Source organism: Gallaecimonas xiamenensis 3-C-1 (genome assembly GCF_000299915.1).
Classification (GTDB): Bacteria; Pseudomonadota; Gammaproteobacteria; order Enterobacterales; family Gallaecimonadaceae; genus Gallaecimonas; species Gallaecimonas xiamenensis.
This window is the reverse complement of record NZ_AMRI01000002.1, coordinates 54,478-109,261: the sequence shown is the minus strand read 5'-3', so window position 1 is coordinate 109,261 and position 54,784 is coordinate 54,478. Positions and strand designations below refer to the sequence as shown.

The window sequence follows — 54,784 nt, the reverse complement described above, 5'->3', positions numbered from 1 at the left end:
GGGCCCGAAGAAACCGATGTATTCCTTGAGCCGGGCCTGGGTGTCGCGCTCAGGGTCGGCGCTGAGAAAAACCACCTGAACCGGCGCCTTGGCGGCGTCGGACAGGGCTGGGTATATGGCGGACAGCCGGCTTAAGGTGGCGGGGCAGATGTCGGGGCAATGGGTAAAGCCCATGAACACCAGGCTCCATTTACCCTTGAGGTTGGCTTCGGTAAAGGCCTGGCCCTCCTGGTCGGTGAGGCTGAAGGCACTCAAGGGTTTGGGGTCCTTATACCAGAGGGCATCCAATACCGGCGGCGTCTTGAACCAGAAAAACAGCCCCAATCCCGCACATAACAACAGGGCCCCTACCAGGCTCCAAACCGCTTTGGCTTTCATCCAGCCACTCCGTGGTCAATCAGTAACACCATGAACAATAACATGAGTTGCCAGATACTGACCTTGAAGGTTGTCATGGCCTGCCCTGGGTCCTTGCCGAATTTCAGGCGAGCGGCATGCCAGATAAACCAGCCGCACAGCCCCAGGGCGCCGAACAGATACAAAAGGCCGCTAAGGCCGGTAAGAAAGGGCAGCACCGACACCGCCAGCAGCAGCAGGCTGTAGAGCAAAACGCAGGTCTTGGTGAAGGCAATACCGTGGGTCACCGGCAGCATGGGAATACCGGCCTTGGCGTAGTCGTCGCGGCGGGCTATGGCCAGGGCCCAGAAATGGGGTGGGGTCCAGGTGAAGATGATCATCACCAGCAACCAGGCATCCCCGTGCAGGCTGCCGGTGACCGCCGTCCAACCCAGCAAGGGCGGCGCGGCGCCGGCCAGGCCACCGATAACGATGTTCTGGGGCGTGGCCCTTTTCAAGAACAGGGTGTAGACCACGGCGTAGCCGAGCATGGCAGCCAGGGTAAGCAGCGCCGTCAACAGGTTGACCCACAGCAACAACTGCGCCAGGCCAAGGCTGCCCAGCAGAGCGGCAAAGGCCAGGGCACCGGCGGTACTGACCCTGCCCCTGGCCACCGGTCTCATGTAGGTGCGGGCCATCTTAAGGTCGATACGCCGGTCCAGCACGTGGTTGATGGCGGCCGCCGAAGCCGATACCAATCCTATGCCCCCCAGACCATGAACCACCACCGCCAGGGGCGGCCAGCCCGGACTGGCCAGCACCATACCCACCAGAGCAGTGAGCAGCAGCAGGGCCACTACCCTGGGTTTGGTCAGCTCCAGATAGTCCCGGAAGGCGACAGGCCCGCGCAGGGCAAGGCTAAGGCTCTTCATGCTTTTCGCCACAGGCCGTAGTTGACGGTAACCAGGCTCAACAGCAGCAGCACCGCCACCAGGTTATGGGCCAGGGCCACCGGCAGGGGCAGCATCAGCACCACATTGGCCACCCCCAGCCCCACCTGGGCCAGCACCAGGACAAAGAGCAGCCAGCCCAGCTGCCGAAAGCGCCCCGACAGGCCATGACGTAGCAGCAGTACCGCCAGGGCACTGACCAGCAGCGCCGTCACCAGGGCCCCCAGCCTGTGGGTCACATGTATGGTCATGCGTGCTTCGTAACCCAGCACGCCGTACTGGTAGTTTTCCGCCGGGGGTGACACCAGGTTGAAGGCATCCTCCGGGTGCAGCCTGGTCCACCACTGGCCTTCACAGAAGGGCAGCTGGGTACAAGCCAGGGCGGCGTAGTTGCTGGATGTCCAACCTCCCAGGGCGATCTGCACCACCAGCACCACCAGCACCAGGCCGGCAAAATGGCGGTAATGCCTGAGCCGTACCTCCCCCCCAGGCACCCGCCAGCCCGACAGGCGCAGCCCCATCAGCCACAACAGGGCCAGGGTGCAAAAGCCCCCCAGCAGATGGCCCATTACGATGGCCGGGCGCAGGCTCATGGTCACTGTCCACATCCCCAGCAACGCCTGGAACACCACCAGGGACAGCAGGGCCAGGGCCAACCCCCTTTCCCTGGCCCTGTACCAGCAGGCCAGGGAGAACAGGGCGAAGATACAGAGCCCCAAGATCCCGGCGAAATAACGGTGGATCATCTCGTTCCAGGCCTTATGGGGCTCTACCGGCACCCCGGGGAAACTGGCTTCGGCCTTGGCCAGGTGATGATCGGTGGAGGGCACCGTCAGATGGCCGTAGCAACCGGGCCAGTCTGGGCAACCCAGACCGGCGTCGGTAAGGCGGGTGTAGGCTCCCAGCCCTATCACCACCAGGGCCAGCAATACCGCGATCCAGGTCAGTATCTTCATGGCGCTTCATCCTATCTGTGACTGCTTGAGCAGTTTCTTGAGGTCGGTGAGCATATCCTTGCCCAGCCGCAGGCTCTGCTGGCGGTCCTGCACCGGCAAGTAGCGCAGCATCACAAAGCCCCTGGGATCGGCGATATAGAGCTGGCCGGGTTGCAGCGGCGCCGTGGCCGCCCCCCCCTTGAAGGCAAGGCCGGGGTAATCGGTGACCTGGGTTGGGGCCTTGCCCAGCACCAGGGGTTGGACCCTGTCCATCTCCTTACCCAAGGCCAGATGGGTCTGGCCCAGTATGTAGAGGCTTTCCTGGCAGGCGGCCTGGCAGCTTGCCGGCATCACATAGACCAGGCGCCAGAGATGGTCGTCCTCGAACAGGGCCTGGGCCGACAGGGGCGGGTTGATAAGCTCACCTTTGTTGACGGTGGCCCCGCCCTTGAGCCAGCCAGCCATAAAAGCCACCTGGGCCAGCACTATGGGCAGGATGAAAAGGGCCAGGAAGACCAGCAGCAGCCGGTGTTGACGACTCATTGGGACCTCCGTTGGGTGCGCAACCAGAATCCGAACAGCACTACCAGGGCCAGGGCCAGGCTGGCCCACTGCAGGGCATAGGCGCGGTGTTTTTCAGGGGGCATGACCAGGACTGGCCAGTGGGGCACCAGGCCATCACTGCCCTGGCGAGGATTGAGTATGGCTGGCAGCAAAGCCAGCCCGGTGACCTGGCGTAAAGGAGCCAGTTCCAGGCCTTGGACCCGCCAACTTTGGCCAAGGGCTTCAGGGACGTTGTCGGCCAGGGCCAGAGTCGGGGTGGGTACCCTTAATTCTCCATCTAGGCGAACCTTACCCCTGGCCAGGGGTAAGTGCGGCAACTGGTCGCGCCGGGCCGGCGCCGCCAGCCAGCCCCGGTTGACCAGCAACGGCCCCTTGGCGGTGGCCAGCCCTTGCAGCAGGTCGTAGCCCACTTGGCCGTCCAGGGTGCGGTTGTCCCAAAGTACGGCGGTAGGCAGCCATTCACCCACCACCTGCACCGGCCAGTCGTTGGGGTCGCCCTTGGCCAGGGCTTGTGCCAGGCTCAGGGTCGGCCGGGCAGCCAGGTCGGCCAGCCGAGCCGTCTTTTCCTCGGCTCGCTGCCATTGCCAGAACGCCAACTTGCACAATAGTGCCAGCAGGCCTAGCGTGATTAGCCATGGCACAACCAATTTCACCGCACCCCCATGCTTGTCAAAATCCTTATCGTTGCCCTGCTTTTGTATGTGGTGCTTAGCCTGTTTCGGGCCCTGTTCGCCATGCTGCGCCAGGGTGAGCAGGGCCAGATGACCCGCTTTTTGGGCCGCCGCCTGCTGATCTCCATCCTGGTCTTGGGGCTGGTGGTTGTACTTATCGCCACCGGCGTTATCCAGCCCCATTCCACCCCGCACTAGAGCACGTAGACGAACACGAACAGGCAGAGCCAGACCACGTCCACGAAGTGCCAATACCAGCTGGCCGCCATAAAGCCGAAATGCTTGTGGGGGCTGAAATGCCCCTTGAGAATGCGCAGCCACATCACCAGCAGCATCAGGGTGCCCAGGGTGACGTGCATGCCGTGGAAGCCGGTCAGCATGAAAAAGGTGTTGCCGTAGATGCCGGCGTGCAGGGTCAGGCCCATTTCGGTGTAGGCGTGGATGTACTCTTCGGCCTGCAGGAACAGGAACGCGGCTCCCAGCAGGATGGTCAACCCCAGCCAGGCTTTAAGGGGACCACGTTTACCCTTTTCCAGGCTCAGGTGCGCCAGGTGCACCGTCACCGAGGAGCTGAGCAGTATGATGGTGTTGTACAGGGGCAGCCCCTGCCAGGGCATGATCTCGGTTTCCTTACCACCGGGGGTGGCGGCCACAGGCCAAGTGCCGGCGAAGTCCGGCCACAACAGTTCATGGGTGAAGATGTTGTTGGACTCGCCCCCCAGCCAGGGCACGGCAAAGATGCGGGCATAGAACAGGGCGCCGAAGAAGGCCCCGAAAAACATCACTTCCGAGAAGATGAACCAGCTCATGCCCTGACGGAAAGACCTGTCCATCTGCGCCGAGTAGAGCCCTTTCATGGATTCATGGATAACGGTGCCGAACCAGCCAAAACACATCAGCACTATGGTGGTCAGCCCCGCCAACAACAGCCAGCCGCCGAAGCCTTCCTTGCCCTGGGTAACTTCCGGCACGTAGTGGCCGGCACCAAAGGCGATCATAAAGAGCCCCAGGGCGCCCACTATGGGCCAGATGGAGCTGGTGGGAACATAGTAATGCTCGTGTTGGTTCATGAGTTCTCCCTCGCACTGAGGTTGTAGAGGGTGTAGGAGAGGGTCAGGGTCTGGATCTCAGGCGGCAGCTCAGGGTCCAGGAAGAACAGCAGCCCCATCTGGGTGTCCTGCTTGGCCGCCAGGGGTTGGCGGTTAAAGCAGAAACATTCAATTTTGTGAAAGTATTTGGCCCCTAGCCCCGGCGCCACCGAGGGGATGGCCTGGGCCACGATTTCGTGGTTGGCCAGGTTCTTGGCGTAGAACTGCACCGTCTTGCGCTCGCCGGGATGCACCTCGACCCGGGTCACTTCCGGCTTGAACTCCCAAGGCAGGTCACCGCTGATGTAGGCAACAAACTCGACGGTGATCACCCGGCTGTCGTCTTCCATGTCCAGGCTGGGGGCCGCCACGGCGCCCCCGGTTTTGCCGTTGATGCCGGTCACCTGGCAAAAAACGTCATAGAGGGGCACCAGGGCAAAGGCAAAGCCGAACATCAGCGCCACCCCCAACAGCAGCTTCTTGACCAACCTGCTGTTGGCGTCGCCGGCCATCACTTGATCTCCGGTGGGGTGGTGAAGCTGTGATAGGGAGCCGGGCTTGGCAGGGTCCACTCCAGCCCTTCGGTGCCTTCCCAGACATGGTCACTGGCCGGCTTACCGCCCTTGATGCACTTGATCACCACCCACAGGAAGATGAGCTGGCTCAGGCCAAAGGCAAAGCCGCCGATGGACACTATCTTGTTGAGGTCGGCAAATTGTAGGGCGTAGTCGGGGATCCGTCTCGGCATACCGGCCAGCCCCAGAAAGTGCATGGGGAAGAACAGCACGTTCACCGAAACCAGCGAGCACCAGAAGTGCAGCTTGGCCAGGCCTTCGTCGAACATGTGCCCGGTCCACTTGGGTAGCCAGTAGTAGGCGGCGGCCATGATCGAGAAGATGGCCCCCGTCACCAGTACATAGTGGAAGTGGGCCACCACAAAGTAGGTGTCGTGATATTGGAAGTCCGCCGGGGGGATGGCCAGCATCAGCCCGGAAAAGCCCCCTATGGTGAACAACACCACGAAGGCCAGGGCAAACAGCATGGGCACTTCGAAACTGATGGACCCCTTCCAGAGGGTGGCCACCCAGTTGAACACCTTCACCCCGGTGGGCACCGCGATCAGCATGGTGCAGTACATGAAGAACAGCTCGCCAAACAGCGGCATGCCGGTGGTGAACATATGGTGGGCCCAGACCACGAAGCTCAAGCCGGCAATACTGGCGGTGGCATAGACCATGGACGAATAGCCGAACAGCTTCTTGCGGGCGAAGGTAGGCAGGATGGCGCTGATGATGCCGAAACTCGGCAAGATCATGATGTACACCTCGGGGTGCCCGAAGAACCAGAAGATGTGCTGGAACATCACCGGATCGCCGCCACCGGCGGCATTGAAAAAGTCGGTGCCGAAGTATTTGTCGGTGAGCACCATGGTCACGGCCCCCGCCAGCACCGGCATCACCGCGATCAGCAGGAAGGCGGTGATAAGCCAGGTCCAGACAAAGAGCGGCAGCTTCATCCAGGTCATGCCGGGGGCACGGAGGTTGAAGATGGTCACTATGACGTTGATGGCCCCCATGATGGAGCTGATCCCCATGATGTGGACCGAAAATACAAACAGCGCCGTGGAATCAGACGAATAGGTGGTGGACAAAGGGGCATAGAAGGTCCAGCCGAAAGCCGGGCCACCGCCGTCCATAAAGAGGCTGGACAGCAAGATGGTGAAGGCGAAAGGCAGGATCCAGAAGCTCCAGTTGTTCATGCGCGGCAGCGCCATGTCCGGCGCGCCGATCATCATGGGGATCATCCAGTTGGCAAGGCCCACGAAGGCCGGCATTACCGCACCGAACACCATGATAAGGCCGTGCACCGTGGTCATCTGGTTGAAAAACTGTGGCTCCACCAGTTGCAGCCCTGGCTGGAACAGCTCGGCGCGGATCACCATGGCCATGGAACCGCCGATCAGGAACATGATGAAACTGAACCAGAGGTAGAGACTGCCGATGTCCTTGTGGTTGGTGGTGGTTACCCAGCGCATCAGCCCCTTGGCCGGGCCATGGTGGGCATGTTCGTCATGATGCTCGCTGGCGCCTACGCCCCCTTGAGCATCCATTTCTCTGCTGACCTGCATGCGTGCCTCCTACTGAGCGGTGCCCTGGATAAAGTGATGGAGATCGGCGGCCTGGACGGCGTCGCCGGTGTCGTTGCCCCAGGCATTGCGTTCATAGGTGATGATGGCGGCCAACTCAGACAGGCTGAGCTGTTTGCCGAAGGCCTGCATGGCGGTGCCGCTCTTGCCGTTGATAACGATATCTAGATGGCCGTTGAGATCGCCCAGTGCGATGGCGCTGCCCTTGAGGGCGGGAATGGCCCCCGGCAGCCCTGCCCCATTGGGTTGGTGGCACATGGCACAGTGGCCGTTGTAGAGCTGCTCGCCCTGGGCCATTAGCTCGTCCATGGACCTGTTCATGGCCAGCAGCTTGTCTTCCTCGGCTTTCTTCTCGGCGATGCGAACCTGTTCGCCGGCCAGCCACTGGTCAAAATCCCCAGGGGTCTTGGCAATCACCACTATGGGCATAAAGCCGTGGTCTTTGCCGCACAGCTCGGCACATTGGCCACGGTAGATACCGGGTTCCTTGATACGGGTCTGCACCTGGTTGATAAAGCCTGGGTTGGCGTCTTTCTTGACGGCAAAGGCCGGCAGCCACCAGGAGTGGATCACGTCTTCTGAGGTGATGACGAAGCGGATATTGCGGTCGGTGGGCAGAACCAGGGGCCTGTCCACCTCCAGCAGGTAGTTGTCACCCTTTTGCAGGCGGTTGGCTATCTGATCCCTGGGGGTAGCCAGCAGGGAATAAAACCCCACATCCGTACCCAGGTACTGGTAATGCCATTTCCATTGGGAGCCGGTGATCTGCACTGTCAGGTCGGCCTTGCCGGCACCGTCATCGTCACCGCTGACCAGGGCCTGGGTGGCAGGCACCGCCATGGCGATCAAGATGATGAAGGGGATCAGGGTCCAGAGGATCTCCACCTTGGTGGACTCGTGGAAGTCGGCAGCCTGGGCCCCTTTGGACTTACGATGGCGGATCAGGCTGTAGAACATGACGCCAAACACCAGGACGCCAATGGCACAGCAGATATAGAAAATGGTCATGTGCAGGCCGTAGACCTGCTGGCTGAATTCGGTAACCCCTTCGGTCATGTTGTAGCCGTCGGCCCTGGCTCCCAACGCCAGGCAGCCGCAGGCCAGCGCCAACAAGCCGCCGACACGGTGATTGCTGCTCACGTGCATCTCCTCCGTCCATTTGCGTACCGCAAACGTCTGGAAAAGAGCCTTGCACAGTACCGCCAAGCTCTATGAAAGCTCTCCCCCGCCAACCCGCATCGACCACAAGAATACGGCTTTGCTTTCTGGATGCAGGGTGTGCCTGTAATCGATTCTTATCCGGCACGACTTTCTGTTGTTCTGCTTAAGACTTAATCAATATCCGGCACTTAGTCCAGTAACTCGAACAGATAAATAGCAAAAGGCCGCGAACTCGGACCAGCTCGCGGCCTTATGGCTAAGTTGTTTTTTGAAAAGGAAATTTAGAAGCTGCCGCTGCGAATAACGCCTACCGCCAAGCCCTCGATGGTGACCGGGGTTTCCCGCAGATCCACCAAAATATCCTCAAAGTCGTCGTTTTCGGCGATCAGCCGTAATTGGTGCCCTGACTGCTCCAGTCGTTTGACCGTCACCTCGTCCTCCACCCGGGCTACCACCACCTGGCCGTTGCGGGCCTGGGTGGTCTTGTGCACGGCCAGCAGGTCGCCGTCCATGATGCCGATCTTCTTCATGCTTTCCCCTTTGACCCGCAGCAAGAAATCGGCCCTGGGGTGGAAAAAGTCAGGATCCAGCTGGAAGTGGGACTCGATATGCTGGGTAGCCAAAATGGGTTCACCGGCAGCCACCTGGCCGATAAGGGGCAGGCCGCTTTCATCGTTGGCGCTTTCGTCTTCCAGCAGGCGGATGCCCCTGGAGGTGCCCGCCAGTATCTCTATTACCCCTTTCTTGGCCAGGGCCTTGAGATGCTCTTCGGCGGCGTTGGCCGACTTGAACCCCAGCTGCTGGGCGATCTCGGCCCGGGTCGGCGGCATGCCGCTGGCCGAAATACGGTCACGGATCAGCTCCAGGATTTGCTGTTGGCGCGGGGTAAGCGGACGCATGGGCACTCTCAACTGGTTTTATTTACAGTAACTGTCAGTATATCCAGTTCTTTGCAGATCGCAAGGCGCCTGGGCTACAGCCGTCACCACCCACAGGACCAGGACAATAATCCCCAGAGTTATCCACAGTTGGCCAGGATCTTTTCCAGGCCGTTGGCCAGGGCGGCCCTGTTATGGCGGTAAAAGATCTGCGATGACGCCAAGCTGACCTCCAGGCGCCTAACTCCCGGCGGTAACCCCTGCCAATCCAGGCCTGGCGGGCTCAGTACCCAGTCTACCGGCCTAAACCCCAAGCGCTGCTGCAGCCAGGCCAGGCGCCCACCGGCGCTGAGGGTGCGCACCGGGCTCTGCTCGGTACCGAGGTTTTCTACCCACACCTTCAGGGCCCGGCTTTGGCGAAAGGCATCGGCCAGGTCCGGCAGCAACAGGGGTGGCAGCACCGAGGTGAGGAAACTGCCCGGCCCCAGTACCAGCAGATCGGCTTCGCGTACGGCGTCCAGGGCCTCACGGGTGGCCGGCACCATGGGCGAGAGAGTCAACTCCCTGGGCATAGCTGCCAGGGCGTCCACGTGCACTTCCCCCAGGTGGGTTTCACCATTGGCGGCCACCGCCAACAGGTCGGCGGGTTGCTCGGTCATGGGCAGCAACTCGCATTTTACCCGCATCACTTGGCGCACCAGGTTAATGGCTTCGAGGGGGCGCACGCACAGATCGTCCAGGGCCAGCAGAATGAGGTTGCCCAGGTTGTGGCCGTTAAGCTCCCCCTCCCCTTCGAAGCGGTACTCGAAAAGGCGGCTGCCGGTGGAGGGCTGGGTGACCAACTGGTTGATACAGTTGCGCACATCCCCCCAGGCGATGCAGCTGTGGCTGCTGCGCAAGCGGCCGGTGGAGCCACCGTTGTCGGTGGTGGTGACAATGCCGGTAAGGCGGGGGCCGAGGAAACTCAGGGCCGACAGCATGCGGCCCAGGCCATGGCCGCCCCCCAGGGCCACGACCCGCTCCAGGGCCGACAAGTGGGGGCGGTAGACGGTGTCTGACATCTAAAGATCCACCTGGGACAGTTGCGCTAAGGTTAACGCGCAGGAAAAGACTTTGACAAAGACTTCTGTTAACCTAGCCGGCCGGCTAACTTCCACCGGGAATCACATCTGTGCTGCCGAGTTTTCTGCTCAAGGCCCTTAAATGGCCTGTTTCACTGACCGTTAAAAGCAAGCTGGTCCCGCAAGATCCCCTCAAGGAGCTGCGGATAGACCCGGCCAAGCCCATAGTCTATGCCTTCAAGACCGCCTCAGCCTCTGACGTGCTGGCGGTGCGCCGGGCCTGCTTTGCCCTGGGTCTACCGGACCCCACAGAGCCTCTGCGCCTCAACGGCCAGAGCCTGCCTCGCAGCCTGTTCCTGGACAAACCCGTGGCCTTGCTGACCCGCCGCCGTCGCCACGGTAACTTCCGGGACGACATCACCAGGCTGCTGTCGGTGCTGCGGGACAACAAGGACCAGGATATCCAGCTGCTGCCGGTATCCCTGTTCTGGGGCCGCCAGCCGGGCCATGAGAACCCGTCCCTGCTGGGGTCCATGCTGTCGGACTACGACTCCCCGTCCTGGCTGCGCAAAATGGTGGTAGTGGCCCTGTACGGCCGCGACAACTTTATCCGCTTTGCCCGCCCGGTATCCCTGCGTAACCTGCTGGACGACAGGGTCACCAGCGACGACGGCCTGGCCCACAAGCTGGCTCGGGTGGCCCGGGTGCATTTTTCCCGTCAGCGCCTGGTGATGACAGGGCCACGGCTGCCCGACCGGGAAAGCATGCTGGCCGCCCTGCTCAAGACCGACCCCATGCGCAGCGCCATCGAAGACGAGGCAAGGACCCGCAAGGAAGCCTATGCCCAAGCCGAGAAGCGCGCCGCTCAGTACCTGGACGAGATCGCCGCCAAGTTCTCACCGGGCTTCGTGCGCATGCTCGACCGGCTGCTGACCTGGATCTGGAACCGTATCTACAACGGCATCCAGGTCACCAACGCCGAAGTGGTGCGCCAACTGGCCCATGACGGCCACGAGATCGTCTACGTACCCTGCCACCGCTCCCACATGGACTACCTGCTGCTGTCCTACGTGATCTACCAGCAAGGCATGGTGCCGCCCCACATCGCTGCCGGCGTCAACCTCAACTTCTTCCCGGCCGGGCCCATGTTCCGCCGGGGCGGGGCTTTCTTTATCCGCCGTAGCTTCAAGGGCAACAAGCTCTATTCCACCGTGTTTAGGGAATACCTCTACAGCCTCTTCCAAAAAGGCTATTCGGTGAAATACTTCACCGAAGGGGGCCGTTCCCGCACCGGCCGCCTGCTGCCTCCCAAGACCGGCATGCTGGCCATGACGGTGCAAAGCCTGCTGCGCTCCAGCGAACGTCCCATCACCTTGGTGCCGGTCTACATCGGCTATGAACACGTGATGGAAGTGGGGTCCTACCTCAAGGAGCTGCGCGGCAATTCCAAGGAGAAGGAGTCCGGCTGGCAGGCCTTCAAGTCCTCCATCCAGGCCTTGCGCCAGGATTTCGGCCAGGGCTATGTCAACTTCGGCCAACCCATTCCCCTGGGCCAGTACCTGTCGGAAACCGTGCCCAACTGGCGCCAGTCCACCGACAACCCCGACGCCAAGCCCAGCTGGCTGACCCCCCTGGTCAACCGTCTGGGGGACGAGGTGCTGACCCGCATCAACGATGCCGCTGCCCTAAACGGCGTAACCCTCACCGCCCTGTCACTGTTGTGCGCCGAGCGCCGAGCCCTGTCACGGGAAGTGCTGGAAAGCCAGTTGGACCTGCTGCTGATCCTGGCCAAGGAGGCGCCCTACTCCGCCCAGATGACGGTACCGGAGCAAAACGGCAAAGCGCTGTTGGCCCAGACCCTCAACAGCGACAAGTTCCTGGTCAGCCAGGACGGCCTGGGGGATCTGGTGAGCCTGGACGAAACCCAGGCCATCGCCATGACCTACTACCGCAACAACATTCTGCACCTGTACATGCTGCCGTCCCTGGTAGCGCGAATGCTGCTGGCCGCGCCCCGCAGCCAGAGCCAGCTGGCCGAGCAGGTCCAGGCCCTGTACCCGCTGCTCAAGGCCGAACTGTTCATGGGTCTTAGCGAGGCAAGCCTGGCAGACCACGTCCAGGCGGTGCTGACCAGCCTGGCCCACCAGGGCTTGGTCACCGAAGAGAACGGGCGCTGGCAGGCCTGCGGCGTGCAGCGCCCAGGCTATCGCAAGCTAAGCCTGTTGGCCGGTGTCGCCGAGGAGTCCTTGCAGCGCTACGCCATAGTGCTGACCTTGCTGCGAAGCCCCGAGCCCCTGGGCCGGGCCGAACTGGAAAACCGTGCCCAGGCGGTAGCAGAAAGGCTGTCGGCACTCTTTGGCATCCAGGCGCCGGAGTTCTTCGACAAGAAGCTCATCGCTTCCCTCACTTCCACTCTGCGGGACGCCCAATTGGTGGAACTGGGTGAACAGAGCGAGCTGCTGCCCACCGACAAGGCCCTGGCCCTGGACGAGCTGGTGTTGACGCTGCTGTCCAACGAGGTGGCGGACACCATCCGCAACGTGCTTTGCAAGGATGGCCTCTGTAGTTAGGCCAGCCCCATAAAAAAGGCCCCTCGGGGCCTTTTTTATTAGAGCAACTGGACGCCGTCGCGGCGGAACCAGCCGGCAATGGAATAGCGGTCGTCCCCGGCCGGCAGCACTTCGTGGGGAAACTCTTCCGACAGGAAACATACCAGGGTACCCGGCTGGGGGCTGACCTTGTCCAGCAACTGGTCCTTGTCGTCATAGATGGCCAGCTCGCCGCCCGCATCCTGTGGCCACCAGGCGTTGAGGTAGACCACGGTGGACACCACCCGGTTGGAACGGCCACGGAAAGCGTCCAGGTGCTTTTGGTAGTAGTGGCCAGGGCCGTAGTGGGCGAAGTGGCACTCGAAATCGTTGAGGCCCAGGAACAGGCTGCGGTTGAGGGTTTGACGCAGCTCGTCCATCTGCGCCAGGTACTGCTGTTGTTGCAGGGAAAGGCCGTCCAACCAGAGGGTCTGGTCGTTGCGCACATCCAGGCGCTGCTGGTGTTCCAGATCCCGGCCTATGCCGGCCCGGCTTAGCTCGTCCTGGCGCACCAGCAATTCTGCACGCAGGGCGCTGCGCAGCTCGTCGTCGAGCCAGTTGGGCAGTACCACATAGCCATTGTCCACCAACCCCTGGACTATGGCCGCCAGCTTGTCACCCATAACACCCTTCCCAAAACGACAGGCCCCGCACGCTAGAGCGCCCGGGGCCTGGTGACAATTCAACTTCTTTATCGTGACGACAAGCGCCAGCGGCTCAATGCATCAGGTAGTCGGCAAAAAGGCCGACGGCGACCACCATGCCGGCATAGTTGTTGTCCAAGAAGGCCTTGAAGCAGGCCATGCGTTCACGATTGCGGATTTGCCACTGCTGGTGCACAAAGAGGCCGGCCATGGCCAAGACACCCAGGTAATAAGGCAGGCCAAGAGCTGCCACTTCACCCACCTTGAGCAGCAACAGCAGGGTGCACAGTTGCAGCAGACCGGTGATCAGCTTGTCGAAACGGCCAAAGAGAATGGCGGTGGACTTGACGCCGATACGCAGGTCGTCGTCCCTGTCCACCATGGCATAGAAGGTGTCGTAGGCGATAGTCCAGCAGATGTTGGCGGCAAAGAGCCACCAGATGGCGTCGTCTACTCTGTTGGCCTGGGCGGCGGCGGCCATGGGAATGCCCCAGCCAAAAGCCATACCAAGCACCAGTTGCGGCAAATGGGTATAGCGCTTCATAAAGGGGTAGAGCACTGCCAAGCCCAGAGCCACGAAGGACAGCTTGATGGTGTAGCTGTTAAGGGTCAGCACCAGGGCGAAGGACAGCAGACAGAGCACAGTGAATAGCACCAGGGCTTCACGGCTGCTGACCGCCCCCGTAGCCAGGGGCCTTTGGGCAGTGCGTTTGACATCACCGTCGACCTTGCGGTCGGCAAAATCGTTGATCACGCAACCGGCCGAGCGCATCAGGAAGACACCGGCGAAGAACACCGTGGTGATCCAGGGGTCCAGGTAGCCTTCACCGGCGATCAGCAGGGCCCAGAGGGTGGGCCAAAACAACAGCAGGGAGCCGATGGGCTTGTCGGCGCGCATCAGGCGCAGGTAATTGTGCAAGGTTTCGGTCATGGTGTTCTCAAAGGGTATCTAGCCGGTAGATGGGGGGCAAAAACGCCTCCATCACCCAGACCGGCGGCTTGCCTTCGGCTTTGAAAGCCGAACAGCGCGCCCAAAGTGATGTATCCGGAAAATCCAGGCCCAACTCTGCGGCCCTGACCTTGGCAATTTGAATGCCGCCACGGCGCCACTGGTCACCGTCGAACAGTTTCTCCCCCAGGGGCTGCTCCCCCAAGCCGCTAAAAGGATGGCCGGGGCCGGCCCATAAGCTTTTGGCAAAAATGCAGGGTGCCTCGTCGGCCAGCAGCAACACGGTGCGCTCAGTGACGTCGGTCGGCAGGCCCAGCCACTGGGCCTGGTGAGGCGAGAGGCTGAGGTCGTCAACACCCAGCAATTGGACCCGGAACTGCGTACTTCGGCTTTTCAGGCGGGCCGTCATGGACCCCTGGCCCAGCAACCAATCACGCTCCAAGGCGGTCAGCGCCGGTACCTGCGCCGTCGACATCCACTGCCAATCAGACCACATGCAGGACAATGCTCTTTTCAAAAGTGCCCCATGATATCACCGGCAACTGGCGAGCCAAGTGCTTTACTGGCAAAGTAGTGGCGCGACCGACTCAGGGAGAACCCAATGCGTTATCTGTTGCCCTTGCTGCTGATGCTGAGCACGCTGGCACCCATCGCAGCCTTGGCCGACAACCCGGCCCCCGCTGCAGACTACGGCTATTACGAGCTGGAACCGGACATCATCACTAACTACGTAGGCCAGGGGAACCGCCTGGGTTATGTGAAGCTGTCGGTGCAATTGATGGTCAAGGACAAGAGCAAGCTGGCCAAGGTGGAACACCACGCGCCACTGCTGCGCGACGCGCTGATTGAGATCCTTGGCAACCAGAACAGTGACGACATCAAGTCATTGCAGGGGCGGGAGCAGATCCGCAAAGCCTGCCTCAAAACCGCCCAAGATCTGATGCAGGCCGAGACCGGCGAACCGGTCGTTGCCGACCTGCTGTTTACCAAGTATCTCTATTACTGAGCCCGCTTGAAGGGCAGCGCCGCCAAGGCGCAACCTGCCACCAGGCCCCACAGGTGGGCCTGGTTGGCAATAGGTAGCCCTATGCCAACAAACCCAAGCACCAACCAGGCCAGCATGAACAGCACCAGGCTGTTGGGCAGGGCCAGGCCGCGTCTGGGATAAAGCAGGCCGGAGATCCAGAAGTATCCGAACAGGCCATAGACCACCCCGGACAGGCCGCCAAAGGCCGGGCCCGTAGCCAGGAACTGGGCCAGGTTACCGGCAAAGCCGGTCACCAAGGTCACCAGCAGCAGGTGCAATGACCCTTCCCGTTTTTCCAGCTTGCCCCCCAGATCCCACCACCACAGCAGGTTGAAACCGATGTGCAGCAAAGAGAAATGCAGCAATATCGGAGTGACCAGGCGGTAGCTGTCCCCCAGGGAAAGGTCTGTCAGGCTGCGGGGAAAGGCCAAGGCGTTGTAGAGCCCGGCATAACCCATCATCCAGGACAGGTAGACCAGGATAGTGACCGCCAAAAGCCCCAGGGTCAGGGGGCCGGCCACCAGCCGCAGCCGAGACCCCTTGGCATACTGGAATGGGGAGGGGCTGTCACCGCCGGACTGCCAACTGGCTTCCTGGTAACGTTCATCCAGGGGATGAGTCAGGAAATGTTGCCAGGCCGCCTCCACCCAATCGGGGGCCGGCAGGGCCACTTCCACCGCCACATCAGGCCCCTGGGGCAGCAGCCTGGCCGCCACCCCTTTGGCCCGCAGGAAATCCACAAAGCCCTGGGCCAGCCTGGGCTCAGGAAATTGACCCAGTATCTTGGTCGCGGACATAGGGATAAACCTTTCGCCAGGCTTCAAAACCACCGTCGAGGCTGTATACTTCCTCAAACCCCTGTTGCAGCAGGTATTGGGCTGCCCCCTGGCTGGATACGCCGTGGTAGCAGCAGACGATGACAGGGGTGTCAAAATCGGCCTCACCCATAAAACGGGTCAGGGTGCCGTTGGTCAGGTGGTAGGCCCCTTCGACATGGCCCCCCGCGAAACTGTTTTCGTCGCGGATATCCACCAGTCTGGCCTGGCCGTCATTGAGCTTCTGGAACGCTTCATCAATTGATATATGGGCAAACTGCTCCATACAATACCTCTCTAAGATCGCTGCCATAGCATACCCCTTATTGGCATCAGACGTTAACTTGACCAAAGGTTTTGGTTAAGCTTTAGGCAGAGACCCTGCAGGATAACTTCATGGCCACCATTAAAGATGTCGCCAACAAAGCCGGCGTCAGCATTTCCACCGTTTCCCATGTGCTCAACAACACCCGCTTCGTGGCTGAGACCACCAAGGAAAGGGTGTTCCAGGCCATCAAGGAACTCAACTATGCACCGTCGGCGGTAGCGCGCAGCCTCAAGGTCAACCGCACCCGCACCCTGGGTATGCTGGTCACCACCTCCACCAACCCCTACTTTGCCGAAGTGATCAGGGGGGTGGAGGAAACCTGTGCCGAGCGGGGTTATACCCTGATCCTCTGCAACTCGGGTGGCGACCCGGACCGCCAGCAGGCCAGCCTGCGCATGCTCATTGAAAAGCGGGTCGACGGCATATTGGTGATGCTGTCCGAAGACGCCACCGAACTTTACGGCCTGCTGGGCACCCACCCGGAACTGCCCCAGGTATTGATGGAATGGGGCGACACCCAGGGGGACATCTACCGCATCCAGGACAACGCCGAACAAGGGGGCTACCTGGCTGCCAAGCATTTGATTGATAAGGGTCACAAGGCAATCGGTTGCATAACTGGCCCGGCCAGCAAGTCCCTGACTGTCGAGCGCCTGGCCGGTTACCGGCGGGCCATGGGGGAAGCAGGCCTGGAGGTCAACCCGGCTTGGATACTGGAAGGGGATTTCGAACCTGAGGGGGGTTATGCCGCCATGGAAAGGCTGCTGGCTCAAAAAGACAGACCCACGGCGCTATTCGTGTTCTCCGACCCCATGGCCCTTGGCGCCATCAGCGCCGCCCATATGGCCGGCCTGCGGGTCCCCCAGGACCTGTCGGTGATCGGCTACGACGATGTGCCCATGGCCAACTTCTTCAGTCCGCCCCTGACCACCATCCACCAGCCCAAATACCGGCTCGGCCAAAAAGCCGCCAAGATACTGCTGGCCAAGGTGAACAAAGAAGAGGAAAGCAACAAGGTGCTGACCCTGCATCCCGAGCTTATCGAGCGGAGTTCGGTGCTTGACCTGGCTTAAGGCCCTGCTGGCCCGTTACGACGCCTGGGCCCTTAAGTGGGGGCTACATCCCGTCTACAAGCGCAGCTGCGTACCGATAAAAAAAGAGCGGGACTAACCCGCTCTTTTTCATAACGACATGGGCATGACCCTGTTACGGCCCAAGCGCTTGGCTTCGTAAAGCTGCTTGTCGGCCATACCCACCAGCTGCAATCCCTGTTTGCCGGCCGCGCCTTCCGCCACCCCGATGGACGCCGTGATGTTGCCCACTTTCTGGCCGGTACGCCGGTCGGTTACGCTGACCTTGGACACTAGGATCCGCAAGGTCTCGGCCTTGCGCCTGGCCACCGCCAACGGCTCTTTCATCAGCACGGCAAACTCTTCGCCACCAAAGCGAAACGCCAGGGCACCGTCCCTGACAAAGCCCGACAGCTGCCTGGCTGCGGCTTTGAGCACCTGGTCCCCCAAGAGGTGGCCATAGGTATCATTGACGGTTTTGAAATGGTCCAAGTCCAGCAGGATAAGGGAGACGGACCCGTCCATGGCTTCCAGTTCCATATCGAAGGCGCGGCGGTTGCGCAGCCCGGTCAACACGTCTACCAGGGCCTCTTCCCTGCTCTTGGCCAAGGCTTCTCGCAGCCGGTTGACTTCATCCTCGGCACTTTGCAGGCGGTTTTGCAGGTGCTCGGCACTGCCTTCCATCAGCTTGGCGTCTTTGACCAGGTTGCGCACCTCGTCCAGCAGCAGATCCAAGCTGACACTCCCCTCTTCGATACCCCCCAGGCGGCCAAACCTGTCCCGTAGGGCTGATTGAAACTGGGCCGTATCCTGGCGGGTATCGTGGAGGGTGGAAGATAACTCCTGGCCAAGGGCGTCCAGACTGGCGGTCAAGGCCTGGGTGTCCCGCCAGCGGGCATCTCCCAAGTGCGCCTGGAATAGCAAGGCCGCCGAGCTGGGACCCAGTTGGTCGTCCTTGCCCAGGCTCTGGTCCACCGCCGCATTCAGTTCCGGGTTTTCTTCAGACACGTAAACGTACCAGAGGGCGTAATGCTCTGGAGTCGGTGGCAGGCGGTACTTACTGAGCAAGCCAAGGGTCTTTTTAAAAAGGTCGTAAACCGAGCGCATGGCACTGATATCAGGGACTTTCCCTTTATCCTAAACCAGAGTTGCTTGGCTTACCGAAAAAGATGCGATACCGTCCGAAACATTAAATTAACAGTCAAGGATGATGCATGAAAAGGGGACTCTTGGCCTGCCTGCTGCTCAGTACGCCGGCTTTTGCCGACTTCAACGACGGCCTTAAAGCCTACCTGGACAAGGACTACCAAGTGGCCCTGTCCGAATTCACCACCGCCGCCAAACTGGGCCACCCCAATGCCCAGTTCAACCTGGGAGCCATGTATTTCAACGGTGAAGGGGTTACCCAGGACCCGGTGCAAGCCTACGCCTGGTTTAGCGCTGCGGCAGACAACGGTTTCATTGGCGCCCAGTCCACCAAGACCCAAGCCCTGACCCTTGTCCCCAAGGAAAAACTCAAGGCCGCCACCGACCTGGCCCAGCAGCGCTTGGCCCAGTTCGGCAAGGCAGCGCTGACAAAGCGGCTTCTGCCTGTTGTTGACGTTACCGAGGACAACAGCCCCGAACTAGTTGTGGTTGAACGAAAAGACCCGCGCTACCCAAACTCAGCCCTAATAAAAAGGCTGATGGGATTTACCAAGATCATCTTTGACGTCAACGAAGCAGGTGGCGTTGAAAACGCCCGGATCGTGGACAGCCTGCCCGCCGAGGTATTCGATAAAACCTCTCTGGAGGCCCTCTCCCAATGGCGATATACCCCACCCAAAGACAAGAATGGCCAACCGATCCGAGTCCACGGCGCAAAGATAGTCCTTGAATATCGTCTTGGAGGTCTGGAAGTAGACAGTAACCGCATTCAAGCATTGGTAACCAAGTACAACCAACAGGCCCTTAAGGGCGATCCCCTGGCCAGTTTCCGCAAAGCCAACATGATGAGTTATCTGGAGACCATGGAAGGCTGGCGCTTTGTTGAAAGCCAGGACGGCGAGTCTTACAACGCACCAGAGCTGGCACGCCGCCATTCGACCCGTTTTGACTCACCAGACGACATTCAGTTTGATGAAACGTCCCTTCGCACCTGGCGCTTCGCCTTTCGTCTTGATCCCGAAGGCCATCCGAGCCATATCAGGCTGTTGTCTGGCGAGAAAGAAAGTTGGGACAGTTATCTCCAGGCACAACTCGCCAAGAAGCGCTTCTTCACTAATGGCGAGTCGTCTCCCGATGGCCTTTATGTGATCAACATTAAAAAAGGGCAACGTAAAACATACGACTATGTCAGCGTGAAGCCAGCCCTGGCATCTAACCGCCAGGCCCAACAGCAAGCCATGGTCGATGCCGCACAAGGTGGTTTTAGCCTGGCCCAGTACCTGGTTGGCGCCGACCTTCTCTACGGCCGTTCCTGCCAACAGGACAGAAGCAAGGGCCTGGAATGGCTGACCTACGCTGCCCAACAAGGCTTACCCGAAGCCCAAGAATTGTTGGGTCTGGAGTTGGTCAGTGGCAGCAAGCTGCGCCAAAACTGGGCCAAGGCCAAACCCTGGCTGGAACAAGCCAGCCAAGGCGGCAGTCTGCTGGCCAAACGTGAGCTGGCCAAGGTGTTGGCCACCGCCGACGCAGCTGAACTCCGTGATCCGGCCAGGGCTGTCAATTTGGCCAAGGAAGTGGCAGACAAGCTGGAAGACCCTGCCAGCCTGGAAGTGCTGGCCGACGCTTGGTTTGCCAAGGGTGATAAGGCCAAGGCCAGGCACTATCTCGAGGCGGCACTGGATAAGGCCAAAGACCGGCAATGGCCCTTGGCCCATTACCAGCAACGTCTCGCCGCAATGTGACGATTTCAATACAAATCAGTCACTTTAGTGAAACATGAAAAGGTTAGGGTGTGGCGCCAATGACCATCATCAGGACAACGCCATGCCCAAACGCCTCTCCCTTGTCGCCCTAGCCCTGTTGGGACTGAGCGCCTGCGACAACCATAACGACAATGCCAGCTCCAACCCAACACCCCAGCCCAGCCTGGTTGACGTCAAGCTGTCGGTGTTGGGTCGCTATCAGGCCGGCGTATTTGGGGAAGGTGCCGCCGAGATCGTCGATTTCGATGCCGCCAGCAAGCAACTTTTCGTGATCAATGCCGCCGCCGGTACCCTGGACGTGCTGGATGTGGCCAACCCCGCCACTCCCACCAAAACCGCCACTTTGGATGTGGCGGCCCTGATCGGTGAGGCCATAGGCGGCATCAACTCGGTGGCGGTGAAAGACGGCCTGGTGGCCCTGGCCGTGGAAAACGCCGACAAGCAGGCCGCCGGTTATATCGCCTTTTACAAGGCCGATGGCCTGCAGCCCTTGGGCTTTGTCGGGGCCGGTTCCCTGCCGGACATGGTGACCTTCAGCCCCGATGGCCGCTTCGCCCTGTCGGCCAACGAAGGGGAACCCAACGCCACCTACGACAACGACCCCGAAGGCTCCATCACCTTGGTGAACCTGGGGGACGACCCCATGGCCAAGGCCGCCAGCCTGAGCCCGGCCGACGTCAAGCAACTGACCTTCAACGCCTTTGACGGCCAAAAAGACAGCCTGATAGCCAGTGGCGTGCGCATCTTCGGCCCAGGCGCCAGCGTTTCCCAGGATCTGGAACCCGAATACATCGCCGTCAGCGACGACAGCACCAAGGCCTATGTCACCTTGCAGGAAAACAACGCCATCGCCGTGGTGGACTTGGCATCCGCCAGCATCAGCGGCATTTCCGCCCTGGGCTTTAAGGACCACAGCCTCGCAGGCAACGGCCTGGACGCCTCCGACAAGGACGACAGCATCAATATCCAGACCTGGCCCGTGCTGGGCATGTACCAGCCCGACTCCATCGCCGCCTTCAGCCAGGACGGGGTCAACTACATGGTCACCGCCAACGAAGGGGACAGCCGTGACTACGACGGCTTCTCGGAAGAGGCCAGGATCAAGGACTTGGACCTGGACCCGGTCGCCTTTACCGACGCCAGTATCCAGGACAACCCCAAGCTGGGACGCCTGGCGGTGACCACCACCCTGGGCCAGGACACCAGCAGCGGCCTCTACACCAAGCTTTACAGCTTCGGCGGCCGTTCCTTCAGCGTCTTTAAGGAAGAGGATGGGCAGATCAGCCTGGTATGGGACAGCGGCGATGAGTTCGAGCAATACCTGGCCGAGCACCTGCCCACCGCCTTTAACTCCGACAACGACGAGCAAGACAGCTTCGACAGCCGCTCCGACGCCAAGGGCCCTGAGCCCGAAGGCATAGCGGTCGGCAGCATCGGCGAGCAGCGCTTTGCCTTTGTGGGCTTGGAGCGCATCGGCGGCATCATGGTCTACGACATCACAGACCCCCAGGCGCCGATTTTCCAGGACTACTTCAACAATCGCGACTTTGACGCCGTAGACCCGCTGGACGCCGGCGACCTGGGCCCGGAGGGGCTGCACTTTATCCCCGCCGCCCACTCCCCCAACGGCAAGCCGCTGCTGGCCGTCGGCCATGAGGTATCAGGCTCTACCGTGCTCTACCAGCTGGACACCAGCACCCGCAGCTAATGACTGCGGCTATAAAAAAACCGGCCTCATGGCCGGTTTTTTATCAGTTCCAGTCGAGGATAACCTTACCGCTCTGGCCGGAGCCCATGGCGTCAAAGCCTTGCTGGAAGTCGTCGACGCTGAAGCGATGGGTGATGATGGGGCTCAAGTCCAGGCCGGACTGGATAAGCGAGGCCATCTTGTACCAGGTCTCGAACATTTCACGGCCGTAGATGCCCTTGATAACCAGGCCCTTGAAGATCACCTGGTTCCAGTCGATGGCCATGTCCGACGGCGGAATGCCCAGCATGGCAATCTTGCCGCCGTGGTTCATGGTGTCGAGCATCTGGCGGAAGGCATGGGGCACCCCGGACATTTCCAGGCCCACGTCAAAGCCTTCGGTCATGCCCAGCTCTTTCATCACGTCCTTGAGGTTGTCCTTGGCGACGTTGACGGCGCGGGTGGCGCCCATCTTCTTGGCCAAGTCCAGGCGGTAGTCGTTGACGTCGGTGATCACCACATGGCGGGCACCCACATGGCGGGCCACGGCGGCAGCCATGATGCCGATGGGGCCGGCGCCGGTGATAAGGACGTCTTCACCCACCAGGTCGAAGCTAAGGGCGGTGTGCACGGCGTTGCCGAAGGGGTCGAAGATGGCGGCCACATCGTCGGGGATGTTGTCCGGCAGCTTGAACACGTTATAGGCCGGGATCACCAGGTACTCGGCGAAGGCGCCGGCACGGTTGACACCGACCCCGGTGGTGTTGCGGCAAAGGTGCACACGGCCGGCACGGCAGTTACGGCAGTGGCCGCAGGTGATGTGGCCTTCACCGGACACCCGGTCGCCAATCTGGTAGCCGCGTACTTCCTGGCCCATGGCGACGATCTCGCCCACGTATTCGTGGCCCACCACCATGGGCACGGGAATGGTCTTTTGCGCCCAGTCGTCCCACTTGTAGATGTGCATGTCGGTGCCGCAGATGGCGGTCTTTTTAATCTTGATCATGACGTCGTTGTGGCCAAGCTCGGGCTTGTCCACGTCGACCATCCAGATCCCTTCTTGCGAATGCAGTTTGCTGAGCGCTTTCATTGCTTACACTCCAGAACCCTTGCGGGCAAAATTCGGTTAAATCACGCCCAGCTCACGGCCGACGGCGATGAAGGCATCGATGGCCTTGTCCAGCTGCTCACGGCTGTGGGCGGCGGACATCTGGGTGCGGATACGGGCCTGGCCCTTGGGCACCACCGGGAAGCTAAAGCCCACTACGTAGATGCCCCTTTCCAGCATCTTGTCGGCAAAGGCCTTGGCCAGCTTGGCGTCCCCCAGCATCACCGGGATGATGGCGTGGTCTTTACCGGCCAGGGTGAAGCCGGCGGCGCTCATGCGCTCGCGGAAGTATTTGCTGTTGTCCCACAGTTTTTGGCGCAGCTCGCTGCCTTCACCCAGCATATCCAGCACCTTGATGGAGGCGCTGACGATGGCCGGAGCCAGGGAGTTGGAAAAGAGGTAGGGACGGCTGCGGTTACGCAGCATCTCGACGATTTCCTTCTTGGCCGCCGTGTAGCCGCCAGAGGCGCCGCCCAGGGCCTTGCCCAGGGTGCCGGTGATGATGTGCACCCGGTCCAGGCAGTTGTGGAATTCGTGCACGCCACGGCCACCTTCCCCCACAAAGCCCACGGCGTGGGAGTCGTCCACCATCACCAGGGCATCGTATTTTTCGGCAAGGTCGCAAACACCGGGCAGGTTGGCGATGATGCCGTCCATGGAAAAAACGCCGTCGGTGGCGATCAGCTTGAAGCGGACGCCGGCGGCGTCGGCCGCCTTGAGCTGCTCTTCAAGGCTGGCCATGTCGTTGTTCTTGTAGCGAAAACGCTTGGCCTTACAGAGGCGCACGCCATCGATGATGGAGGCGTGGTTGAGCTCGTCGGAGATGATGGCGTCTTCCGGGCCCAGTATGGTTTCAAAGAGGCCGGCGTTGGCGTCAAAGCAGGAAGAATAGAGGATGGCGTCTTCCATGTTCAGGAAGGAAGCAATCTTCTGCTCCAGCAGCTTGTGGTTGTCCTGGGTGCCGCAGATAAAACGCACCGACGCCATGCCGAAGCCGTGGCTGTCCAGGCCCGCCTTGGCGGCCTTGATAAGCTCGGGGTGGTCGGCCAGGCCCAGGTAGTTGTTGGCGCAGAAGTTCAGCACCTGCTGGTTGCCGACTTCAATGGCGGCTTGCTGGGCACTGGTGATGACACGCTCGTCTTTGTACAACCCTTCATCTTTAAGGGTGGCAATTTCCTGGCGCAGGTGGTCAAACAGCTTGGCACTCATGGGTGGCTCCGGCGAAATCGATTTTGGGCGCTATTGTAGCGGATACTGAGGCGGGAAACAGTCGGACCAGGGCAGCCAGCTTGACGTTTGCGTCAAGCTGGCCTGACAGTTCAGCGAGTGCGCAGAGCCAGGCGCCGGTAATGGTCTTCCAGGCGGCTGATAGTGTCGCGGGCTTCTTCGGCCAGGTAGGGGCGGATAAGGAACAGCACCTTCAACACCCCCTGGTAGATGACGGGCCTGGTGATGGCCGCTTCCACCGCCTGGGTGGTCTGGTAGCTGATCCAGAAAGTCACCATGATTTTGACAGTATGGGCCAAATCCGGCAGGGACTCTTCGTCTATGGCCAATATCCCTTCCTCGCGCAAGGAACGGAGGATCGCCACCACCCTGTCTGCCAGTTGGGTTTGCACCAGGAAGTACTCCTGGTGCAGGGCCGGGTTCCTGGCCAGGATGTCCGGCAGGCTGGCGTAGAAGAAACGGAACTCCCACATGGTGTAGAAGACACCGTCGAGATAACTCATCAAGACATCCAGGGTGGGGCCGTTATCCTTGGGCGTGAAAGCCGTTTCCAGGTGGCGCACGTACTCGCCGAAGATGGCGTGGACAATGTCCTCCTTATTGCGGAAATGGTAGTATAGGTTGCCTGGACTGATGCCCAGATGGGCAGCAATGTGGTTGGTGGTGACGTTGCGTTCACCCTTCTCATTAAACAGTGCCAGGCTGGCTTTCAGGATTTTGTCTCTGGTTTTCACGCGCTTAGGGCCTTTGAGCCAAGTTAACCAGAGTCTACCATGTCGCCAACATCCTTGGCACACAGGGGAAATTGATGATCATCGTTACCGGCGGCGCGGGCTTTATCGGCGCCAACATCGTCAAGGCGCTCAATGAGCGCGGCCACAAAGACATTCTGGTGGTGGACGACCTCACCGACGGCACTAAATTCAAGAACTTGGCCGAACTGGATATCGCCGACTACCTGGACAAGGACGACTTTATCGCCCGCATCGTCTCCGGTGAAGATTTCGGCCCAGTGGACGCGGTGTTCCACGAAGGCGCCTGTTCCGCCACCACAGAGTGGAACGGCAAGTTCATGATGGAGAACAACTACGAGTACTCCAAGGAACTGCTGCACTGGTGCCTGGAAAGGGAGATCCCCTTCCTGTACGCCTCCAGCGCCGCCGTGTATGGCGCCTCTGAGCAATTTCGCGAAGACCGCGACTGCGAAGGGCCCCTGAACGTCTACGGCTACTCCAAGTGGCAGTTCGACCAGTACGTGCGCCGCATCCTGCCTCAGGCCGACAGCCAGGTGGTGGGCTTTCGTTACTTCAATGTCTACGGCCCCCGGGAACAACACAAGGGCAAGATGGCCTCGGTGGCCTTCCACCTGCACCACCAACTGCTGGACGGCAAGAACCCGCGCCTGTTCGAAGGCTATGACGGCTACCCCGACGGCGGCCAGCAGCGGGACTTCGTCTACGTTGGCGACGTCTGCAAGGTCAACCTCTGGTTCTTCGACCACCCGCACCTGTCCGGCATATTCAACCTGGGCACCGGCCGCGCCGAGCCCTTCCAGGCCGTCGCCGAAGCGGTGATCAACCACCACGGCAAGGGCCAGGTGGAATACATCCCCTTCCCCGACGAGCTCAAGGGCCGCTACCAGAGCTTTACCCAGGCCGACATCAGCAAACTGCGCACCGTCGGCTACAAAGAGCCCTTCAAGACCGTGGCCGAAGGGGTCGGCGAGTACCTCAAGTGGCTTGACGCTAGCGCATGAAAATACTGGTTGTAGGTCCTTCCTGGGTCGGTGACATGGTGATGGCCCAGGCACTCTTTATGGACTTGGTGCGCCGCCACCCCGGCGCCCAGATCGACGTGCTGGCGCCAGGTTGGTCGTTGCCGATCATCGCCCGCATGCCCCAGGTGCGCCGGGGTATTGCCGCCCCCTGGGGCCATGGCAAGCTCAATCTCAAGGGCCAGTGGCAACTGGCCAGGGAATTGAAAAAGGAAGGCTACGACAAGGCCCTGGTGCTACCCCGCTCCTTTAAATCGGCCCTGATCCCCTTTCTGGCCGGTATCCGGGAACGGGTGGGCTTTAGCGGCGAAGGCCGCAGCTTTATGCTCACCGACGCCCGCAAGCGCCGCCCTACCCGCAACAGCAACACCATCATCGACAAGACGGTGTGGCGTTACCTGGGCATGGGGGTCAGCAAGGCCGACTACCAGCGCTACCAATTCGAGGTGCCGACCCCGGCCCTGCGTATCGACCAGGACAATATCCAGGCGGTGATGGCCAAGTTGGGCCTGCCCGCCGACCAGGCCGCCGTGGCGCTGTGCCCCGGCGCCGAATATGGCCCGTCCAAGCAATGGCCCCTGGCAAACCACAGGGCCCTGGCCGGCCAGCTGGCCGAAAAGGGGTTTCAGGTGTGGGTGATGGGTGGCCCCAAGGATGGAGAAGCCGGCCAGGTGATCAGCGAAGGCCAGCAAGGAGTTTATAACCTCTGTGGCCAGACCCGCCTGGAAGATACAGTGGACCTCTTTGCCCACTGCCACAGCGTGATCAGCCACGACTCGGGGCTGATGCACGTGGCCGCCGCCAGCGGCGCCAAGGTGGTGGCCATTTACGGCTCCACCAGCCCGGATTTCACGCCGCCGCTGACCGACAAAGCCACCATCTTGCAACACCCGGTGGAATGCAGCCCCTGCTTCGAGCGCACCTGCCGCTTTGGCCACTACCAATGCCTGACCGGTATCAGCGTTACCCGGGTATTGGAGGCGGCGCTGTGAGGCTGAGCGCGGTCATCATCACCAAGAATGTCGCCCAGGACCTGCCCCAGTGCCTGGCCAGCCTGGATTTTGTCGACGAAATAGTGGTGCTGGACTCCGGCTCCAGCGACCAGACCCTGGCCCTGGCCGAAGCCGCCGGCGCCAAGGTGTTCCAAAGCCAGGGCTGGCCCGGTTTCGGCCCCCAGCGGCAATTGGCCCAGCAGCACGCCCAAGGGGAATGGCTGTTCTGGATAGACGCCGACGAGGTGGTTACCCCGGAACTCAAGGCCGCCATACTGGCCGCCATCGAAGACAGCACTCCTGGGGTTGTCTACCGCGCCAACCGCCTGAGCGATTTTTTTGGCCGTTTTATCAAGACATCGGGTTGGTACCCGGACCGCATCGTCAGGCTCTACAGGCGCAGCGAGTACCGCTACGACGACGCCCTGGTGCATGAGAAGGTGGCCTGCCAAGGGGCCAAGGTCAAAGATCTGCCCGGCCACTTGCTGCATTACACCACCGGCGACTTTACTTCTTACCTGCAAAAGTCGGTGCGCTACGCCAACGACTGGGCGGAGGGTAAAGCCAAGCGCGGTAAAAAGGCGGGGCTGTTATCCGCCTGCCTGCACGGCCTGGCGGCCTTTTTGCGAAAATTTGTCCTGCAGCGGGGCTTTTTGGACGGCAAACACGGCTTTTTGCTGGCCATGTTCACCGCCCACTACGCCTTCAACAAGTACGCCGCCCTTTGGATCAAAAGTCGCCGCTGACGGTCTCTTTGATCACCTTGGCCAGCTGTGCCGAGGACTGGCGCACGTTGAAGTGCTGATCGATTCGCAGCCGCGCCTGCTCCCCCATTTCCCGGCAAAATGCCCTGTCCTGGTAGAGGCGCTTGACGCCTTCTGCCATGGCGTTGGCGTCGCCCGGGGCAATCTTGATGCCGCTGACACCATCTTCAATCAGCTCGGCGCTGCCGCCGGTGTCCGAGACGATGGGCGCCACCCCGTACACCATGGCTTCAATCACGGTCTTGGGCAGGCCTTCGCGCTTGGTGGAAGCCAGGATGGACAGGTCGCAGGCAGCGATGATAGCGGGGGCGTCCTTGCGAAAACCGGCCAGGTGAATACGGCCCTTTAGGGGGCTGGCGTTGATCATGGCCTGCACCTCGGGTTTGTCCATGCCGCCACCCACCAGCAACAGGTGAATGTCGGCGTCTTTGGGCAGCTGGTGGGTCATTGCCATCAGCACCGGCAGGCCCTTGCGGGGCCGCAGGTTGGCCACCGACCCCATCACGAAGGCGCCCTGGGGAATACCGAACTCGCCGAGATCGACAGGGGTGTCCTGGTACCAGGCCAGGTCGTGGCCCTTATACACGGTGCAGACCTTGTTCTTGTTGCCCCAGACATGCTGGCGCAGGTCTTCTTCGGTGGCCTTGGCCACACAGACGATGCGATCCACCCTGGGGTTGAGGTGGGTCAGGTAACCTGTGGGGTTCCACTTTTCAATATTGCCGGTCTGGCCCCTGTAGGTCAGCAGCTTGACCGGCAGGCCGAGGGCGGCAAAGTTGGTGTTGCAGATGGCCTTGTTGTTAAAGCAGTACACCGCGTCAAAGCCGCCTTCCTTCAACACCTTGCGGATGTATTTGATGCTGGCGAAGCTGAATTTCTTCTTGGGGTGGTAAGGGTGGACCCTGACCCCCATCTCTTCAAAGCGGCGCACATAGTCGGCGTCACCCTGGGTCATCACTTCCAGTTCGATACCATGGTCCTTAAGACCGATCAGCATCTCCGCCTCGGGGCGCACCGAATTCCAGGTGTCTTTATAGGAACTGATGACCAGCAGTTTCATGGTGTTATCCCTCGTCAAAATCGGCGCCACCATAACACAGCGGCGCTAATTCCCGTACAATCTGCCCAGCACGGGAGACCGACTTTAGATGCATATTTGTCATATCAATTTGGCCAAGGGCTTTTCCGGTGGCGAGCGCCAGACCCTGAACCTGATTAAAAGCCTGCAAGCGCAAGGTGTTAGCCAAACACTGGTGACCCAGCCCGATTATCCGCTGGCCAGGGAAGTCAGGGCCCTTGGGATACCGGTCAAGGCGGTACGCCATTTCCTTAAAGGCCACCTCAAGGGCGGCGACTGGGATCTGCTCCATTGCCACGACGGCAAGGCAGTGTATTGGGCCTACCTGGAAGGGCTGCTGCGCCAGACTCCCTATGTGATCACCAGGCGGGTGGACAATCCCCTTTCCGACTCCGCCCTGACCCGCAGCGCCTACCAAAAGGCTAAGAAAGTGGTGTGCCTGAGCCGGGCCATCGCCAGCGCCGTTAAGGGCGCCGTGCCTCAGGCTGATACCGCCATCATTCCCTCGAGCTTTTCCGGCTTTGCCGCCGACCCCGTCGTCGTGGCGGACATCAAGGCCCGCTACCCGGGCAAGACTCTGGTTGGCCAGGTGGGTAAGCTGCTGCACCACAAGGGTTATCAGGTAACCATAGCCGCCGCCCGCGCCATGGCTGATAGCCACCCTGAGCGCCAGTTCCTGCTGCTGGGGGAAGGCCCGGACAGGCGCGATTTCGAGGCCCAGGCCCAGGGGCTTGCCAACGTGCAGTTCCTCGGCCACCGGGACGATATCGGCAATTGGCTGGCCGCCTTGGATCTGATGCTGTTCCCGTCCTTAAGCGAAGGGCTGGGCTCTACCATTTTGGAAGCCATGCAACATGGGGTGCCAGTGATTGGCAGCGATGCCGGCGGCATACCCGACATTATCGAGGACGGTCAAAACGGCCTGCTGGTGCCCCCCGGCAACGCCGAGGCCCTGGCCAAGGCCATCGACACCCTGCTGATGGCACCCCCCTTGCAGGACAAACTGAGGCTCCAAGCCCAAGAGAGCCTCTCCCGGTTCAGCCCACTCAGGGTCTGCCAAGATTATCTGACGCTTTACGGCGCCCTGTTGTCGTAAAGCGTTAAGCTTACTTCCGTATCCTATGTACAGGTGGCGGGATGCCACCTGGGATCCTGTCGTTTTATTGAGAGAATGAGCACATCATGACGTCGGCCGTTCTACCTTTGCCGGGTTTTTTGCAAAAGCTTTATCTACGTTTCGCGCCCCGTCACCGCGTGGGCCAAGATCCTTTGGCAGGCACAGCGCAAGCACGCTTCAAACCTGTTCCCATCCACAACCTCAAGCTGCCCACCCCTGTAGCCAGGCAGCTGCTGGCCAGGCGCCACATTGCCCCTTTGACCTTGGAAGAGGGCAAGCGGTTGACCGTGCTGGTCCCATTTAGAGGCCGGGAAGCCCACTTGGCCCAACTGCGGCCAGCCTTGGAGAGTCACCTTCAAGCCCAGGGAATTGACTACAAACTGCTGGTGATAGAGCAGCAGGGAACAGGGACTTTCAACAAGGCCAGGCTGCTCAATGCCGGTATGCTGCACAGTGCCGCCGACAGCGACTATTACTGTATCCATGATGTGGACAATATCCCGGTCAATGCCGACTACCGCTGCCCCAGCCAACCCTTAAGGCTGGTCACCAAACTGCTCAGCACCCATCGCCAGGAGACCGAGTACCTGGACCATTACTTTTCCGGGGCCGTGACCCTGCGCAAGGAGCACGCCTTTGCCGCCAACGGCCTTTCCAACCACTACTGGGGTTGGGGCAAGGAAGACGACGATTTCTTCTTCCGGCTGCTGATGCAGGGTTTTTGCTGCCATGCCGACCAGGAAGGGACCTACCATGACCTGGCCAATCCCCAGGCCCAACATTTCAGCAAAGCCACCAAGAAGCGGACGTCACCCCAGCTCGAGGCCAACAGGCACAGGCGTAACAGTCTGTTACGGCTACAGTTGGACCCGGCCAAAGATGGTCTAAACTCCCTGACCTATAGTATTCTCGCCAGGGAAACCGAGGGCCGATTCGAGAAAATCCTCGTCGATATCGGCAGCCAAGGACGATAGCCAGGAGCCAATATGACTATCAGGGTGATTTATCCCGGAACCTTCGACCCCATCACCAACGGCCATACCGATTTGGTGGAAAGGGCATCCAGACTGTTCAGCCATGTGATTGTCGGCGTTGCCGCCAATCCGTCCAAAAAGCCCATGTTCAGCCTGGAAGAAAGGGTCGCCCTGGCCAAAAAGGTGGTCTCGCACCTGGACAACGTGGAAGTGGTGGGCTTTTCCGGTCTGCTTATCGACTTTGCCAGCCAGCAGCAGGCCACCGTCCTTATTCGCGGCTTGCGGGCCGTGTCCGATTTTGAATACGAATTCCAACTGGCCAATATGAACCGTCGGCTCAAGCCTGACCTGGAGTCGGTCTTTTTGACCCCGGCCGAGGAAAATTCCTTTATCTCCTCGACCCTGGTCAAGGAAGTGGCCATTCACGGCGGCGATGTCGCCCAGTTCGTCCATCCCGACGTCACCTTGGCCCTGCACGAGGCCGTACGGAAACGAAACCCCTGATGAGAACGCTTTTCCCCTATTCCCTGATCGCGTCGGGGCTGTTGTTCAGTACCGGCGTTCAGGCCGGTGGCGCCAGCCCCTATCTGCCCCTGAACCAATATCCCGAACTGGAACACCAGGTGGAAAGGGCCATGGCCCTGGCCGGGCGTGCCCCGCTGCGCAAACCCTACAGTGCAGCCGAAGTGCTCGATGCCCTGCCGGCTATCTGCAAGGTGGATGAGGCCATTTGCAACCAGGTGAAGCGCTTTCTCAAGCGCTACCAACAACCCCTGAGCCTGACCCAGGCCAGCCTGACGTTGCGTGCCCATACCGGCGAAGACAGCCTGGAAGCCAACCAACGGGGCCAGGGTACCGACAGCACCGCCAGGGTGGACTTGAGCGGTTACTGGCAGTTCTCTGATTACGGCATTGTGACCCTTGGGGGCCAAGTCAGCGAGGACGATGCCCAGCCGGTGGACGCCATGCTGTCCTTGGGTTTTGACTGGGCCCAGTTGGATATCGGCTATCGCTCCCACTGGTACTCGCCCATGCACGACAGCGCTATGCTGCTGGGCACCCAGGCCGAGAACCTGCCGGGTATCACCCTGTCCAACACCAGGCCGATCAGCGACTTCAACCTGCGCTACGAATTCTTCCTGGGCGAGCTGTCCTACAGTGACCGTATCGCCTACCAAGGTGGCTATACCGCCGGCAAACCCAAACTGGCCGGTTTCCACCTGTCCATGGAGCCCCTGGAAGGCTGGTCCCTGGGCTTTAACCGCATCATGCAATTTGGTGGCGGCGCCCGAGGCGGCGACTCCCTGAGCGACATGTTCAAGGCATTTTTCGATCCGACCAGCAACGATAACGTAGGCCAAGGGGTCGACCAGGATGGGGAGTTCGGCAACCAGGCCGCCTCTTTCACCACCCAGTTCCACTTCGACGGCGATACCCCCTTTAATCTCTACTTCGAGTATGCCGGGGAAGACACTTCCAAGAGCGAGAACTGGCGCCTGGGTAACGTTGCCCTGTCCGGCGGCCTGCATATCCCCCGTTTGGCCCAGGATTGGGACCTGACCTATGAATTCTCCGAATGGCAGAACGCCTGGTATGTGCATCATATCTACCAGGACGGCCTGACCAACGAGAAGGTGCCTTTGGGTCACTGGGCCAGCACCCAGCGCCGCTTTAACGACGGTGTCGGTGCCCAGGTTCACACCCTGATATTGGGTTGGACGCCTTCGGCCAGCGATTTTTGGCGCTTCAAGTACCGCACCTTGCAAAACCAGGGCTATTCCAGCGTCGAATACAGCCGCTACCACCAATTAACGGCGGCCTACTCCACCGTTTGGCGCAGCTACATGGTGGGTATGGAGTTGACCCTGCAACGGGACGTGTTTAACGAAGAGTCCGCCATGTTAAGCGGCTCCCTTCGCTGGTAAGGAATAATGATGAATTGCAAAACCCCAGTGGCCATGGCCCTGTTTTGCCTGGCTGCCAGCCAGGCAAGTGCCACGACTTTTCTCACCGAAGCCGGTGCCAGCATCAGCCGTGAGCGGATCGATCCGGGCTCACCGGGTTTGGAACCCTATAACGAGAGCACAGAGATCACCCCCCACCTGATGGCAGGAGCCTACCGCACTGCCGGCCAAGGCCTGCTGGGGGTCGCCTTGGATCTCGATCGCAGCAACGGCAGTACCCTGCTGGGCCTGCGCGCCTTGGATTATCGCTATCCGCTGTGGAATAACCTGGAAGTACATGGCTTTTTGGGGGGCGCCCGCCTGGACGACACCCGCCCCGCCTACGGCTATTACTATGGTTTCGGGGCCAGTTACCGACTGCCGTCCAAGAGCTGGTCTATTGGCCTGGATTTCAGGGGCGCCGATAAAATGGCCCGCGACAAAGAACCCGGTGAACCGACAGGGCGCCAGGACATCTATTTCGACGTCTACAGCCTGACCCTGTCTATCCAGAAAAGGTTCTGATCAAAAGAGGTAGGGCAGCCAGCGCAGCTTGACGGCCCTGCCCGCCCAATCCATAACAGCGCCGTAATGGCGCTTTTTCTTACTGAGCTTGAAACGGCGCAGTACTTCCCGCTTCTCCTCACCGGGGTTGATACCCATGGCCTGGTAGAAACCGCCATTGGTATTGACCGGCCTGGTGTGGGTCACCGCCGCCGCATCGATGATCCCCAAGGGGCCACGACCGCTGTCCCTGATAAGCTTGTTCCAGTAGTAATCTACGCCCCAGCCTGTCTTGTTGAGGGTAAAGGTCGGCAGCAGCATTTCCAACACGTCACTGGTCATGATGGGCACCATCACTTCCACGAAGTTGGTATAACGCAGCGCCGCCCAGTCCCGCTGACGGGTGATTTTCAGGCTGATATAGCTGTCCGGTGTCAGGGCTGGCTGCGCCAGGGGCAGCCGGTAGCGATGGAAGTAGTCAAACATCAAGTTGATGTTGGCGGCATCGGTCTTGATGTCGTCGTCCGGCAACCAGATGGCGTCATAGTCTTTTATCCAATGCCAGTGCTCGGCGATCTGGCTGCTCAGCAGTTGCCACTTGCTGCCTTTGGCCTGGGCGTAATATTGGCATTGCTCCTGATATTGCCCTGGCTCGTTGCCAAAGTAGATCAGGAAAAGGTCGAAATCTTTGGGGCCTTCCAGCCACTGGGGGTGCAAAGAGCCGTCACCCACACAACAGATCACCAGGTTTTTCATTGGGCAAGCATCTCTTCAACGGCGGGAGGGAAGGTCAGGCTGGGATCGTTCAAAAAGGCCCGGGCGAAGGCCAGGGTTTCGAGGATCACCAAGTCCATATTGAGGTAGCGATAAGAGCCGAGGCGACCGATAAAGGACACGCCGTCACAGCCTTTAGCCAGCTCAACGTAGCGGCGGAACAGGGCCTTGTCGGCGGGCCTGTTGACCGGGTAATAAGGGATGTCACCCTCTTCGGTGGCCTTGCTGAACTCGGTAAAGACGATGGTCTGCTCGTGCTGCTCCCAAGGGGTGAAGTGCTTGTGTTCATGCTTGCGGGTAAAGGGCACGCTCATGTCCGGGTAGTTGAGCACGGCATTACCCAGGGCGTCCCCCTGGCTGCGCTCCTCGGTCCAATAGACGGTGCGGTAGCCCAGTTTGCCAAGCTGGCAATCAAAATACTGGTCCAGCGGCCCGCTCCAGAACAGGTGGTCAAAACCCTCGGCGTCTTGCGGCGCCACGCTGCACCCCAGTTCCACCTGGATATTGGGGTGTTCCAGTATGGCTTGCACCATAGCCGTGTAGCCCTGCTCCGGCATGCCCTGATACTTGGCGTTGTAGTAATTGTCGTCATAGTTGAAGCGCACCGGCAGCCGCTTTAGCACCGAGGCCGGCAATTCGCTGGGTTCGCAGCCCCATTGCTTGCGGGTGTAACCGTCGAAGAAACTCTCATACAGTGCCGAGCCCAACAACTTGCGCCCCTGCTCTTCAAAGTTGGCCGGTTCAGGGATATCGTCCCCCAACCCTTCCACAAAAGCTTTGGCCTCAGCCGGGCTGAACGCCTCGTTGAAGAACTGGTTGATGGTGTGCAGGTTGACCGGCAGGCTGAACACCCCTTTATGAGTCACGGCCTTCACCCGGTTGATAAAGGGCCGAAAAGGGGTGAAACGGTTGACGTAGTCCCAGGCTTCTTCGCTGTTGGTATTGAAGATATGAGGTCCGTAGCGGTGCACCATGACGCCGGTTTCAAGGTCGCGCTCGGTATGGCAATTGCCGGCCACATGATCGCGCTCATCACGCACCACCACTTGGGCACCGCTTTCGGCCAGCTCCCTGGCCAATACCGCCCCGGCCAAACCGGCTCCCGCTATCAAATACCTCGCCATAGCACTACTACTCCTCAATCAGCGCTGACAAAGGCCGCAGTATACCGTGCTGCGTCCCCCTATTCTTACCTCTTTGAGCTCGCTGCCACATTGCTGACAGCTTTGGCCCTTGCGGCCATAAACTTGCAGTTCCTGGGCAAAATAGCCCGGCTTGCCGTCGGCAGCGGTAAAGTCTTTGAGGGTGGTGCCGCCCTGCTCTATGGCCTTGGCCAGCACCTCTTTGATGGCCAAGGCCAATTTTTGGTAGCGCTCGCTACTGATATTGCCGGCCGGGCGACGGGGGTCTATGCCGGCCATAAAGAGGGCTTCGTTGGCGTAGATGTTGCCCACCCCCACCACCACGGCGTTGTCCATGATGAAGGTCTTGACCGGGATCTGCCGGTTACGGCTCAGGGTAAAGAGCCTGGCACCGTCAAAGTCGGCCGTTAGGGGCTCGGGCCCCAGTTTACCCAGCAACTGGTGCTGCTCACCGGGGGGCACATAGAGCCAGGCACCGAAACGGCGCGGGTCGGTGTAACGCATTATCTGGCCGCCGGCCAACACCAGGTCCACATGGTCGTGCTTGCTCGCCGGCTGGGGCTCGCTGAGGATACGCAGGGCGCCGCTCATGCCCAAATGCACCAGGGCCGAGCCCATGGCCGTTTCAATCAGCAAGTACTTGGCCCGGCGGCTGACCTTGTCTATGACCTGGCCCTCCAGCAACGCCAGGGCCTCAGGCACCGGCCAGCGCAGGCCGCGTTGGCGCACCTCGATGCGCGCTATGCGCTGGCCCAGCAGGTAAGGGGACACGCCCCGGCGGGTGGTTTCAACCTCCGGCAACTCCGGCATGCAGGCTCCTTACAAGGGGTAATAGAAACGAAAATGGGCAAGGCCGGGGAACAAGGCCGCCAGGCGTGCCCGCCAGGCCCTAAGCAGCGGCTGGGCAGCCAGGAAGTCTTCTGGCCAGGCGGCGGCGCCCCAGAGCACCGAGCCCATCAGGCTAAAATCGCTGTAGCCGGGCTCAGCACCGGCAAAAAAAGCCTGGTCGCCAAGGCGGTTGGCAAAGCCATCCAGCACCTTATTGAGGGCACTGCGGTCGGCCTGTTGCGGGCAGTGCTCCAGAGCCATGCCGATCTGCGCTTCACGACTGGCCCGGAAATAGACCTGGTCTCCTGGGGTCAGCAAACCGTGGATCACCGGCAACAAGAACCAGCGCAGGCAGGGGTTAAGGTCACAGTTGCAGCTATCCATAAAGGCTTTGGCGGCAGCTTGGCCTTCGGGAAAGAGGCTGGGGCCATTGGGATATTGCTCTTCCAGGTAGCAGGCGATATCCCAGGATTCGTGGAGCACCTTGTCGCCGTCACACAGCACCGGCACCTTGCCCTGGCCGGAGGCGGCGATCAGCGCCTTGTCGTTGTAGCGCCAGGGGCGGGCGTCAAAGTCCAGGCCCTTGTGCCAAAGGGCGAGGTGACTGCGCCAGCAAAAGGGGCTGAAACGGCGCTCTGGGCTGGCACCGGCCAATTCAAACAGGATAAGAGACATCAAGACCTCCTTGAGATGGGCCTAGCATAACCCCTGGCGCTGCAATTAACACCGCCCTCCCCCAGCCCGCTTCTCGTGCGCCAGCCATAAAAAAACCCGACCGAGGTCGGGTTTTTTCAAGAAGGCCACAATCTTATTTGATTTTGGCTTCTTTGTAGGCAACGTGCTTGCGCACAACCGGATCGTACTTTTTGATTTCCATCTTTTCCGGCATGTTGCGTTTGTTTTTATCGGTGGTGTAGAAGTGACCGGTACCGGCAGTGGAAACCAGCTTGATCTTCTCACGAATACCTTTTGCCATGGTTTACCCCTTAAATCTTCTCACCACGGGCACGCAGGTCAGCCAGTACGGCGTCGATGCCCTTCTTGTCGATAATACGCATACCCTTGGTGGACAGGCGCAGCTTAACGAAACGGTTTTCGCTGGCTACCCAGAAACGGTGGGTTTGCAGGTTAGGCAGAAAACGGCGACGGGTCTTGTTGTTAGCGTGGGAAACGTTGTTACCCACTACCGGACCCTTGCCGGTTACTTGGCATACTCGGGACATTGTCAATAATCTCCAAAAACATCAGCTCGAGCGATTATCACCTCGAGGCCGTCGCCTCAGGCGCAGAGAGGGCGCAATTTATACAGAAAAGCGCCGGCAAGATCAAGAAAGATCACAGCCAGCCGCGTTCCGCAAAGGAAATGGCCTCTCCATCTCCAATCACCAGATGGTCCAGCACCCGCACATCCACCAGCCCCAGAGCCGCACCCAGGCGCTCTGTCAGCTGTCGGTCGGCCCGGCTGGGCTCAGCGATCCCGGAGGGGTGATTGTGCACCAGGATCACTGCGGCAGCATTGGCCGCCAGCACCGCCTTTACCACCTCACGGGGGTAGACGGCAGCGGCGTCCAAGGTGCCGAAAAACAGCTCGTGCAGTTTAATGACCCTGTGCTGGGAGTCCAGCAATAATAGGCAGAATAGCTCTCTGGGCTGGTCCCGCAGACGGCTCAGCAGGTAATGGCGCACATCATCGGGGCAACTCAGCACCGCTTCGCGGCTCAGCTTTTCGCCTAAAAAGCGGCGGGTCAGCTCCACCGCCGCCTGCAGCTGGGCGAACTTGGCCAGCCCCAGGCCGGGGGCCTGACAAAACTGCTCAAGCTCGGCGTTAACCAGGTTGCGCAGGCCGCCAAATTGGCCCAGCAGCTCCCGGGCCAGGGTTACTGCGTCCTTGCCGCTGATGCCCACCCGTAAAAAGATGGCCAGCAGTTCGGCATCGCTCAGGGCCCCAGGGCCTTGGTGCAGCAGTTTTTCCCGTGGCCGCTCGGCCTCGGGCCAATCTGTTATTGCCATCAGCCCTCCCTGGCCGGCCTTGACCGGCCCTAGATGCGAAAACTCCCCACCAGCTGGCCCAGGGTCTGATTGGCCTGGGCCAGCTGGCTGCCATTGTCCTTGGCCTGGTCGGCGCCCTTGGCCAGGTGCTCGACGATCTCGGAGATGGCCGTCAAATTGCGGTTAATCTCCTCGGAAACGGCATTCTGCTCCTCGGCGGCGGAGGCTATCTGCATGTTCATCTCATTGATGGTGCCCACGGCCATGGCTACCACGTTGAGGGTCTCCACCACCTTGTTGGCCTCTGCCATGGTCTGCTGGCTGCGCAGCTGGCTGCCTTGCACCACGTCCACCGCTTTTTTGACGCTGCTCTGCAGGCTTTGCAGCATGGTGCCGATCTCCACCGTGCTCTGCTGGGTACGGGCCGCCAGGTTACGCACTTCGTCGGCCACCACCGCAAAGCCACGGCCCTGGTCGCCTGCCCTGGCCGCTTCGATCGCGGCGTTGAGGGCCAACAGGTTGGTCTGTTCGGCGATGGCGGAAATCACCTCCACCACCTGGGAGATCTTGTCGGTATCCTGGTCCAGGTCGTTGATCACCCGCCCGGCTTCCCCTACGTCTTGCACCAGGCCGTCGATGCTGGCGATGGCGGTTTGCACCACCTGGGTAGCCTTGGCCGACTCCCGGTCGGCATGGGCGGTGGCGTCGGCGGCGCGGCTGGCACTGCTGGCCACTTCCTGGGCGGTGGCGCTCATTTCGGTAACAGCGGTCACCACCTGTTCTGTCTGTTGGCGGTGGCGCTGCATCTGCTGTTGGTTGTCCTGGGATTGGCGGTGGATGACATCGATACTGCCGGTGATTTTGCCGGTCACTCCGGCCACGTCACCGATGGACTGATGAATTTTGGCCACAAAACGGTTGAAGGCATCAGCCAGGCGCCCCAGTTCGTCCCGACTTTGCACACTCAGGCGGCGGGTAAGATCGCCTTCCCCCTGGGAAATGTCATCGAGGTTGGCCAGCAACTGCTGCAAGGGGCTGTTGATGCCCGACGCCAACCACAAGGCAGCCAGGGCCACCAGGGCGGCCAGCACCAAAGAACCTATCACCATGGACATTACCAGGCCCCGGAACCGGCTCTCTTCCTGAGCTCTGAGGGTATTGACCTGTTCGTCCACATTGTCGATGTAAAAACCGGTGCCAAGCACCCATCCCCACTTGGGCAAACTGACTCCAAGGGCCAGCTTGGGCTCTTCGGTGCCCTTGGACGGCTTGTTCCAGTAAAAACGGCTGAAGCCGTCACCCTTGTTGGTGCTGTCGAGGATGTCCTGGATAACGCTGTTGCCCATCTTATCTTTCATGGTCAGCAGGTTCTGGCCTTCGAGCTTGGCATTGGCGCCGTGTACCAGGTTGACGCCGTTTTGGTCATAGACGTAAAAGTAACCGTCGTCTTGGTATCGCAGCCGGCGCAGCACCGCCTTGGCCTGCTCACGGCTCTGGGGGCCGTCTTGCTGGTAGAAAGGTTCGATGGCGGTCGTCGCCAGGCGCAGGTAGCTGGTGAGCTGGGCTTTGTGGTCATCCATCATCTGGCTGCGTACTTGCGCCAGGCTGCTCTCCAACTCGCCGCTTTGGCGCCACCAGAGTTGCAGATTGGACACCAGTGACACCAATAGCACCGGTACCACCGCCAGCAGGATGATTCGAATTTTGATTGGCAAGCTACCCATAGAGCCTCCAGATAAAGGTTCCCTGTTTTGCAACGACACCAGAGGGGGGAACTTAAGGGTAGACGAGGCTAGCGGCCAAATATGCTATCTTAGCGGCCTTCAACAGGCTGGAAGGTGACCATGACCCTCTCTCAAAAACGCATACTGCTGGGTATCGGTGGCGGCATCGCCGCCTATAAGAGTGCAGATCTGGTCCGGCGCCTGAAAGAAAGGGGCGCCCAGGTGCGGGTGGTGATGACAGATTCGGCCAAGGAATTCATCACGCCCCTGACCCTGCAAGCCCTGTCCGGCAACCCGGTGGGTGACAGCCTGTTGGACCCGGCCGCCGAAGCGGCCATGGGCCATATCGAGCTGGCCAAGTGGGCCGATCTGATCCTGATAGCCCCGGCCACCGCCAACCTGTTGGCCCGTATTGCCCAGGGTATGGGGGACGACCTGCTCACCACCCTGGTGCTGGCCTCCAGCGCCCCCTTGGCGGTGGCGCCGGCCATGAACCAGCAGATGTACAAGGCCCAGGCCACCCAGGACAACCTGGCCCTGCTACAACGCCGTGGCGTGCACATCTGGGGCCCCAATGGCGGCGAACAGGCCTGTGGCGATGTGGGCCCGGGCCGCATGCAGGAGCCCCTGGAGCTGGTAGCCCAGGCCGAAGCCCTGTTCGGCCCCCAGCCCCTGTTAGGTCGCCAGGTGGTGATCACCGCCGGCCCCACCCGCGAACCCCTGGACCCGGTGCGTTACCTGTCCAATCACAGTTCCGGCAAAATGGGCTTTGCCCTGGCCGAAGCCGCCAAAGCCCTTGGCGCCGAGGTCACCCTGGTCAGCGGCCCGGTGAGCCTGGCCACACCGGCCGGGGTCAGCCGCCTGGATGTAGAGTCGGCGTTACAGATGCGTGATGCCGCCCTTGGCGCGGCCGCCGGCTGCGACATTTTTATCGGCTGCGCCGCCGTGGCCGACTATCGTCCGGCCAGCAGCCAGCCCCAGAAGATCAAGAAAAGCCAGGACAAACTGACGGTGGAGATGGTGAAAAACCCCGACATCATCAGCGAAGTGGCGGCCTTGGCGGCCCGCCCACGGCTGGTGGTGGGCTTTGCCGCCGAAACCCAGGACGTGGAGCACTACGCCCGCGACAAATTACAGCGCAAGGGCCTGGACCTGATCGCCGCCAATGCCGTAGGCGACGGCCTGGCCTTTGGCCAGGACGACAACCAGCTGACCCTGATCACCCCTGACCGCCAGCTGCCCTTGCCCAGGGCCAGCAAGCGAGACCTGGCCCGGCAACTGATGGCCGAATTGGCAACCCTTTTGAGTGAGAAAGCATGAAGACCCCGATCCAACTGAAAGTCCTCGATCCCCGCGTCGGCACCGAGTTCCCTCTGCCCGCCTACGCCACCGACGGCTCTGCCGGGCTGGACCTGCGCGCCGTTATCGACGGCCCCATCGAACTGGCGCCGGGCCAGACCACCCTGGTACCCACCGGTCTTGCCATTTACATCCAGGACCCGAACCTCTGCGCCACCATTTTGCCCCGCAGTGGCCTTGGCCATAAGCACGGCATAGTGCTGGGTAACCTGGTGGGGCTGATCGACTCCGACTACCAGGGCCAGCTGATGGTGTCGGTCTGGAACCGAGGCAATGACAGCTTCACCATCGCCCCCGGTGAACGCATAGCCCAGCTGGTGTTTATGCCGGTAGTGCAGGCCGAATTTGCCCTGGTGGACGACTTTCAAGCCACCGAACGCGGCGAAGGGGGCTTCGGACACTCTGGACGGCACTGAGTGGTGCTTTTTTCCTTCCTGAACACAAGATAAACTAGTCATACCTTTGAGGGGTCGCGCCTGCGACCCCTGCTTCATCTTGCAGGGAAGTTGTAACCATGGCCAACGCCAAAGTCAGCCGCCGAGACCAAATCCTCCAAAGCCTGGCCCAAATGCTGGAAACCCAAGCAGGGCAACGCATTACTACGGCCAAACTGGCCGCACAGGTGGGTGTCTCAGAAGCGGCGCTGTATCGCCATTTCCCCTCCAAGGCGCGGATGTTCGAAGGATTGATCGATTTTATCGAGGAATCCCTCCTCTCTCGTATCAACCTCATCATCAAGGACGAAAAGGACACCCTGACCCGCATTCATCATCTACTGCACCTGCTGCTGACCTTTGCCGAGAAAAATCCCGGTCTTACCCGTATCATTAACGGTGACGCCCTGCAGGGCGAACAGGAGCGCCTGCGCGACCGTATCGAGCTGCTGTTTCAGAAACTGGAAACCCAGCTTAAGCAAATCCTGCGCGAGCGCCGCCTAAGGGAAGGGAAAGGCTTTTCAGTCGATGAAGGGGTCCTGGCCAATCTGTTGTTGGCTTTCGCCGAGGGCCGTATCGGGCAGTTCGTGCGCTCCGGATTCAAACACCAACCCACCGAAGGTTTTGCCGCCCAGTGGCAGTTGATAGAACAACAACTGCTCTGAGCCTTGGCAGGGAGCCTTCATCGTTATCTCAAGGAGAGACAATGCAAACTGAGCAACAAGACATCATCCAACGCCTGAGCCTGCCCCTTTTCCAAGCCAAAGGCTGGATGAAGCTGGTCGGCGTGATCGCCATCATTTCCGGCGCCCTGCAAGCCCTGTCCATCGTGGGTATTCTCTGGGCCTGGCTGCCGATCTGGACCGGCGTCCTGCTGTTCCAAGCCGCCAGCGCCATTGAAGCGGCCCAGCGCAGCGGTTCTGCCGAAGGCATGACCGAGGCCATGAACAAACTCAAAACGTTTTTCACCATTTCCGGCGTCATGGTGCTGATCGGCATCATCCTGACCGTGCTGTTCATGCTGTTCGGCGGCATGGCCATGCTGGCCGGCATGAGCCACATGGGCTACTAAGCCAGTACCCATGAAAAAGGCGCCTCAGGGCGCCTTTTTTGTTAGAAGCGGTAGCTGGCCGACAGGTAAAGGCGCCGGCGCTCCCCGGGGAACTGGCCGGTGCGTCCCAGCAGGCCGCTGACCGCGTAGGCCTTGTCGAAGAGGTTCTTGACGTTGAGCTGGAACTGCCAGGCCTGCCAGTGGGTCTGCCAGGAAGCATCGAACACCGTATAGGCCTTGATGCGGTTGCCGTCCTGGTCAAACTGCTCCGACACGTAATCGGCACCCAAGGCGATGGCCGAGTCGATGGCGGTGATGTCATAGCGGGTCCAAAGCCCGAACTGATGGCGTGGTGCGTTGGCAAAGCGTTTGCCAACAGAGCGGCTGATACCACTGCTGGCTTCTTTAACTACGGCGTCGTTATAGGCGTAGTTGGCGTTCAGCACCCAGTTGCTGGCAATGTCACCCAAAAGGTCCACCTCGAACCCCTTGCTGCGTACCTTGCCAAGGGCCATCAGACGATCGCTGTCGCTTGGGTCGGTCTGCAATATGTTTTTGCGCTCGATATGGTAGGCAGCCAGGTTAAGGTTGATGGCGCCGTTCAGCCAGTCGCTGCGCAGCCCCGCTTCCCATTGTTTGCTCAGCTCGGGGTCGAAAGGGCCACCTTTGCTTTGTTGCTGGCTGGACAGGTCTTGGGGGCTGTAGCCGGTGGCCAGGTTCACATAGGGGTGCAGCTGCTCGCTGAGCTGGTAGGTACTGCCCAACCGGTAGGACCATCCCCTGTCGTGGAAACTTTCCTCGCCGCCGCCGATATTGTCTTTCAGCTTGTCTTCGAAGCCGTCCAGGCGAACGCTGCCCACCAGGTCCCAGGCGTCGGTCAGCCGCCACTGGTCTTGCACATAGACCCCATAACGTAAACTGCGGGCCTTGGAGTCGGTCACCAGGCGCATCCGGTAACTGGCCGGGTCGGTAACGCCGTACTGGGGGTCGCTGTAGCTGATACCAACAACGCCGTCGGCGGTCCTGGCCCTTTGGTAGTAGAAGTCTTCATCCTGGCGGGCCAGATCGCCCCCCAACAGCAGGGTGTGGCTGCCCAGCTCGGCAACCAGGTTACCGGTCAGGGACCCGGCGCTGTTGTCCCGGGTCTGGTCCCGGTACTGGCGCTCGGCGTAGTCCACCAGGCCATCACCGTCACTGTCATCGGCGCTGGCCGGTTCGTGGTATTGCTGGCGCTCGGTATTGTCGAAATAGCGGACCGTCAGGTTGCTGGACAGCCAGTCGCTGAGATCATGGTCGAGCCTGGCCTGGTAGACGGTGGCGTCCAGGCTCAGAAAGTCGGACGCCTCATTGGCGTTCCAACGGGCATCGGCCAGGAAGTTCCCCTCGGCGTCGGCGGGAATACCCCTAAGGCGGGCACCACCCTGGTGCTGCGTCACATCGGTCAGCTGCAGGGTAAGGGTACTGTCCTGGCCCAGATCCAGGGCGTAGCCCCCATCCAGGACACGGCGCCTGTTGTCGGTGTTCCAACGATAGGGGTTTTCATGGTCTTGGTAGAGCCCCAGTCGGTAGCGCTGATCCGCTGCCTCGGTCAGGGGGCCGGACAGCTCCAGGCTGCCACTGACAAAATCCTGGTTGCCGGCAGTGAACTTCAGGCGGTTATCGTGCTGGTAGCCGGGTTTCTTGGTGACGTAGTTGATAAGGCCGCCGGGGTCGCCGGCCCCGTACAGGGCGCCGCTTGGGCCCTTGAGCACCTGCACCTGCTCGATATTGAACAGCTGCGGCGTGGACACGTCCGCATAGGGGTCACCCCTGACACCGTCATAGCGCACCTCGTTTTGGCGAAAACCCCGGAACGTCACGGACGCATAGTTGTACTGGCTGACACCGCTGACAGACCGGTACAGGTCCGTCACCTCTAGGGCCGCCTGATCTTCAATCAGCGACAAAGGCAGGATCTGCACCGACTGGGGGGTACGTGCCAGAGGGGTGTCGGTCTTGGTGGCCAGGGAGCCGTCATCAACCCGGTAAAGGGACTGGGCCCGGCCGGTGACGGTAATGCGTTCGAGGTTGTCTTCGGCGCCCAAGGCCTGGGGCCCAAACAGGGCGCTGGCCACGGCCAGGGAGAGGAGAGTCCGAGCGTTCATGTAGGCGGCTTGCTATCTATACGGCAGAAGCACGACACCTTAAATAAAAACAATTCTCAATTCAATATTTGACGACAGATAAAAAGAAAGGCCAGAAAAGGTAGCTTTTCTGGCCGTCGGTCTTACAGACTTTGAAAAAGGGCCTGGGCCCTGAACATCCTTGTTTCAATGCAACGCTGGTCAGACACCGTAACTTGCACGATAGTTCCGCACCGCTTGCAAAGCCTCTTGCATGTCCGGTTTTTGCTCCAGATAGCTGATGAGGTCGGCCAGGGTGATGATGGAGATCACCTGGCAGCCGAAGTCCCGCTCCACTTCCTGGATGGCAGAGAGTTCACCCTTGCCTTTTTCCTGGCGGTCCAGGGCAATCAGTACCCCGGCCAGTTCGGCCCCTTCGGCCTGGATAATGTCCATGGACTCGCGGATGGCGGTGCCGGCGGTGATCACGTCGTCCACTAGCATCACCCGGCCCTTGAGGGGGCTGCCCACCAGGCTGCCGCCTTCGCCGTGCTCTTTTTTCTCTTTGCGGTTAAAGCAGTAGGGGTAGTCTTTGTCGTGGTGATCGCTCAGGGCCACGGCGGTGGTGGTGGCGATGGGAATGCCCTTGTAGGCCGGGCCGAACAGCAGGTCAAAGTCGATACCGGCATCCATCAGGGCGTCGGCATAGAAGCGGCCCAGCTTGGCGAGATCGCGGCCGGTGTTAAAGAGGCCGGCGTTGAAAAAATATGGGCTCTGGCGGCCGGACTTGAGGGTAAAGCTGCCAAAGCGCAGCACCTGGCGCTCGATGGCAAATTCGATAAAGGCTTTTTGGTAGGCTTTCATGATGTCGGTCCCATAAAAAACGGGGCCAATGCCCCGTCAATAACAATCAAACCAGCGCGGCGCGCTGCGCGTCGAACAGATCCCGGATGCCGTTCTCGGCCAGCTCCAGCATGGCGTTGAGATCCTGGCGGCTGAAGGGCTCGGCCTCGGCGGTGCCCTGCACCTCGATCATGCGGCCATCTTCGGTCATCACCACGTTCATGTCGGTCTCGGCGCTGGAGTCTTCCACGTAGTCCAGATCGCAAACGGCGTTGCCGGCCACCATGCCCACCGATAGGGCCGCTACCCATTGCTTGAAGGGATTGGCCTTGACCATTTTCTTGGCCAGCATCCAGCTCAGGGCGTCATAGAGGGCCACGCAGCCACCGGTGATGGCGGCGGTGCGGGTGCCGCCGTCGGCCTGGATCACGTCGCAGTCGACGGTGATGGTCACGTCACCCAGCTGGGTGAGATCCACAGCGGCACGCAGGCTGCGGGCGATCAGGCGCTGAATTTCCATGGTCCGGCCGGACTGCTTGCCACGGGCCGCTTCACGGTCGTTACGGGTGTGGGTGGCGCGGGGCAGCATGCCGTATTCGGCGGTGACCCAACCCTGGCCCTTGCCTTTAAGCCAACGGGGCGCCCCTTCCACCACGGAGGCGGTGCACAGCACCTTGGTGTTGCCGAACTCCACCAGTACCGAACCTTCGGCATGGGCGGTGAAATTGCGGGTAAGGGTGACCTGGCGGGTCTGGCTGGGGGTTCTGCCGCTGTGTCGCATGGCTGGTCCTGGCTGTAAAAGGTGGCGCCATTATAGGGGAACTGGCCGCCATCGGCCACGGCCTGGGCCCTGCCGGGCTTTCACAAGGCCGGCCAAGTCTGGGTATACTGGGGTCAAATCGCGAAGGAATCCTTATGACCTACAGCATGACCGCTTTTGCCCGCAAAGATGTGCGGGCCGACTGGGGCAACGCCTCCTGGGAAATCCGCTCGGTAAACCAGCGTTACCTGGAAACCTACCTGCGCCTGCCCGAATCCTTCCGGGGCCTGGACCCTGTGCTGCGGGACAAACTGCGGGCCAAGCTCAACCGGGGCAAGGTAGAAGTGCAGCTGCGCTTTGAAGCGGCCGCCGCCGACGCCAACACCCTGGCCTACAACGGCGCCCTGGCCGACATGCTGATGGCCCGCGCCAGCGAGCTGGCCGCCAAGGCCCCCCAATCGCAGATCAATGTGCTGGACGTGCTGCGCTGGCCAGGGGTGATGAACGCCCCCGAGGCGGATCTGGACGCCATCAGCGAAGATCTGCTGGCCGCCTTCGACGAGACCCTCAAGGACTTTATCGACGCCCGTGGCCGTGAAGGCAGCAACCTCAAAACCCTGATTGAAACCCGCCTCGACGGGGTACTGGGGGAAGTGGCCAAGGTACGCGAGCAGATGCCGCAGGTATTGGCCTGGCAGCGCGAGCGCCTGCTAAACCGCTTCGAAGAAGCCAAGGTGGAACTGGACCCGGCCCGCCTGGAGCAGGAAATGGTGATGCTGGCCAGCCGCGTTGACGTGGCCGAAGAGCTGGACCGCCTCGAGTCCCACGTCAAAGAAACCCGCAGCATCCTCAAAAAGGGCGGCGCCATAGGCCGGCGCCTGGACTTTATGATGCAGGAGTTCAACCGCGAGGCGAACACCCTGGGCTCCAAGTCCATCAACGCCGACATCACCGCCAGCTCGGTAGAACTCAAGGTGCTGATCGAGCAGATGCGCGAGCAGATCCAAAATATTGAGTGATGGCCGTATCCCTCCCTAAGGCCCCGCTCATGCGGGGCTTTTTTATGCAAAGGGCACAGCGTCATCGGCAATGAAAACCAACTAGTGGACACAAATAACACCTAAAAATGTCTTTTATGCTCACTTATGAACATTGCTATTATGTAGACTCTAATAACCCATATTGATGTCATTTACGTACACATAGCCTATGCAACAGAGCACCGCCATTGAGCGCCTAAGCGAGCAAGACCGCAATGGCCGATACGTGTTTGCCCACCGGGATCTGGCCAAGCTGTTCCCGGAGGATAACGCGCGGGCGTTACATGCCGGGTTGCAAAGGCTTACCAAGAGCGGCTTGCTCACCCGTGTTGCTAAGGGCGTTTATGTTTTTAGCAACTCACGGCACCTTGGGGCCGGCACCTTGGAGCAGATCGCCAAGACCCTGCGAAGAGGTGAGTACAACTATGTCAGCCTGGAGTCGGCGTTGTCGGAGTACGGCGTGATCTCACAGATCCCAATTGACCGCCTGACCGTGGTAACCACGGGGCGTAAGGGGGAATTTAAAACGCCTTTTGGCGTAATTGAATTTACCCATACCAAAAGGCCGGTCCGGCAACTTTTGCCAGGCCTTCGCTCCGTTGGGCGGCCATTGCGCCTGGCCACCAAAGCCAGGGCCTACGGCGACCTCAAACGGGTTGGCCGCAACACCCACCTCGTTGACCTGGATGAACTGAATGAAAATTGAAGCAGCCGATTTTGCAGCGCTGGTGGAGAGGGCCGTGGCCAATAGCCACCTCGCCCACATGCGCCCGGTGATCGAAAAAGAACTGCTCCATTACGACATTCTTTTCTGCCTGGACGCGGCCGGTTTACTGGACAACTTGGTCTTCCAAGGCGGCACCTGCCTACGCCTGTGCTACGGCGGCAACCGCTTCAGTGAAGATTTGGATTTCGCTGGCGGTAGCGGCTTTAGCAGCCAGGACATTGCACAAATCAAGACATGCCTTGAAGACTACATCGGTACCCGCTACGGCCTGGAAGTGAACGTAAAAGAGCCCGCATCGCTTCGCAAAGACCCAAGGTACGCCGAACTGGCCATCGACAAATGGCAGGTGTCCGTTGTCACCTCCCCTGGCCGTAAAGACGTACCGCAACAGCGCATCAAGATTGAAGTGGCCAATATCCCGGCTTATACCAAAGTGCCCCTGCCCCTTCGCAGCAATTACGATTTTCTGCCGGATGGCTACGAAGACACCCTGATCTATACCGAAACCCTGGACGAAGTGCTGGCAGATAAGCTCATCGCCTTACCTGCCACCCAGCGTTATATTCGCCACCGAGACATCTGGGATATTCCTTGGCTCTTGCAACAAGGGGCACAACTCAACCTCGATTTGGTTAGCCGCAAGGTGCAAGACTACCAACTGACCGACTTTGAAGACCGGCTCAACCAGCGCCGCCAGTCGTTGCCCCACATCCTGGCAGGGGGCGAATTTACCGCCGAGATGCGCCGTTTTTTGCCCAGCGATGTCTTCGACCGTACCTTGGGCCGCGACAAGTTCTTGGCCTATCTCAACCAAACCCTTGATAAGCTGCTGACCAAGCTGCAAAACAGGCTGGCTGGCAAGCCAAGTACCGGTGGCGACTTTGTTATGTGACTTGGCCTTTGCCACACCATCTAAGTCTAGGTTTCTATGGCAATATATGGCTTTGACATGCCCACATAGACCTCCGACATGGACGCCACCTTACTCAGTTACGAAGTCATAATGCCTGCCGTGCTTGTTGCCCTTGCCGACGGCAAAGAGCGCCCGTTGCGTGAGGTGTATGAGCAAGTCTGCCAGCACTACGCTTTTACTCCGGAGCAGTTGGCACAAACACTGCCAAGTGGCCGGCAGAGTAATGCACTGATGTTTAAACCTGCTCCATGCAGCTTTGCATATCAGCTCACACCCCGGTGACTCAGCGCTCCATTGAAAGTGGAACGGTCTGGTCCTCAAGTGCTGAGGCGTCTAGGGACGTTGATGGCTCGCCAACTGATAGATAACGACTTTATTTTAAATTAAGAAAAAGCAATTATCCTTTTGGCTGCCCCAAAGCAGGGAGTCCTCTGAGCTCCCAAGTTCCATCAACTTGCTCAACAAGGCCTAGTTTTGTTCAACTGGACGTTGAAGTAATCGAAGATCTACTGAGAGGCTTTCTGGGTGAAAACGGAACAAGCTCCCATACCTGAACTATCACCGGATGATTACGATGTGGCCCGACCTGAGCCATCAGCTCTCGTCGAGTCGCTGAGAGCCTTCGGATACAGCCTGCCTACCGCTATCGCCGACCTTGTTGATAACTGCATCTCTGCTGCGGCTAGGAATGTCTGGCTCAGGTTTGAATGGGATGGCGCTCATTCTTTCATAGCCATCAGGGATGATGGCGGTGGAATGACGGATGTCGAACTGGTGGCGGCCATGAGGCCAGGATCGAAAAGCCCCCTGGAAGACCGTGCCCCAGGTGATCTCGGCAGATTCGGACTGGGACTCAAGACCGCATCCTTCTCGCAGTGCAGGCGCCTTTCTGTTGTTACAAAGACGAAGGATGATCCCTGTGTGGCCCGCTGCTGGGATCTTGATTACATCAACACTGCCGGAGAGTGGCGTCTCCTCAAAAAGGTCAACCAGCATCGGCTCACAGGGGCAGGGGAAGAGATAGCCCAACAGGGGACGATTATCCTCTGGGAGGAAATGGATCGGGTTACCGGGTCTGCACGCACTGACGATAAGAGCGCCTACAACCGCTTTCTCGAAGCCATTGAGGAGGTCAAAGAGCACCTTGCGATGGTATTTCACCGCTACTTGGAAAAGCGGGGCGGTATCAATATCTTCATCAATGGCCGCCAGATAGGGGCCTGGGACCCGTTCCTGCGAGGGGAAAAGGCAACGCAGGAGCTCCCCTCGGAGAAGCTCTTCTGCAAAGGCGTTCATCTCACCGTTACACCTTACGTGCTTCCACATCAGTCCAAGCTGACCCAGGACAGGCATCGGGCAGCGGCTGGCCCCCAGGGCTGGAATGCTCAGCAGGGCTTCTACATTTATCGAAATGAACGTCTCCTCGTTCCTGGCGACTGGCTCGGGCTTGGTTTTCAGAAGGAGGAGCACCACAAGCTGGCAAGAATCCAGATCGACCTGCCCAACAATATGGACGATGAGTGGCAGATCGACGTAAAGAAATCCCGCGCCAGGCCTCCCGGCTACCTTCGCGCTGAGCTGAAAAGAATCGCCAAACTGACGCGAGAGCAGGCGGTTCAGATATATCGCCACAGGGGAAAGGTCATTGCCAGAAAGTCCTCCCAAGACCATGTTTTTCTTTGGCAGCAGAAGAGCAGACACGGGAAGTATTTCTACGAGATAAACCGTGAGCATCCTCTTATTCAGTCTTCCCTCCGCGAAATCGGGACCGACAAAATCGAGCCCATTCTGCGCCTGTTGGAGGAGACCATCCCTGCATCTCACATCATCATCACCAGTTCTGAAGAACCAGACAGGATGAGCAGCCCGCTTGAGGGCGCAAAATACGCAGAGGTCAGGCCTCTCCTGCAAAAGATTTACGACTCATTCCAGAAGAATGGCTTCAGCCGGGACGAAATATTTGACCGTCTCGCAACGATGGAGCCATTCAGTCAGAACCCTGAATTTATAGAAGCCTTTAGAGAAGAGCCCGAAGGAGGTATTTAGATGGATCAGTACGGATACGATGACGTTAAGGCCACGGTCATGAAAAGGCTTCGTAAAGAAGAAACCGTCACCTCTGAAAAAATTTCAAAAGAAATCAATGCGCTCCTCGACGCTTTTGAAGCGGCGGGGCTGGCTGAGGAAATCGACCGCAACCAGCTGTTCCGGGAAATCTCCAGTCAGGTCAGCGTATGGCAGCCTGATCCATCTGTATTACGCGACAGAAAACACAAGAACTGGCTTCCTGAACGTAAAACCGAGATCAACTGGGGGTTCTGGAAGCGTTATCGCCAGTATCTGGAAGAAGAAAAGAACTGGCCTCCTGTTGTTACCGGAAAGCTGGACCAAGTCACAGATGCAACCTTGGGCGATATTGGAAATCCTGCACAGTCAGGTGCATGGGACCGGCGGGGCATGGTTGTCGGTGACGTGCAGTCAGGAAAAACAGCAAACTACACAGGGCTTATCTGCAAGGCTGTAGACGCCGGGTACAAACTCGTCATTGTACTGGCCGGTATGACCAACGACCTTCGCAGTCAGACACAGTCCCGCCTTGACGCTGAATTTCTTGGTTTTGAAAGTGAACTTGGTAAGTTTCATGAAAACGGAAGCCGCATTGGGGTAGGAAAAATTGAAGACCACGGGCAGCTGATTGTTCAACCCCTCACATATAGCGCTCACGGTGGTGATTTCAGGTCCAGAAAGGGCACTAACTCACAGCTCGGGGGAAATCCTCTCCTTCTTGTCGTCAAGAAGAATACATCCGTTCTCAACCGAATACTGACATGGGTTGAAGGACAGGGCCAGACCAATCCCGAAACGGGTGAGAAAGTGGTCAACGGCATTCCTCTTCTGTTGCTGGATGACGAAGCTGATAACGCCTCTGTAAACACTAAAGATCCGGAAGAAGATCCTACTGCCATCAACCGAGCCATCCGGAAAATACTAAAAACGTTTTCCCAGAGCTCATATATCGGATATACAGCCACGCCTTTTGCTAATATTTTCATTCTGCCGCCTGATGAGGAGAGTGAAAAGTCGAAATATGGCGAGGACCTGTTTCCACGAAACTTTATCTACTATATCAATCCGCCGGATAATTATATCGGAGCTACGAAGGTTTTCGGGCTTTCAGAGAGCATCGACGGTCTGGCCCCCGTAGATAAAAGCCTTCCACTCATCAGGCACGCCGAAGATGCCGAGCAGTATTTCCCTGCAAAACACAAAAAGCACCTTCCGGTAGAAGGTCTTCCGGACACGATGATCGAGGCAATCCGAGCCTTCGTTCTTTCCTGCGCTGCTCGCCGGGTAAGGGGGCAGAAGAATGTTCACAATACAATGCTGATTCATGTGACCAGATTCAATGACGTCCAAGACAAGGTCATCGGCTTGGTCGGAGATGAACTTTTCAGTATTCAAAGAACGCTCGAATTTAATACTGGGCCGCAGTGGAAACAGCTTCTCGAGCAATTGAAGACACTCTGGGAAAACGACTTTGTTGTAAAAACGGCCTCGATCATGGAGCTGACAGGTGATCCGCTCATTACTCCGATCCAGTGGAGCGAGGTATCCCGAGAACTGACGGAGGCGGCGCTGAAAATCCAAGTCAGAGGTATTAATGGCTTGGCTGAAGGTGTTCTTGATTATGCCGAGCATCCTAAAGGACTGAATGTTATCGCGGTTGGCGGTGACAAGCTGTCCCGTGGTCTTACTCTTGACGGGCTGAGTGTCAGTTACTATACCCGACCGGCCAGAAACTATGACACCCTGCTTCAGATGGGGCGCTGGTTTGGTTACAGACCAGGATATCTCGATTTGTGCCGCCTTTATACCACCGAAGAAATTGAAGGCTGGTATCAGCATATCGCAGTAGCAACTGAGGAGTTGAAGCGCGAATTCAAGCTCATGGAGCTCAGTAATCTTACCCCTGAGGCTTACGGCCTGAAAGTAAGAACACATGCCAATGGACTAAGCATTACTGCCGCCAACAAAATAAGAAGCGGCAAAAAAATGCAGGTCACATTTGCCGATAGCCTAGCGCAGACGATAGTTTTTGATAAAAATTCCAAAACACAGGAAAACAACTTCAGACACATCGATAAATGGATTAGCGCTCTTGGGTCATTAAGTGCTCAGAAGAATAATAATTACCTCTGGTATGGTGTCCAGTCAGATCAAATTCACGAACTCCTTGCTGGTTTTAAGATCCATCCGTTCTCACGTGGTGCCGACCCTGAGCTCATCAGCCAATATATTGAGAAGGTCAATGACCTTGGAGAACTCAAGTCATGGACAGTGGCTCTGATATCCAGCGGTACCGCCAAAAACCACCACTCTGTCGGTGGGCACCAGACCGGGCTAACCGAGCGTACTGATGCACAGCCGGGCAGCAATCTTTATTGGATAAGAAATGCCAATATTATCAGTCCCGAGGATCAGTACTTGGATCTAGACGATGATGAATTTAAAGCTGCTCTGGCAAATACAATCGACGCTTGGAAAAGAGGTCAAACAAGACATAAGGAGGAGCCTACTTCACCAAACGGCCCGTTTATTCGTAGAGCAAGAAATCCACAGCGAGGCCTCCTGTTGATTTACCCGCTGGACCCCAGCGATGTGCTTCTGAAATCGAAGCAAATCACTAATATGCCCATCATCGGCATGGCCATGAGCTTCCCTGTCAGCGGTAACAGAACCACCGTCGAATATCAGGTCAATACCAAGTACTGGCTTGATCGCTATGGGGACGATGAAGACGATGTTTAAGGATCTATGGACTGACCTTGAAGCATCTGCGAGCCACAAGGCCGGACCAGGCACTGCCAGGCGCCTGGTCGGTTTGGATGCCATATGCCCCATGTTTATCGGGGTTAAGGCTCCCGCAATGTTGCGTACCTTCATTCTTGAGGTCCCAAGAGACAGTGCACCACTGCCCGATATCATACCTGTGTCGCGGGGGTTGCATTTCACGGTTCAGATCACGGGAGATGAAATTCTCCCGGGCCATGCGAGTCTGATGCTTTCCTCTTCAGCTGTTGCGTACAACGAGATATTTGCCTCTATCGCGGAAGACCTTTACAGCAAACTTCATTCTCTTACCAAGAGGAAAGAGGTTATTGCTGGTTTTCTCACCCGTGTTCGACTTTGGCAGGTGTTCTTTGAAAAACAGGGAGATGACGGTCTCTCAGAAGAAGCGCAGCGCGGTTTGTACGGCGAGCTCCGACTCCTCAAAGACCATGTATTCCCTTCCGCTGCCAGTCTGGAGAAGGCGGTGCTTGCGTGGACCGGTCCCAGAAGCAGGCAGCACGACTTTCAGTTTGGGTCTGCAGCTGTAGAGGTAAAAACCAGTGCTTCAAAACAGCATCAGAAACTCCAGATTACAAGCGAGCAGCAGCTTGACGAGACAACCGTCGGGGCGCTCTATCTGTATTACCTTTCTGTCGCTCTCATCGAGGGCGGGGCCGAGACGTTGCCGGCTCTTATTGATGACATCAGAGTCACTCTTTCACTCAAGTCGGGAGCCCTCTCAGAGTTTGATAATCTGCTGATCGAAGCAGGATATGTAGATTCACATAGAGCGAAATACGATCCCACCGGATACTCGGTCAGGGAGTCTGCAGTTTTTCTGGTAGAGAACGATTTCCCAAGAATCCGTGAGAGTGATATTCGCCTGGGTATAGGCGATGTGAAGTACTCGATCTCAGTTGCACAATGCAGAAGCCATGAAGTTCCCTTTTCAGAGCTTTCTGTAAAAATCGGGGAGGCCT

58 protein-coding genes (2 of these 58 running past the window's edge) are annotated in these 54,784 nt (G+C 59.4%); 26 read left to right on the top strand and 32 right to left on the bottom strand.

Annotated elements, in window-relative coordinates:
• The 5 genes in view from B3C1_RS01800 to B3C1_RS01780 are tightly spaced (at most 6 nt apart) and all read right to left on the bottom strand, a layout consistent with a single transcriptional unit that may run on beyond the window.
• Positions 1-378 carry the 5' portion of an SCO family protein gene (locus B3C1_RS01800; RefSeq protein WP_008482498.1) on the bottom strand. Its footprint begins 234 nt before the window's first position, so the window shows 378 of its 612 coding nt (coding positions 1-378); the start codon lies at positions 376-378; its stop codon lies beyond the left edge, outside the window.
• Complete coding sequence (gene cyoE / locus B3C1_RS01795) at positions 375-1,268, bottom strand: heme o synthase (protein ID WP_008482497.1); 894 nt, start codon at positions 1,266-1,268, stop codon at positions 375-377. Before cyoE ends, B3C1_RS01800 begins: the two co-directional genes overlap by 4 nt.
• A complete protein-coding gene (locus B3C1_RS01790) occupies positions 1,265-2,242 on the bottom strand; it encodes a COX15/CtaA family protein (protein WP_008482496.1) in 978 nt (325 codons plus the stop codon). Before B3C1_RS01790 ends, cyoE begins: the two co-directional genes overlap by 4 nt.
• A 6-nt stretch (positions 2,243-2,248) precedes the next feature.
• Positions 2,249-2,764 (bottom strand): hypothetical protein, encoded by a 516-nt coding sequence (locus B3C1_RS01785; RefSeq protein WP_008482495.1) that lies wholly within the window; start codon positions 2,762-2,764, stop codon positions 2,249-2,251.
• On the bottom strand, positions 2,761-3,426 hold the full coding sequence (locus B3C1_RS01780; RefSeq protein WP_192813334.1) for an SURF1 family protein: 666 nt from the start codon (positions 3,424-3,426) through the stop codon (positions 2,761-2,763). The genes B3C1_RS01785 and B3C1_RS01780 overlap by 4 nt, the downstream gene beginning before the upstream one ends.
• A gap of 21 nt (positions 3,427-3,447) precedes the next feature.
• Between B3C1_RS01780 and B3C1_RS20420 the strand changes: the two genes are divergently transcribed.
• Complete coding sequence (locus B3C1_RS20420; RefSeq protein WP_008482492.1) at positions 3,448-3,654, top strand: DUF2909 domain-containing protein; 207 nt, start codon at positions 3,448-3,450, stop codon at positions 3,652-3,654.
• Here B3C1_RS20420 and B3C1_RS01770 read toward each other — a convergent pair.
• The 6 genes from B3C1_RS01770 to yvcK form a co-directional block, all read right to left on the bottom strand.
• A complete protein-coding gene (locus B3C1_RS01770) occupies positions 3,651-4,526 on the bottom strand; it encodes a cytochrome c oxidase subunit 3 (protein ID WP_008482491.1) in 876 nt (291 codons plus the stop codon). The genes B3C1_RS20420 and B3C1_RS01770 overlap by 4 nt on opposite strands.
• Positions 4,523-5,056 carry a cytochrome c oxidase assembly protein gene (locus tag B3C1_RS01765; protein ID WP_008482490.1) on the bottom strand — a complete coding sequence of 178 codons (534 nt, stop codon included), beginning with the start codon at positions 5,054-5,056 and terminating at the stop codon, positions 4,523-4,525. The genes B3C1_RS01770 and B3C1_RS01765 overlap by 4 nt, the downstream gene beginning before the upstream one ends.
• A complete protein-coding gene (gene ctaD, locus B3C1_RS01760; protein WP_008482489.1) occupies positions 5,056-6,672 on the bottom strand; it encodes a cytochrome c oxidase subunit I in 1,617 nt (538 codons plus the stop codon). Before ctaD ends, B3C1_RS01765 begins: the two co-directional genes overlap by 1 nt.
• 9 nt (positions 6,673-6,681) lie before the next feature.
• Positions 6,682-7,836, bottom strand: coding sequence for a cytochrome c oxidase subunit II (gene coxB, locus B3C1_RS01755; RefSeq protein ID WP_008482488.1), 1,155 nt, complete (start codon positions 7,834-7,836; stop codon positions 6,682-6,684).
• A gap of 296 nt (positions 7,837-8,132) precedes the next feature.
• Complete coding sequence (gene lexA / locus B3C1_RS01750) at positions 8,133-8,750, bottom strand: transcriptional repressor LexA (protein WP_008482487.1); 618 nt, start codon at positions 8,748-8,750, stop codon at positions 8,133-8,135.
• A 119-nt stretch (positions 8,751-8,869) separates the two neighbouring features.
• Positions 8,870-9,790 (bottom strand): uridine diphosphate-N-acetylglucosamine-binding protein YvcK, encoded by a 921-nt coding sequence (gene yvcK, locus B3C1_RS01745; protein ID WP_008482485.1) that lies wholly within the window; start codon positions 9,788-9,790, stop codon positions 8,870-8,872.
• Positions 9,791-9,900: 110 nt separating this feature from the next.
• Here yvcK and plsB point away from each other — a divergent pair, with 110 nt between their 5' ends.
• Complete coding sequence (gene plsB / locus B3C1_RS01740; protein ID WP_008482483.1) at positions 9,901-12,360, top strand: glycerol-3-phosphate 1-O-acyltransferase PlsB; 2,460 nt, start codon at positions 9,901-9,903, stop codon at positions 12,358-12,360.
• Positions 12,361-12,398: 38 nt separating this feature from the next.
• On the opposite strand, the gene B3C1_RS01735 is transcribed toward plsB, so the two are convergent.
• The 3 genes from B3C1_RS01735 to B3C1_RS01725 form a co-directional block, all read right to left on the bottom strand.
• Positions 12,399-13,001, bottom strand: a complete 603-nt coding sequence (locus B3C1_RS01735) for a 2OG-Fe(II) oxygenase (protein WP_008482482.1) — start codon at positions 12,999-13,001, stop codon at positions 12,399-12,401.
• A gap of 94 nt (positions 13,002-13,095) precedes the next feature.
• A complete protein-coding gene (gene ubiA / locus B3C1_RS01730; protein WP_008482481.1) occupies positions 13,096-13,953 on the bottom strand; it encodes a 4-hydroxybenzoate octaprenyltransferase in 858 nt (285 codons plus the stop codon).
• 7 nt (positions 13,954-13,960) lie between these two features.
• Positions 13,961-14,467, bottom strand: coding sequence for a chorismate--pyruvate lyase family protein (locus tag B3C1_RS01725; RefSeq protein ID WP_008482480.1), 507 nt, complete (start codon positions 14,465-14,467; stop codon positions 13,961-13,963).
• Between the two features lie 105 nt (positions 14,468-14,572).
• Between B3C1_RS01725 and B3C1_RS01720 the strand changes: the two genes are divergently transcribed.
• Positions 14,573-14,977: a flagellar basal body-associated protein FliL gene (locus B3C1_RS01720; RefSeq protein WP_008482479.1), complete on the top strand. Its 405-nt coding sequence runs from the start codon at positions 14,573-14,575 to the stop codon at positions 14,975-14,977.
• Here B3C1_RS01720 and glpG read toward each other — a convergent pair.
• Both glpG and glpE read right to left on the bottom strand, forming a co-directional pair.
• The gene (gene glpG / locus B3C1_RS01715; RefSeq protein ID WP_008482478.1) at positions 14,971-15,795 is read right to left on the bottom strand and encodes a rhomboid family intramembrane serine protease GlpG; all 825 of its coding nucleotides are present in this window, start codon (positions 15,793-15,795) and stop codon (positions 14,971-14,973) included. The genes B3C1_RS01720 and glpG overlap by 7 nt on opposite strands.
• Entirely contained in the window at positions 15,761-16,099 is a 339-nt protein-coding gene (gene glpE, locus B3C1_RS01710; RefSeq protein WP_008482477.1) for a thiosulfate sulfurtransferase GlpE, read from the bottom strand. The genes glpG and glpE overlap by 35 nt, the downstream gene beginning before the upstream one ends.
• Positions 16,100-16,209: 110 nt before the next feature.
• On the opposite strand from glpE, the gene B3C1_RS01705 reads away from it, so the two are divergent.
• Both B3C1_RS01705 and B3C1_RS20530 read left to right on the top strand, forming a co-directional pair.
• Entirely contained in the window at positions 16,210-17,214 is a 1,005-nt protein-coding gene (locus B3C1_RS01705; RefSeq protein ID WP_008482476.1) for a substrate-binding domain-containing protein, read from the top strand.
• Positions 17,201-17,311, top strand: a complete 111-nt coding sequence (locus B3C1_RS20530) for a DUF5363 domain-containing protein (RefSeq protein WP_237750939.1) — start codon at positions 17,201-17,203, stop codon at positions 17,309-17,311. Before B3C1_RS01705 ends, B3C1_RS20530 begins: the two co-directional genes overlap by 14 nt.
• 11 nt (positions 17,312-17,322) lie before the next feature.
• Here the strand turns inward: B3C1_RS20530 and B3C1_RS01700 are convergent, their stop codons facing one another.
• Complete coding sequence (locus B3C1_RS01700) at positions 17,323-18,279, bottom strand: GGDEF domain-containing protein (protein WP_192813333.1); 957 nt, start codon at positions 18,277-18,279, stop codon at positions 17,323-17,325.
• Between the two features lie 146 nt (positions 18,280-18,425).
• Here B3C1_RS01700 and B3C1_RS01695 point away from each other — a divergent pair, with 146 nt between their 5' ends.
• Together B3C1_RS01695 and B3C1_RS01690 are read left to right on the top strand one after the other, a co-directional pair.
• On the top strand, positions 18,426-20,099 hold the full coding sequence (locus B3C1_RS01695) for a TonB family protein (RefSeq protein ID WP_008482474.1): 1,674 nt from the start codon (positions 18,426-18,428) through the stop codon (positions 20,097-20,099).
• 82 nt (positions 20,100-20,181) lie between these two features.
• Entirely contained in the window at positions 20,182-21,828 is a 1,647-nt protein-coding gene (locus tag B3C1_RS01690; protein ID WP_008482472.1) for a choice-of-anchor I family protein, read from the top strand.
• A 43-nt stretch (positions 21,829-21,871) separates the two neighbouring features.
• Here B3C1_RS01690 and tdh read toward each other — a convergent pair whose 3' ends face one another.
• From tdh to B3C1_RS01675, 3 genes are all read right to left on the bottom strand, one after another.
• Positions 21,872-22,897 (bottom strand): L-threonine 3-dehydrogenase, encoded by a 1,026-nt coding sequence (tdh, locus tag B3C1_RS01685; protein ID WP_008482471.1) that lies wholly within the window; start codon positions 22,895-22,897, stop codon positions 21,872-21,874.
• Between the two features lie 36 nt (positions 22,898-22,933).
• Entirely contained in the window at positions 22,934-24,124 is a 1,191-nt protein-coding gene (locus tag B3C1_RS01680; protein WP_008482470.1) for a glycine C-acetyltransferase, read from the bottom strand.
• 110 nt (positions 24,125-24,234) lie between these two features.
• The gene (locus B3C1_RS01675; protein ID WP_008482469.1) at positions 24,235-24,876 is read right to left on the bottom strand and encodes a TetR/AcrR family transcriptional regulator; all 642 of its coding nucleotides are present in this window, start codon (positions 24,874-24,876) and stop codon (positions 24,235-24,237) included.
• A 74-nt stretch (positions 24,877-24,950) separates the two neighbouring features.
• Between B3C1_RS01675 and rfaD the strand changes: the two genes are divergently transcribed.
• Genes rfaD through B3C1_RS01660 form a run of 3 tightly spaced genes read left to right on the top strand, consistent with a single transcriptional unit; the run spans position 24,951 to position 27,654 of the window.
• Entirely contained in the window at positions 24,951-25,898 is a 948-nt protein-coding gene (rfaD, locus tag B3C1_RS01670; RefSeq protein ID WP_008482468.1) for an ADP-glyceromanno-heptose 6-epimerase, read from the top strand.
• Entirely contained in the window at positions 25,895-26,908 is a 1,014-nt protein-coding gene (gene waaF, locus B3C1_RS01665) for a lipopolysaccharide heptosyltransferase II (protein WP_008482467.1), read from the top strand. The genes rfaD and waaF overlap by 4 nt, the downstream gene beginning before the upstream one ends.
• Positions 26,860-27,654, top strand: coding sequence for a glycosyltransferase (locus B3C1_RS01660; protein ID WP_051012865.1), 795 nt, complete (start codon positions 26,860-26,862; stop codon positions 27,652-27,654). Before waaF ends, B3C1_RS01660 begins: the two co-directional genes overlap by 49 nt.
• Here the strand turns inward: B3C1_RS01660 and B3C1_RS01655 are convergent.
• Positions 27,638-28,732: a glycosyltransferase family 4 protein gene (locus B3C1_RS01655; protein WP_008482465.1), complete on the bottom strand. Its 1,095-nt coding sequence runs from the start codon at positions 28,730-28,732 to the stop codon at positions 27,638-27,640. The two genes, B3C1_RS01660 and B3C1_RS01655, sit on opposite strands and share 17 nt — an antisense overlap.
• An 88-nt stretch (positions 28,733-28,820) precedes the next feature.
• Here B3C1_RS01655 and B3C1_RS01650 point away from each other — a divergent pair, with 88 nt between their 5' ends.
• The 5 genes from B3C1_RS01650 (at position 28,821) to B3C1_RS01630 (ending at position 33,309) form a co-directional block, all read left to right on the top strand.
• A complete protein-coding gene (locus B3C1_RS01650; RefSeq protein WP_008482464.1) occupies positions 28,821-29,846 on the top strand; it encodes a glycosyltransferase family 4 protein in 1,026 nt (341 codons plus the stop codon).
• An 86-nt stretch (positions 29,847-29,932) separates the two neighbouring features.
• Positions 29,933-30,841, top strand: a complete 909-nt coding sequence (locus B3C1_RS01645) for a galactosyltransferase-related protein (protein ID WP_008482463.1) — start codon at positions 29,933-29,935, stop codon at positions 30,839-30,841.
• Between the two features lie 12 nt (positions 30,842-30,853).
• Positions 30,854-31,345, top strand: a complete 492-nt coding sequence (coaD, locus tag B3C1_RS01640; RefSeq protein WP_008482462.1) for a pantetheine-phosphate adenylyltransferase — start codon at positions 30,854-30,856, stop codon at positions 31,343-31,345.
• Positions 31,345-32,766: a capsule assembly Wzi family protein gene (locus tag B3C1_RS01635; protein ID WP_008482461.1), complete on the top strand. Its 1,422-nt coding sequence runs from the start codon at positions 31,345-31,347 to the stop codon at positions 32,764-32,766. The genes coaD and B3C1_RS01635 overlap by 1 nt, the downstream gene beginning before the upstream one ends.
• A 9-nt stretch (positions 32,767-32,775) precedes the next feature.
• On the top strand, positions 32,776-33,309 hold the full coding sequence (locus tag B3C1_RS01630) for a hypothetical protein (RefSeq protein ID WP_008482459.1): 534 nt from the start codon (positions 32,776-32,778) through the stop codon (positions 33,307-33,309).
• Here B3C1_RS01630 and B3C1_RS01625 read toward each other — a convergent pair whose 3' ends face one another.
• The 8 genes from B3C1_RS01625 to B3C1_RS01590 all read right to left on the bottom strand — a co-directional run bounded on the left by B3C1_RS01625 (position 33,310) and on the right by B3C1_RS01590 (position 39,745).
• Positions 33,310-34,044: a DUF707 domain-containing protein gene (locus tag B3C1_RS01625; RefSeq protein WP_008482458.1), complete on the bottom strand. Its 735-nt coding sequence runs from the start codon at positions 34,042-34,044 to the stop codon at positions 33,310-33,312.
• Positions 34,041-35,186 carry a UDP-galactopyranose/dTDP-fucopyranose mutase family protein gene (locus B3C1_RS01620; RefSeq protein WP_008482457.1) on the bottom strand — a complete coding sequence of 382 codons (1,146 nt, stop codon included), beginning with the start codon at positions 35,184-35,186 and terminating at the stop codon, positions 34,041-34,043. Before B3C1_RS01620 ends, B3C1_RS01625 begins: the two co-directional genes overlap by 4 nt.
• A gap of 18 nt (positions 35,187-35,204) precedes the next feature.
• Positions 35,205-36,014 (bottom strand): bifunctional DNA-formamidopyrimidine glycosylase/DNA-(apurinic or apyrimidinic site) lyase, encoded by an 810-nt coding sequence (gene mutM / locus B3C1_RS01615; RefSeq protein WP_008482456.1) that lies wholly within the window; start codon positions 36,012-36,014, stop codon positions 35,205-35,207.
• A 9-nt stretch (positions 36,015-36,023) separates the two neighbouring features.
• Complete coding sequence (locus B3C1_RS01610) at positions 36,024-36,707, bottom strand: glutathione S-transferase family protein (protein WP_008482455.1); 684 nt, start codon at positions 36,705-36,707, stop codon at positions 36,024-36,026.
• A gap of 133 nt (positions 36,708-36,840) precedes the next feature.
• On the bottom strand, positions 36,841-37,008 hold the full coding sequence (rpmG, locus tag B3C1_RS01605; protein ID WP_008482454.1) for a 50S ribosomal protein L33: 168 nt from the start codon (positions 37,006-37,008) through the stop codon (positions 36,841-36,843).
• 10 nt (positions 37,009-37,018) lie between these two features.
• Positions 37,019-37,255, bottom strand: a complete 237-nt coding sequence (rpmB, locus tag B3C1_RS01600) for a 50S ribosomal protein L28 (protein WP_008482453.1) — start codon at positions 37,253-37,255, stop codon at positions 37,019-37,021.
• A 112-nt stretch (positions 37,256-37,367) separates the two neighbouring features.
• Positions 37,368-38,042 carry a RadC family protein gene (gene radC / locus B3C1_RS01595; RefSeq protein WP_008482452.1) on the bottom strand — a complete coding sequence of 225 codons (675 nt, stop codon included), beginning with the start codon at positions 38,040-38,042 and terminating at the stop codon, positions 37,368-37,370.
• Between the two features lie 29 nt (positions 38,043-38,071).
• Positions 38,072-39,745, bottom strand: coding sequence for a methyl-accepting chemotaxis protein (locus tag B3C1_RS01590; RefSeq protein WP_008482451.1), 1,674 nt, complete (start codon positions 39,743-39,745; stop codon positions 38,072-38,074).
• A gap of 120 nt (positions 39,746-39,865) precedes the next feature.
• Between B3C1_RS01590 and coaBC the strand changes: the two genes are divergently transcribed.
• From coaBC to B3C1_RS01570, 4 genes are all read left to right on the top strand, one after another.
• A complete protein-coding gene (coaBC, locus tag B3C1_RS01585; RefSeq protein ID WP_008482450.1) occupies positions 39,866-41,065 on the top strand; it encodes a bifunctional phosphopantothenoylcysteine decarboxylase/phosphopantothenate--cysteine ligase CoaBC in 1,200 nt (399 codons plus the stop codon).
• On the top strand, positions 41,062-41,520 hold the full coding sequence (dut, locus tag B3C1_RS01580) for a dUTP diphosphatase (RefSeq protein ID WP_008482449.1): 459 nt from the start codon (positions 41,062-41,064) through the stop codon (positions 41,518-41,520). The genes coaBC and dut overlap by 4 nt, the downstream gene beginning before the upstream one ends.
• A 98-nt stretch (positions 41,521-41,618) precedes the next feature.
• Complete coding sequence (gene slmA, locus B3C1_RS01575; RefSeq protein ID WP_008482448.1) at positions 41,619-42,203, top strand: nucleoid occlusion factor SlmA; 585 nt, start codon at positions 41,619-41,621, stop codon at positions 42,201-42,203.
• A gap of 41 nt (positions 42,204-42,244) precedes the next feature.
• Positions 42,245-42,610, top strand: coding sequence for a DUF5362 domain-containing protein (locus B3C1_RS01570; protein ID WP_008482447.1), 366 nt, complete (start codon positions 42,245-42,247; stop codon positions 42,608-42,610).
• Between the two features lie 41 nt (positions 42,611-42,651).
• Here B3C1_RS01570 and B3C1_RS01565 read toward each other — a convergent pair whose 3' ends face one another.
• The 3 genes from B3C1_RS01565 to rph all read right to left on the bottom strand — a co-directional run bounded on the left by B3C1_RS01565 (position 42,652) and on the right by rph (position 46,315).
• Complete coding sequence (locus B3C1_RS01565) at positions 42,652-44,733, bottom strand: TonB-dependent siderophore receptor (RefSeq protein ID WP_008482446.1); 2,082 nt, start codon at positions 44,731-44,733, stop codon at positions 42,652-42,654.
• 180 nt (positions 44,734-44,913) lie between these two features.
• A complete protein-coding gene (gene pyrE / locus B3C1_RS01560) occupies positions 44,914-45,555 on the bottom strand; it encodes an orotate phosphoribosyltransferase (protein WP_008482445.1) in 642 nt (213 codons plus the stop codon).
• 46 nt (positions 45,556-45,601) lie between these two features.
• Entirely contained in the window at positions 45,602-46,315 is a 714-nt protein-coding gene (rph, locus tag B3C1_RS01555; protein WP_008482443.1) for a ribonuclease PH, read from the bottom strand.
• A 134-nt stretch (positions 46,316-46,449) separates the two neighbouring features.
• On the opposite strand from rph, the gene B3C1_RS01550 reads away from it, so the two are divergent.
• The 7 genes from B3C1_RS01550 to B3C1_RS19210 all read left to right on the top strand — a co-directional run.
• Complete coding sequence (locus B3C1_RS01550; protein WP_008482441.1) at positions 46,450-47,313, top strand: YicC/YloC family endoribonuclease; 864 nt, start codon at positions 46,450-46,452, stop codon at positions 47,311-47,313.
• A 190-nt stretch (positions 47,314-47,503) separates the two neighbouring features.
• A complete protein-coding gene (gene abiEi, locus B3C1_RS01545) occupies positions 47,504-48,040 on the top strand; it encodes a type IV toxin-antitoxin system AbiEi family antitoxin (RefSeq protein ID WP_008482440.1) in 537 nt (178 codons plus the stop codon).
• Positions 48,030-48,953, top strand: coding sequence for a nucleotidyl transferase AbiEii/AbiGii toxin family protein (locus B3C1_RS01540; RefSeq protein ID WP_008482439.1), 924 nt, complete (start codon positions 48,030-48,032; stop codon positions 48,951-48,953). Before abiEi ends, B3C1_RS01540 begins: the two co-directional genes overlap by 11 nt.
• Before the next feature lie 78 nt (positions 48,954-49,031).
• On the top strand, positions 49,032-49,256 hold the full coding sequence (locus B3C1_RS20830) for a winged helix-turn-helix domain-containing protein (RefSeq protein WP_008482438.1): 225 nt from the start codon (positions 49,032-49,034) through the stop codon (positions 49,254-49,256).
• A gap of 243 nt (positions 49,257-49,499) precedes the next feature.
• Complete coding sequence (locus tag B3C1_RS01530; protein ID WP_237750938.1) at positions 49,500-51,020, top strand: ATP-binding protein; 1,521 nt, start codon at positions 49,500-49,502, stop codon at positions 51,018-51,020.
• Positions 51,021-53,783, top strand: coding sequence for a Z1 domain-containing protein (locus B3C1_RS01525; protein WP_008482436.1), 2,763 nt, complete (start codon positions 51,021-51,023; stop codon positions 53,781-53,783).
• On the top strand, positions 53,767-54,784 hold the 5' portion of the coding sequence (locus tag B3C1_RS19210) for a PD-(D/E)XK motif protein (protein ID WP_192813332.1). It continues 8 nt past the right edge of the window; only the first 1,018 of its 1,026 coding nucleotides appear in the window; its start codon is at positions 53,767-53,769; its stop codon lies beyond the right edge, outside the window. The genes B3C1_RS01525 and B3C1_RS19210 overlap by 17 nt, the downstream gene beginning before the upstream one ends.

What these genes read in the sequence shown, in the direction of transcription:
- cyoE (WP_008482497.1), bottom strand. Translation starts at nt 1,268, where the DNA reads ATGAAGAGCCTTAGCCTTGCCCTGCGCGGGCCTGTCGCCTTCCGGGAC.
- B3C1_RS01790 (WP_008482496.1), bottom strand. Translation starts at nt 2,242, where the DNA reads ATGAAGATACTGACCTGGATCGCGGTATTGCTGGCCCTGGTGGTGATA.
- B3C1_RS01785 (WP_008482495.1), bottom strand. Translation starts at nt 2,764, where the DNA reads ATGAGTCGTCAACACCGGCTGCTGCTGGTCTTCCTGGCCCTTTTCATC.
- B3C1_RS20420 (WP_008482492.1), top strand. Translation starts at nt 3,448, where the DNA reads ATGCTTGTCAAAATCCTTATCGTTGCCCTGCTTTTGTATGTGGTGCTT.
- B3C1_RS01770 (WP_008482491.1), bottom strand. Translation starts at nt 4,526, where the DNA reads ATGAACCAACACGAGCATTACTATGTTCCCACCAGCTCCATCTGGCCC.
- B3C1_RS01765 (WP_008482490.1), bottom strand. Translation starts at nt 5,056, where the DNA reads ATGGCCGGCGACGCCAACAGCAGGTTGGTCAAGAAGCTGCTGTTGGGG.
- ctaD (WP_008482489.1), bottom strand. Translation starts at nt 6,672, where the DNA reads ATGCAGGTCAGCAGAGAAATGGATGCTCAAGGGGGCGTAGGCGCCAGC.
- coxB (WP_008482488.1), bottom strand. Translation starts at nt 7,836, where the DNA reads ATGCACGTGAGCAGCAATCACCGTGTCGGCGGCTTGTTGGCGCTGGCC.
- lexA (WP_008482487.1), bottom strand. Translation starts at nt 8,750, where the DNA reads ATGCGTCCGCTTACCCCGCGCCAACAGCAAATCCTGGAGCTGATCCGT.
- yvcK (WP_008482485.1), bottom strand. Translation starts at nt 9,790, where the DNA reads ATGTCAGACACCGTCTACCGCCCCCACTTGTCGGCCCTGGAGCGGGTC.
- B3C1_RS01735 (WP_008482482.1), bottom strand. Translation starts at nt 13,001, where the DNA reads ATGGGTGACAAGCTGGCGGCCATAGTCCAGGGGTTGGTGGACAATGGC.
- ubiA (WP_008482481.1), bottom strand. Translation starts at nt 13,953, where the DNA reads ATGACCGAAACCTTGCACAATTACCTGCGCCTGATGCGCGCCGACAAG.
- B3C1_RS01725 (WP_008482480.1), bottom strand. Translation starts at nt 14,467, where the DNA reads ATGTGGTCTGATTGGCAGTGGATGTCGACGGCGCAGGTACCGGCGCTG.
- B3C1_RS01720 (WP_008482479.1), top strand. Translation starts at nt 14,573, where the DNA reads ATGCGTTATCTGTTGCCCTTGCTGCTGATGCTGAGCACGCTGGCACCC.
- glpG (WP_008482478.1), bottom strand. Translation starts at nt 15,795, where the DNA reads ATGTCCGCGACCAAGATACTGGGTCAATTTCCTGAGCCCAGGCTGGCC.
- glpE (WP_008482477.1), bottom strand. Translation starts at nt 16,099, where the DNA reads ATGGAGCAGTTTGCCCATATATCAATTGATGAAGCGTTCCAGAAGCTC.
- B3C1_RS01705 (WP_008482476.1), top strand. Translation starts at nt 16,210, where the DNA reads ATGGCCACCATTAAAGATGTCGCCAACAAAGCCGGCGTCAGCATTTCC.
- B3C1_RS01695 (WP_008482474.1), top strand. Translation starts at nt 18,426, where the DNA reads ATGAAAAGGGGACTCTTGGCCTGCCTGCTGCTCAGTACGCCGGCTTTT.
- B3C1_RS01690 (WP_008482472.1), top strand. Translation starts at nt 20,182, where the DNA reads ATGCCCAAACGCCTCTCCCTTGTCGCCCTAGCCCTGTTGGGACTGAGC.
- tdh (WP_008482471.1), bottom strand. Translation starts at nt 22,897, where the DNA reads ATGAAAGCGCTCAGCAAACTGCATTCGCAAGAAGGGATCTGGATGGTC.
- B3C1_RS01680 (WP_008482470.1), bottom strand. Translation starts at nt 24,124, where the DNA reads ATGAGTGCCAAGCTGTTTGACCACCTGCGCCAGGAAATTGCCACCCTT.
- rfaD (WP_008482468.1), top strand. Translation starts at nt 24,951, where the DNA reads ATGATCATCGTTACCGGCGGCGCGGGCTTTATCGGCGCCAACATCGTC.
- waaF (WP_008482467.1), top strand. Translation starts at nt 25,895, where the DNA reads ATGAAAATACTGGTTGTAGGTCCTTCCTGGGTCGGTGACATGGTGATG.
- B3C1_RS01660 (WP_051012865.1), top strand. Translation starts at nt 26,860, where the DNA reads ATGCCTGACCGGTATCAGCGTTACCCGGGTATTGGAGGCGGCGCTGTG.
- B3C1_RS01655 (WP_008482465.1), bottom strand. Translation starts at nt 28,732, where the DNA reads ATGAAACTGCTGGTCATCAGTTCCTATAAAGACACCTGGAATTCGGTG.
- B3C1_RS01650 (WP_008482464.1), top strand. Translation starts at nt 28,821, where the DNA reads ATGCATATTTGTCATATCAATTTGGCCAAGGGCTTTTCCGGTGGCGAG.
- B3C1_RS01645 (WP_008482463.1), top strand. Translation starts at nt 29,933, where the DNA reads ATGACGTCGGCCGTTCTACCTTTGCCGGGTTTTTTGCAAAAGCTTTAT.
- coaD (WP_008482462.1), top strand. Translation starts at nt 30,854, where the DNA reads ATGACTATCAGGGTGATTTATCCCGGAACCTTCGACCCCATCACCAAC.
- B3C1_RS01635 (WP_008482461.1), top strand. Translation starts at nt 31,345, where the DNA reads ATGAGAACGCTTTTCCCCTATTCCCTGATCGCGTCGGGGCTGTTGTTC.
- B3C1_RS01630 (WP_008482459.1), top strand. Translation starts at nt 32,776, where the DNA reads ATGAATTGCAAAACCCCAGTGGCCATGGCCCTGTTTTGCCTGGCTGCC.
- B3C1_RS01625 (WP_008482458.1), bottom strand. Translation starts at nt 34,044, where the DNA reads ATGAAAAACCTGGTGATCTGTTGTGTGGGTGACGGCTCTTTGCACCCC.
- B3C1_RS01620 (WP_008482457.1), bottom strand. Translation starts at nt 35,186, where the DNA reads ATGGCGAGGTATTTGATAGCGGGAGCCGGTTTGGCCGGGGCGGTATTG.
- mutM (WP_008482456.1), bottom strand. Translation starts at nt 36,014, where the DNA reads ATGCCGGAGTTGCCGGAGGTTGAAACCACCCGCCGGGGCGTGTCCCCT.
- B3C1_RS01610 (WP_008482455.1), bottom strand. Translation starts at nt 36,707, where the DNA reads ATGTCTCTTATCCTGTTTGAATTGGCCGGTGCCAGCCCAGAGCGCCGT.
- rpmG (WP_008482454.1), bottom strand. Translation starts at nt 37,008, where the DNA reads ATGGCAAAAGGTATTCGTGAGAAGATCAAGCTGGTTTCCACTGCCGGT.
- rpmB (WP_008482453.1), bottom strand. Translation starts at nt 37,255, where the DNA reads ATGTCCCGAGTATGCCAAGTAACCGGCAAGGGTCCGGTAGTGGGTAAC.
- radC (WP_008482452.1), bottom strand. Translation starts at nt 38,042, where the DNA reads ATGGCAATAACAGATTGGCCCGAGGCCGAGCGGCCACGGGAAAAACTG.
- B3C1_RS01590 (WP_008482451.1), bottom strand. Translation starts at nt 39,745, where the DNA reads ATGGGTAGCTTGCCAATCAAAATTCGAATCATCCTGCTGGCGGTGGTA.
- coaBC (WP_008482450.1), top strand. Translation starts at nt 39,866, where the DNA reads ATGACCCTCTCTCAAAAACGCATACTGCTGGGTATCGGTGGCGGCATC.
- dut (WP_008482449.1), top strand. Translation starts at nt 41,062, where the DNA reads ATGAAGACCCCGATCCAACTGAAAGTCCTCGATCCCCGCGTCGGCACC.
- slmA (WP_008482448.1), top strand. Translation starts at nt 41,619, where the DNA reads ATGGCCAACGCCAAAGTCAGCCGCCGAGACCAAATCCTCCAAAGCCTG.
- B3C1_RS01570 (WP_008482447.1), top strand. Translation starts at nt 42,245, where the DNA reads ATGCAAACTGAGCAACAAGACATCATCCAACGCCTGAGCCTGCCCCTT.
- B3C1_RS01565 (WP_008482446.1), bottom strand. Translation starts at nt 44,733, where the DNA reads ATGAACGCTCGGACTCTCCTCTCCCTGGCCGTGGCCAGCGCCCTGTTT.
- pyrE (WP_008482445.1), bottom strand. Translation starts at nt 45,555, where the DNA reads ATGAAAGCCTACCAAAAAGCCTTTATCGAATTTGCCATCGAGCGCCAG.
- rph (WP_008482443.1), bottom strand. Translation starts at nt 46,315, where the DNA reads ATGCGACACAGCGGCAGAACCCCCAGCCAGACCCGCCAGGTCACCCTT.
- B3C1_RS01550 (WP_008482441.1), top strand. Translation starts at nt 46,450, where the DNA reads ATGACCTACAGCATGACCGCTTTTGCCCGCAAAGATGTGCGGGCCGAC.
- abiEi (WP_008482440.1), top strand. Translation starts at nt 47,504, where the DNA reads ATGCAACAGAGCACCGCCATTGAGCGCCTAAGCGAGCAAGACCGCAAT.
- B3C1_RS01540 (WP_008482439.1), top strand. Translation starts at nt 48,030, where the DNA reads ATGAAAATTGAAGCAGCCGATTTTGCAGCGCTGGTGGAGAGGGCCGTG.
- B3C1_RS20830 (WP_008482438.1), top strand. Translation starts at nt 49,032, where the DNA reads ATGGACGCCACCTTACTCAGTTACGAAGTCATAATGCCTGCCGTGCTT.
- B3C1_RS01525 (WP_008482436.1), top strand. Translation starts at nt 51,021, where the DNA reads ATGGATCAGTACGGATACGATGACGTTAAGGCCACGGTCATGAAAAGG.